Consider the following 57671-nt stretch of genomic DNA (forward strand, 5'->3'; position numbering starts at 1 on the left):
GATGACGTGCGACACGGTAGTGGTGGAAACGCCAGCCCGCTTTGCGACATCTTTTATCGTTGCCATGAAAAGAATGACTCCTGTACCGACGTGCTCTGGCACGTTAGCATTATGTTAATCGTTTGCTTGCGTGGATTTGACTGCTGAACAATAAAAGCGCAGTGAAATCGTTGGTGGGTTTTTCAGAAAAGGACAGCTGTCTGAAAGAACATCGGGATGAATCGACCGGCACGCAGCGTGGTAACCGCGAATTTTCTCTTATATCGCGGAAAAGGGGAAGTAAAAAGTCTTGTTAAGGCAGGGAATGATCACGAGATTTTAGCGGGAAACTGTGAGAAACTGCTTTGGCACACAAACTGTATGGCTTACGGCGTGGCCGCATTTGATCCACAAGGAGTTTTCATGGACAGCAATCTGAAATTCGCATTGATCACGACAGTCGGCGCATTGGCAATGATTTTGGCCTTTAGCTTCACGGCGGTAATGCACTAATCCTCTCATTGCGAGTAGGGCTTAGGCGCGTTAAACCGTGTTCGGTTCTAGTTAGAAAAGTTAAACAAATAGAGAAAAGGGCGACCCCATCACTGGGATCGCCCTTTTTGTTTTCGTCTTGCTGTGTTCGGATTTGACTCAACAATTTCATAAGCGTTTCGTTAAATGCTATTCAGTGACTGATTAGCGGTGGGGCCGACTTAACGAATCGTTTTAGGCGTCATGACGCGACGCGCGCCAACATAGTGATCTTGCCAGTAATCGTCACCCAAGGAGGTGATTTTAATATCTTCACCGGTTCGCGGTGACTGGATAAACTTGCCGTTGCCGAGATACACGCCCACGTGGTCTGCTGCGCCGCGCTTGCTGATCCTGAAGAAGACTAAATCGCCACTCTCCAGTTCACCGCGTTTAACCGGCGCCGCGTCGCGAAGGTGGTACATTTCGTTAGCGGTGCGCGGCATTTTAATGCGAATCAAATCTTTATAGGCGTAATATACTAAACCACTGCAATCAAATCCGGTATTCGGTGAAGTCCCACCCCAGCGATAAGGTTTGCCAACCTGATGCATCAACTTGGTCATCGCTGTTTGCTGCGCGTGTTGGTAACGTTTTTTGTGCGCGGCGCTTAATGTTATGGGTTTACTGTTTTTTGCCAGAACGTCTTTGTCACCTCGGTGACGCCCGTAAGCTTTTTTGCCGTTCTTTTTGGTTTCGTTCTTGGCCAGCGTTCGACTTTCTTTTTTGGTTTCGGTTTTGCGTAACGCGACTTTGGTGGTTTTCTTTTCAGCCCGCTGATGGTGAGCAAGCTTGGCCGGTGCGGCCTTTTTCGTTTCTTTCGATTCTTTCGTTTTACTGGTTTTGGTTTTTTCTTCTTTTACCGGCTCTGCCTTGGACTTTTTACTGGTCTTGGCCACGGCTTTTCGCTTTCGGCGCTCATCGGGTTTAGCCTGACTCACGTGGCTTTTCTTATGATCGGCGGAAACGTTAGCGTTTGGCGCTGCGTGCGCCAAATTAAGAAATAGCTGGGTAAATAGCAGTACGGAAAGCGTAATCAATAAACGCATGGCGTCGTTACCAATATTGGCCCAAAGTTAAACATCATAGATGTCAGAGTATTGCCCAAATGAACCGGACAAAACAGCACGAAATGCCTCGATTCTAGATCATATTGTGAGAAAAAGTTAATAGCTTTTTAAATGCTGAGAAAATAGTCATTAAACGGTTTTAAAAGCACCATATTTCAGTGAGTTGAAATAATGCTCTATGCCGTGCAGATGGCTCATTCGGCAGTTAAATTTGTTCGGCAAAAATGTTATTCTGAATGACTGTTTATTTTTGCGACCTGTAAGTCATTTTAATAAAAATGGCACAGGCAGTTGAATAATGCATGGCGCAGTGGAGAAAAACCCTGCAAAAAATGGCGTTTTTATCCCATGCCAGCCATCGTTACAATAGAAGACAAGCGACAAAGGCTGCGGGTTCCCATAAGCAGCCTGCGCATAATGAGTAATGACCGTGACAGCCAGCTTTGGCTTGAGGAAGCAAGAAATGACCACACCAACTATTGAAAAGATCCAGAAGCAGGTTTCCGAAAACCCAATCCTTCTGTACATGAAAGGTTCACCTAAGCTGCCAAGCTGCGGTTTCTCTGCTCAGGCGGTTCAGGCTCTTTCTGCCTGTGGTGAGCGTTTCGCTTACGTTGATATCCTGCAAAACCCAGATATCCGTGCTGAAATGCCAAAATATGCTAACTGGCCAACCTTCCCGCAGCTGTGGGTAGACGGCGAACTGGTTGGCGGTTGCGACATCGTGATTGAAATGTACCAGCGCGGTGAGCTGCAGCAGCTGATCAAAGAAACTGCTGAGAAATACAAATCTTCTGAAGAGCAGCAACCTGAGTAATTTCAGGCTCCCGCTGTAGTAGCAGAGCAAATAAAAAGAGCGGCCATCTGAGCCGCTCTTTTTTTAACTGTCGAATTCCGCCAAGCCCACTTATTCAGCCTGGCTGTCTGCCTCGCTCGGCGCTGCAGTCTCATCGCCCACCGGCAGTGGCCAGCCACCAAGACGCTTCCAGCGGTTTACCAGTTCACAGAACAGCTTGGCCGTCTGCTCGGTGTCATACAGCGCCGAGTGCGCCTGACTGCTGTCGAACACCATGCCGGCGCTGATACAGGCTTTCGCCAACACTGTCTGCCCGAGCACCAATCCGCTGAGTGCGGCGGTATCGAAAGTGGCAAAAGGGTGGAAAGGGTTACGTTTCAGCCCGGCGCGCTCTGCGGCGGCCATCAGGAAGCTGTGATCGAAGTTGGCATTGTGCGCCACGATGATCGCCCGGTTGCAGTTCTGCTCTTTCATTCCCTTGCGAATGGCTTTGAAAATCGCGTGTAGCGCATCATATTCGCTCACCGCGCCGCGCAGGGGATTGGTCGGGTCTATGCCGTTAAAGGCCAGCGCCTCCGGTACCAGAATGGAACCCTCGAAAGGCTCGACGTGGAAGTGCAACGTTTCGTCGCTCTCCAGCCAACCCTCGTCATCCATCTTTAACGTAATGGCGGCAATTTCTAGCAGCGCATCGGTCTGGGCGTTAAATCCTGCGGTTTCAACATCGATAACTACGGGATAAAAACCACGAAATCGGCCTCTCAGGGCGTTAATGTCACTATTCTCGGCCATTAGTTTCTTATCTTCATCGAATTCAGTCGGCATTATGACAAATTTTTCTGTCAGTTGCAGGAGGGGAGGAAAAAAGGGCAACAAAAAAGGGCGCTTATGCGCCCTTAATAGCGGAAGGCGGGATTAGTGACCCAGACCTTGACCCGCGTGTTTAGATTCGATCAGCTCGATTTTGTAGCCGTCCGGGTCTTCGACGAAAGCGATGATGGTAGAACCGCCTTTCACCGGGCCGGCTTCGCGCGTCACGTTACCACCGGCTTTACGAATGTCTTCGCAAGTCTGGGCAACGTTATCTACGCCAAGAGCGATATGACCATAGGCCGTGCCGAGATCATAGCTTTCGACGCCCCAGTTGTAAGTCAGTTCGATCACTGCACCTTCGCTTTCATCGGTATAACCAACAAAGGCCAGAGAGTATTTGTATTCAGTATTTTCGCTGGTACGCAGCAGGCGCATCCCCAAAACATCGGTATAGAAACTGATTGAGCGTTGCAGGTCGCCAACGCGAAGCATGGTATGAAGTAAGCGCATAAATTCCTCTGAATGCAGGGGTAAGTAATAGATAACAGACTAACTGATATTCGCTATTCAGGCAAAAAAAGCGGCAGCCGGAGGGGCGGCTGCCGCAAGGGTCGATTTTTTGCACTAATGGCTTTTAAACCAACCCGTTAGTTACTCTTCGTTTTATACGGACTCGCCGTTTTTATAAAGTCGGGTAGTCGGTGTAACCCTGAGCGCCGCCGCCGTAGAAAGTCTCTGGCTGTGGTTCGTTCAGTGGTGCATGGCTTCTCAGACGTTCAACCAAGTCTGGGTTTGCAATGTAGCTGCGGCCAAACGCCACGGCGTCAATGAAACCTTTTTCAATCAGGTCTTCGCCTTTCTCTGCGGTGTAAGCACCCGCGCCGACAATCACGCCTTTATAGTGGGCGCGGATCGCTGCACGGAACTCGTCAGAGTAAGGCTTGCCGCCTGCCCAGTCTGGTTCAGAAATGTGCAGGTATGCCAGATTGCGTTTGTTTAGCTCATCGAGCAGGTACAGCGCGGCTTGTTCTTGATCTTCGCCATTGTCCAGACCGTTGAACGGGCCGAGTGGAGAAATACGAATACCCACGCGCTCTGCGCCAATCTCTTCGATAGCGGCATCAACCACTTCCAGCGTCAGGCGGGTGCGGTTTTCGATGCTGCCGCCGTACTGGTCGGTACGGTTGTTAGAAGCCGGAGACATGAACTGGTGCAACAGGTAGCCGTGCGCGGCGTGCAGTTCGATGTAGTCGAAATCTGCCTCACGAGAGCAGGCCGCCGCGTGGCGGAAGTTATTGATGATGCCTGGGATCTCGCTCAGTTCCAGCGCTCGTGGCGTCGGGGTGTCAACGCGAACGGCGTTGCCCTGTGCATCACGCAGGCTGGTACGGGTGTTGGCATTGATAGCCGAGGCCGACACCGGGGTTTGGTTCTCTGGCTGCACATCGTTGTGCGAAATACGGCCGGTGTGCCACAATTGAACGGCGATATGGCCGCCTTTAGCATGCACGCCAGCCACGATTTTTTTCCATGCAGCAGTCTGCTCTGGGGTATGCAGGCCCGGTGCGCCAGCATAGCCTTTCGCCTGGAATGAAACCTGAGTCGCTTCAGTGATGATCAAACCTGAAGTGTGGCGTTGGCCATAATATTCACCCATCAGTGGGGTAGGGATATCACCCGGCTCAATGCTACGCAGACGAGTCAGTGGAGCCATGAATACGCGATTCGGTAAGGTTTTATTTCCGACAACAATCGGGGTAAAAAGCTTGGTCATTTTCTAAAACTCCTCAGTAATAGACTGGTCGGTCTGATTCATATCTTAAAAAAGAGGTCAAAAGTTCGACCTGATTAAGTTTTCTGCGCGGCAACTCACCGCGCCGTTGACGCATTACCCTGACTGTCTTAAGACAATCAGGACTTATTCGGAACCTGCAAAAACGTTTCTATCGTTTCTACCGCAGTAGCCAGCGGGGTGACAGAGCGTTTTATCTTAGCCAGCAATGACGCACCCAGCCACATAGAGTAGAGCGCTGACGCCGTGGCTGCCGGGGAGAACGGCACCTGAAGCGACCCTTCGGCAATGCCTTTTTCCACCGCATCTTTTAAGCGACCTACCACCCGAATGGTGCCTTGTTCAAGGGCATGGCGCATAGGCTCTGACAGGTCACTGACCTCTGCCGAAAGCTTCACCGCCAGACAGGCATTGTGATTCTCGCTGGCGCAGAAGTTGGTAATAGTCTGCGCGTAATAGTTCAGCAGATGTTGACGCTGATTCCCCTGCGGCGCGCTGAACATAGCCAGCAGATGCGCATCATAACTGTCGTAATAACGCTGAATCATTGCCTCACCAAAGGCCTCTTTCGAGCGAAAATGGTGATAGAACGAGCCTTTAGGCACTTCGGCCTTTTTCAGCAGTTCAGTCAGCCCCATGCCGTTAAAGCCCAGTCGTAAACTGAGTTCCTGGCCGGTTGCCAACAAATGTTCGCGTGTATCGCAATGTTGATGTGTCATCTTGTTCATGCTTCTGAGAGTATTAGACCGATCAGTCTAGGTCAATCTTAAATGTGGAGTAGAGCACATTTTGACACGTTAGCGCGACGCCGGGCAATCCGGCGACGGGTAAATGGGGGTTGCGGGAAAGCGTTAAAGCGTCTTCAATAAGAGTTCAATGCTCGATAGGGAGTCGCTGTGGCTCAACAGTTAGAGTTTTTTGACATTCCCAGCCCGTGCCGTGGTATTTGCCAGGCAGATAATCGCGGCTTCTGCCGTGGTTGCCTGCGTAGTCGCGAAGAGCGTTTTGGCTGGATGACCATGACGGACACTGAAAAGCGCCACGTGCTGCGCCTGTGCCATCAGCGCCTGTTGCGTTTGCAGCGCGCCGCCAAGAAACCCGATGACGACGCCCAGCCCGAACAGCCCACTCTTTTTTAATTTTTAGCACCAGCTCACCTTTCAACTTGCTCGCATGGCGGAGATCAATACAGGCCGCTGGCAATTCTGTATGCTTAAACTATTCAGCTTTCAACTAATAACTCAATAACCTATCGATAGAGGTAATAACATGGATCCTCGTACCTTACTCTCCACCCAAGGCCCGGAATTCTCGCGCATGATTAGCGGGTACTGGCGTCTGATGGAATGGAATATGACCCCGCAACAGCTACTGAGCTTCATTGAACAGCACGTTGAGCTGGGCATCACCACGGCGGACCACGCGGATATTTATGGCGGCTATGCCTGTGAAGCGGCTTTTGGCGAGGCAATGCGCCTCAAGCCCGCGCTGCGTGAAAAGATGGAGCTGGTGAGCAAATGCGGTATCGCCACCAAGGCGGACCCGGCGAATAAAATCGGCCACTACATCACCGACAGCCAATACATTATTGAGCGCGCCGAGAAGTCGCTAACCAATCTGCACACCGACCGTCTGGACCTGTTGCTGATCCACCGCCCGGACCCGTTAATGGATGCCGACGAAGTAGCAGAAGCCTTCACCAGCTTGCACAAAAGCGGCAAGGTGAAGCATTTCGGCGTGTCGAACTTCACCCCGGCGCAGTTCACCCTGTTGCAGTCACGCCTGCCGTTCGCGCTAGTGACCAATCAGCTTGAGATCTCCCCAATCCATCAGCCAGCCATTCTCGACGGCTCTTTAGATCTTTGCCAACAGCTGCGCATCAAGCCAATGGCCTGGTCCTGTCTGGGCGGCGGCCGTCTGTTTAGCGACGCTGAGTTCCAACCGCTGCGCGATGAGCTGCAACAGGTCGCCGAAGAGATTGGCGCGGACAGTATTGAGCAGGTGGTCTATGCGTGGGTGCTGCGCCTGCCGTCTCAGCCGCTGCCAATTATTGGCTCTGGCAAAATCGACCGCGTGAAGTCGGCGTGGAAGTCATTGTCCTTGGAGATGACGCGCCAGCAGTGGTTCCGTATTCGCAAGGCGGCTTTGGGCTACGATGTACCTTAATTAATGCTTTTCCTTGGCGCTGTAGCGGCGTTTTGCCACAGCGCCATTGCCTCTGAGTTATGCCTGTGTCGGCTGTGGACTATTATTCTTAGCCGCCACTTCTTCGATAGAAATCGCCTGCTGTAGCTGTGACAGCGAGCAATACAATCGCCAAATAATCCCCGCCAGTTCCCGCGCTGATTCATCAGGATGATGCGCCAAGGATTCGCTAATCCGTGATAACTCCGCCAAACTTGAATCCAGCACCGTATGGCTGACGCCGCGTTCGGTCATAATGCCTTTCAGGCAGTGAATGCAGACATCCCGCACCGCAGAGAGCGGATCCGAGCGAATCTCCCACTCGCGCAGCTGCCAGACGATATGGCTGCAATTGAGCAGCACCACGCCCCAGCGCAGCAGCCAAGTCCGCGAAACCTGATCTTTACTTTGATTGAGCTGGTTGATGCGATGATAAATCAGCGATTCAAACTGCAAATGGCTCAGCTGCGGCTTGCGACTTAGCTGGTCGATGAAGTCCCGGCGCAGGGCGCGGATAATGCGCCGACTTTTGCGTTTATCCGAGCTTGGTCGCAGCACTTGGAAAGCCACGCCTGCCAGCATTACGCCGACGATTCGGCCAATCCCATCATTGATAAACGCGCCGTAGTCATAGCTCGGTGGGTTAGTCACCGCCAAAAAAGAACCGCTGAACACCAGCAGTTGCCCCCACAGCCCGGCGTACTTTTTGTACTGCAATTTCATCATCTGCATGGTGACTAAAATCGGTAGCAAAAAGGCGCAGAACACCCAGAAGTCATTCAGCTGGATCATCAACCCGAACTTAAGAATGAAGCAGCCGACAAACAGCAACAGCAGAGATTTAATCAGCAAAGTAATGCTGCTAATTGGCGATGCGGTGGAGGAGTAGAGCACGCAGCTGACGGCGGTCAGTGCCACCGCCGAGGTGCCGGAGCTCCACTGGGTGCTCATCCAGAACGCACAGGCAATCACGATACACAGGAAGGTGCGCAGGCCGTTATAAGCCGCCTCGTAGGTGTCGGTGTGCTCGGTGAGGCGGCTGGCGCGCGGCGGCTGCAAGAACTCCACCTGCGCCGCGTTGGTGTTTTCCACCCGACGCAGCCAGCGCTCGTTATGCAGATAGAGCCAGCAGAAGTCGCGCAGCCTTTTCCAAAACGCCTGATAACGGTAGTCGGAGGTGTCGTGCGGCTTGATTTGGCTGAGGATGCGGGCAATTTGGTATTTGTTGCTTTCCGGATCGCGCAGCGCCTCAATCAAGGTTTCCAGCGTTTCATAAAGATGTTCGGGAGGCTGCGGCCAGTTGAGCAACATGCGGCGCAGGCTGGAGATGTAACTGGTCATGCGCAGCTGCTGGTGGAGCAGGTAGTTGAGCAGATTATTTTGCCGACGCAGCCGGTAGTGGCTCCAAACCGCCTGAATACGCAGCAAATTCATGGTGAGGATCTGGCCAATTACGCCCTCGTGCGAGGTGCGAATTTGCTCGGTGATATCTGGCCGCCACAGCAGTTTGGCGTGATCCAGCAACTGGGCATGCATCTTGCGCAGCGAAGTGAGCAGGGCGTCGCCGTCGGAGGTGCTCGGCAGGATCATCATCATAAAGCCGCCGCACAGGATGCCGGTGATCACTTCACACACGCGGGCCTGGGCGATGTCGAAAATTTTGCCAGTGTCAGTCACGTTAACGGTGGAAAACGCGATGATGGCGGCGGTGTAGCCAGCTAGAGCGAAGGCGTAGGAGACGTTGTTTTGATAGTGGTTGGAAACGTAGGTGCACAGCCCCAGCCACGCGGCGATGGCAAAGGTGAATAACCAAGGTTCATTCAGGCAGTGTCCGGCAATCAGCACCGAGGCCAACGCGCCGAGCAGGCTGCCAATCACCCGGCCAATGCTCTTACTAATAACGCCGCCCACGGTGGGGAAGCTCACCACGGCGGCGGAGGTCAGCGCCCAGTAAGGGTCATCCAGCTGCAACACGAAGGCGATGTACAGCGACAGACACATGGCGATCGAATTGCGCAGAGCGTAGCGCCACTGGCCGGCGGTGGCTTTGCCCCAAGGTGTGTTTTTCCATTCAAGCCAAGAGAGATTCACGTCACCGGCCTTAGTCGTGCACGGAAATAGTGGCGGTGGTTCCGGCGACTAACACCACGTTGGCGGGCACGTTGAGCAGCTTAATGCGCACCGGCACGCGCTGGGCCAGCCTGACCCAAGGCACGTTGGGTTTCACATTCATCAGCAAGTCGGCAGACGGGTCGACGCTCTGATCATAGATGGCGCGCCCAATGCTTTCGACCTCCCCCTGCAACGGAATATCGCCGTTATAAAGAGTGATATTCGCCCGGCTGCCTTCTTTGATATGGCGCAGCTTAGTCTCTTCGAAATAGCCCAAAATATAGAAGGAGTGGGTATCAACCAGCCCCACCAGCGGCGTGCCGGTAGTGGCGTAGTTGCCACGGCGGGTTTGCAGATTGGTGATATAGCCGTCGGTTGGCGCAAAGATCTTGGTTTTGCTCAGATTCCACTGGGCTTGCTCAAGAGAGGCCTGCGCGGCTTCATACTGGGCTTTCATCGCCTTGGCGGCGATATTGGACTCATCTAGCGTCTCGGCAGAGACAATCCCGGCACCCAGCCCACGGCGGCGCTGCGCCTCGTGATTGGCTTTATCAAGGTCGGCGGCGGCCTTGGCCAGCGCGGCCTGTGCGTTATCCAGAGCGATTTGGAAAGGCTGTGGGTCGAGCGTAAACAGCAGGTCACCGCTCTTAACCAGTTGATTATCATGTACATTGATGCCAATGATGCGTCCTGAGACTTCGGGCGTAATGTCCACTAACTCGGCGCGCACCTTGCCGTCGCGGGTCCACGGCGACTGCATGTAGTAATTCCACATCCACCAACCCGCGCATAAAGCGACCGCAAAGACCAACACCGTGGAGAAATATTTAAGCGTTTTAAATTTCATTTTCTTACTCGTTGATCAGCAGTAGCAGGGCACCACAAATAGAAATGACGAAAAGAGATAAGTCCATCAAGGTCGGATGCCACACTTCGCCGGAATAGATCCAATCGCGTAAAAGGTGGTGGATTAAAATCCAGAAAAGCAATCCCAGTAAAATGGCTTTGAAGATCGGAGGGAAATAAAGCGAAGCCCCTAAGACTAAATCCGTGAGCGGGTAGCCTGTATGAAAGATTTGCGCATCCACAATATTAATCTCTGCGGGTGATTGTGTTATAAACAAGGTCAATCAGGGAGTTGAAGCTAACTCGTTAACTGACGGTAATAAGATCCAGTATATATAGAAATGTAATTACACGATTAAAATTCCGAAAACTAGGCTAAACTCTGGGGAGTTATCTTAGCATGCTAATTATAAGGAGGGGATAATTGGAATCGAACCTTGGATCAGATCTAGCACGATTAGTTCGTGCGTGGCGCTCGTTGATAGATGAACGCTTAAAACCGCTGGAGTTGACGCAGACTCATTGGGTAACTTTGCACAATATCAACATGTTACCGCCTGAACAGTCGCAGATTCAGCTGGCAAAAGCCATTGGTATTGAGCAGCCTTCTCTGGTGAGAACGCTCGACCAGTTGGAAGAAAAGCGACTGATCACCCGTCAAACGTGCGCCAGCGATCGCCGTGCAAAACGCATCAAATTGACCGAGGAAGCCTCTCCGATCATCAATGCGATGGAGTCAGTGATTGATTCAACCCGCAAAGAGATCCTCAGCGGCATGTCTCAGTCGGATATCCAGCAGCTATCGGGAATGTTGGCGCGCCTTGAACAAAACATCGCTTCTTTACAAAGTAAATCACAATAATTCGCGAATACCCGCCGTTGAATAAACGGCTTTCTGTTTTATTTTTGCATACAGCACACTCTTTTTTGGTAATGCGACGATGTTGCCAAACCAAAAAAAAGCCGGGAGCTTTCACTCCCGGCTTTTTTATTGGGTTTACTCCGTGCCGATATTATCAGGCGCTTGGAGATACCGTCACAGTGCTGCCGCTGGTGGCTAAGCTAACACGCTGGCCCACGCTGAATTTGGTTGGGCCGACTTTCTGTACCACCTGAATGGTGCTGCCGTCGTCACGACGGATTTGCAGCTCAACACCGTTAGAACGGTTAAGCGTACTCTGTACACCCTGACCTGCTACGCCACCCAGTACCGCACCGCCGGCTGTTGCCAGGCTTTTACCTGCACCGCCACCGATGGTGTTACCCAGGAAGCCACCCAGAACCGCACCACCCAGAGCACCGATGATGTTGCTGTCATCGCCGCCTTGGATCTGTACCGCACGTGTAGACAGAATCGTGCCGTAAGAGACTTGTTGAACTTGTTTCGCCTGCGAGGATGAGTACACATCGCCAGAGGCGGTGTTGTCGCTGACACAACCAGCAAGAGTCACACCCGCAAGGGCGACAGCCAGAAAACGCTTAATCATAAATTGCTCCTGTTTAAAGTCACGTCATCGCAGCGTCATATCATATAACCAGCAATAGCGTAGATGATGCATTCCACATTTCAACATCCTGTCGAGGGTGTCGAGTCTTCTTTTTAGCGAACCAGGACTAAGGTACTTAAGACCCATAGTACATTAGGCCTCTTCAACTAATAATAAACGGTGGTTTAGGTTTTAGACAGCTTTGTCTGGGATTCGGGCCGTCGGTGAGTCAATTGCACTGTTAGTCACTTTTTATTTCCGGTTGGTTCCCAAAATAGTCTCTGATTAACAAAAAACAAATACACCAATCACATAGCGCAATAAAACCTGTTCAACTCATAGCGTTGCTAGATGAATTCTGGTTAAGTTGACGCAGTAATATTTTTATTTAAGTGAGCCGCCTTTATTGGCCTTTTCACGGGAGATTCGAGGATGTTATCTATGAAATCAGGACGCTACATTGGCGTGATGTCCGGCACCAGTCTGGATGGTGTCGACGTGGTTCTGGCCGCCATTGATGAGCGCATGGTGGCGCAGCAGGCCAGCTACTCTCATCCTATTCCTCTTGAATTGAAAAACGCCATTTTGGGTATGTGTCAGGGCCAGCAAGTGACGCTGGCGCAGGTTGGCGAACTGGATACCCGACTTGGCATGTTATTTGGCGAGGCGGTATTAGGTTTGATGAAAAAGGCCGGGATCACTGCCGAAGAGGTGACGGCGATTGGCTGTCACGGGCAGACGGTCTGGCACCAGCCCAAGGGCGACGCCACCTTCTCCATGCAACTGGGCGATAACAATCGCATTGCCGCCATGACCGGCGTGACTACCATTGGCGACTTCCGCCGCCGCGATATGGCCTTTGGCGGGCAGGGCGCGCCCTTGGTGCCCGCTTTCCATCAGGCTCTGTTAGCACACCCGACCGAGCGCCGGATGATTTTGAATATTGGCGGCATCGCCAACTTGTCCTTACTGCTGCCGGGCCAGCCAATTCGCGGCTACGACACCGGGCCGGGCAACATGCTGCTCGACGCCTGGATTTGGCGTCATCGCGCCCAGCCTTATGATAAAAATGCCGAGTGGGCCAACAGCGGCAGGGTTAACCTGACGCTGTTACAGCAGATGCTGTCGGACCCTTATTTCGCCGAGCCGGCGCCGAAAAGCACCGGGCGCGAGTACTTCAATATCGCCTGGCTGGAGAAGCAGCTCAGCAAGGTTCACGAGCTGGCTCCTGAAGACGTGCAGGCCACGCTGGCCGAGCTGACCGCTGTGAGCATCGCCGAGCAGGTGCAGCTGGCCGGAAGCTGCGACCGCCTGATGGTGTGTGGCGGCGGAGCGCGCAACCCGCTGGTGATGGCGCGCCTGTCAGCCATGCTGCCGGGTACTGAAGTCTCCACCACCGACAGCTTTGGTATCAGCGGCGATGATATGGAAGCGCTGGCCTTCGCGTGGCTGGCGTTTCGCACGCTGTCGGGCAAGGCGGGCAATCTGCCGTCGGTTACCGGCGCGTCGCAGGAAACCGTGCTGGGGGCGATTTACCCGGTGCCCAATAAGGGGCCGCGCTAAAGCCTGGGCGATTTATGACGTTATCGGTTTAATCTCAATGTGCTACGCCGTCAGGCGTGGTACTAAACGGAGTAAATCGAGACTCATGAGGAACATCAGGATGAAAAAGGCGATTTTCGCTTTGGCGACGTTAACCTTGGCTGGCTGTAGCCAGTTTCACCATCAGCAGGAAGCCACCACCGAGCAACTGCACTACCAGTGCGGCACCACGCCGCTGACCGTCACGCTGGACAAACCGGCGCAGCAGGTCGATTTCCTGCTTGATGGCAATCAGCTTAAATTGAAACAGGTTGCCGCCGCCTCCGGCACGCGCTATAGCGACGGCCATTACACTTTCTGGTCGAAAGGGCCGCAGGCCTTTGTACAGCGCGGCGATGACATCATCCTTAACGACTGCGTACAAAAATAATCTCCGCATTCCCTCCTAACTGACGCGTTGGGTGATTGAGATCCCAACGCGTCAGGCGCAGAATAGCCCCACCACACTTTCTCGCGTACAGAACTTCATATGACTGATAATAATGAATTTGATGTGTCAGCCTCGCGGCGTGAATACACCCGTGGCGGGCTGCGTCGTGGCGATTTACCGGCCGAGCCTCTGCCGCTGTTTGAACACTGGCTGAAGCAGGCTTGTGAAGCCAAGCTCGCCGACCCTACGGCGATGGTCGTGGCGACGGTTGACGAGAACGGCCAGCCGTATCAGCGCATCGTGTTGCTCAAGCATTACGATGAAAAAGGGCTGGTGTTCTACACCAACCTCGGCAGTCGCAAGGCCCAGCAATTAGCCAACAATAGCCACATCAGCTTGCTGTTCCCCTGGCATATGCTGGACCGTCAGGTGGCGGTGATTGGCCGCGCCGAGCGTTTATCGACGCTGGAAGTGATGAAGTATTTTGCCAGCCGCCCGAAGGACAGCCAAATTGGCGCCTGGGTGTCGCAGCAGTCGACCCGCATTTCGGCCCGTGGCGTGCTGGAAAGCAAATTCCTCGAATTGAAGCAGAAGTTCAGTCAGGGTGAAGTGCCGTTGCCGAGCTTCTGGGGCGGCTTCCGCGTCAGCGTTGACTCCATGGAGTTCTGGCAGGGGGGCGAGCATCGCCTGCATGACCGCTTTATTTATCAGCGAGAACCCGCTTCAGCCCCCGGCCAGCCGGTAACTGGTTGGAAAGTAGACCGCCTCGCGCCTTAACCACGAAAAAAAAATGCTAAATCCTAGCGCTCGCGTCGCGGGCGCTTTATTCTATGCCATTCCCCTGTAAAGGCGAGAGAACGGGCACATGCGCGGCATGATGTCAGGCGTGATGTTGCATCGACGTGATGCACAAAATTAATGGAGTTTTTGATGGCAAGCAGCAACTTGATTAAACAACTGCAAGAGCGGGGCCTCATTGCCCAGGTGACGGACGAACAAGCGTTAGCAGAGCGACTGGCGCAAGGGCCAATTGCACTCTATTGCGGTTTCGATCCTACCGCAGACAGCTTGCATTTGGGTCATCTGGTGCCTTTGCTTTGCCTGAAGCGCTTCCAGTTAGACGGCCACAAGCCCGTTGCGCTGGTCGGCGGTGCCACCGGTTTGATTGGTGACCCAAGCTTTAAAGCCACTGAGCGCAAGCTCAATACCAACGAAACGGTCAACGAGTGGGTGGAGAAAATCCGCCAGCAAGTGTCGCCTTTCCTGGATTTCAACTGTGGCGAAAATAGCGCGATCACTGCTAACAACTACGACTGGTTTGGCGGCATGAACGTGCTGACCTTCCTGCGTGACATCGGTAAACACTTCTCCGTTAACCAGATGATCAATAAAGAAGCGGTTAAGCAGCGTTTGAACCGTGACGATAGCGGCATCTCCTTCACCGAGTTCTCTTACAACCTGCTTCAGGGTTATGACTTTGCCGAGCTGTATAACCGCCATAAAGTGGTGCTGCAAATCGGCGGTTCCGACCAGTGGGGCAACATCACGTCAGGTATCGACCTGACCCGTCGTCTGCACCAGCAACAAGCATTCGGCCTGACCGTGCCACTGATCACTAAGTCTGACGGCACCAAGTTCGGCAAAACCGAAGGTGGCGCAGTGTGGCTGGATCCGAAGAAAACCAGTCCGTACAAATTCTACCAATTCTGGATCAACACCGCGGACGCCGACGTTTATCGCTTCCTGAAATTCTTCACCTTCCTGAGCCTCGAAGAGATTAATGCGCTGGAAGAGGAAGACAAAGCCAGCGGCAAAGCGCCACGCGCCCAGTACGTGCTGGCGGAGCAAGTCACCGGCATGGTTCATGGTGAAGAAGGTTTGGCGGCGGCTCGCCGTATCACCGAAAGCCTGTTCTCCGGCGCGCTGAACGACATGACCGAGGCTGATCTGGCTCAGTTGGAGCAAGACGGCATGCCGGTAGTGAATCTGGAAGCTGACGCCGATCTGCAACAGGCGCTGGTTGCTGCAGGCTTAGCGCCTTCTCGCGGCCAGGCTCGCACCATGATCTCTTCCAACGCCATCACCCTGAACGGCGAAAAGCAAACCGATCCTGAGTTCCGCTTCAGCGACAGTGACCGCCTGTTCGGCCGCTATGCCCTGATGCGCCGTGGTAAAAAGAACTACAGCCTGCTTATCTGGAAATAAGAGAGCAGCAGTCAGAAAAGGGGCTTTACGGCCCCTTTATCTATTCCAAAGGCCGTGTTTCAACATCTTTATATGCGCCATCCGCCGATGACGTCAGTATCGGGACCTCACATGAAAAATATCCTTTCTATCCAGTCGCATACCGTTTTTGGACACGCCGGAAACAGTGCTGCAGAATTTCCAATGCGCCGCATGGGCGCAAACGTTTGGCCTCTCAATACAGTGCAATTCTCTAACCATACCCAGTATGGCAAATGGACCGGCTGCGTGATGCCAGCCAGCCATCTCACTGAAATTGCTCAGGGCATTGCCGATATCGACCGTCTGAAGGATTGCGACGCGGTGCTCAGCGGCTACATCGGTTCGCCGGAGCAGGGCCAGAGCATTTTACAGATTGTCCGTCAGGTGAAGGAAGCCAATCCCAACGCGTGGTATTTCTGCGATCCGGTGATGGGTCACCCGGAGAAAGGCTGCATCGTGGCGCCGGGCGTGGCGGAGTTCCACTGCAATCAGGCTTTGCTGAACTGCGACATTATTGCCCCAAACCTGCTCGAGCTGGAGCTGCTCAGTGGGCACGCGGTGCACAACGTCGAAGAGGCCGTTTCCTCGGCGCGCGAGCTGATTGCTAAAGGGCCGAAAATCGTGCTGGTGAAGCATCTGAGCCGCGCGGGTTATCACACCGATCGTTTCGAAATGCTGCTGGTGACCGCCGATCAGGCCTGGCACATCGACCGCCCGCTGGTGGATTTCGGCGTGCGCCAGCCGGTTGGCGTCGGTGATTTGACCAGCGGCCTGCTGCTGGTGAACCTGCTGAAAGGCGAAGCTCTGGATAAAGCCTTGGAGCACGTCACTGCCGCAGTTTATGAGGTGATGTTAGCGACCCATGCGATGGGCGAATATGAGCTTCAGGTGGTCGCAGCGCAAGACAAGATGGTCACGCCAGAGCACCATTTTGCGGCGGTAAAGCTGTAATTTCTCGCTGCGTTTAAATTGTAAAAAAAGCCCCGCCAGTGCTTACTGGGCGGGGCTTTTTATTGCGTTTCGCTTAGGGTTTAGTCTATTACTTCAGGCCTTCGGCGGTCAGCGCGGCGTCAACTGCCGGACGTGCTGCAACGCGATCCAGATAGCTGTTCAAGTCAGTGAAGGCGCTCAAATCAAACTTCAGCGCTTTGGCCCAGCCCATCACGGTGAACAGGTAAGCGTCGGCCACGCTAAAGCGCGCGCCCAGCAGGAATTGCTGGCCTTGCAGCTCTTGGTTGACGTAGGCGAATTTCTTCATCAGCGCTTCGCGGGTGACGGTTTTGAATTCGTCTGGCGTTTTCGGATTGAACAGCGGGCTGAAGCCTTTATGCAACTCGGTAGCGATGTAGTTCAGCCACTCCAGCGCGTGGTAGCGCGCAATAGTGCCAAACTCTGGCAGCAGGTTGCGGTCTGGCTTCTGGTCGGCCAGATACTGCACGATAGCCACGCCTTCGGTCAGCAAGGTGCCGTCGTTCAGTTCGAGAGTTGGGATCTGGCCTTTAGGGTTGATGGCAAAAAAGTCATCGCCGTGTTCAGTTTTCTTGGTCGCCAAATCAACTTTGACGATGCTGAAATCCAGGCCGGCTTCGCGCAGAACGATATGCGGAGAAAGGGAACAAGCGCCGGGTTTGTAATAAAGTTTCATAGTGACTCCGTGAGGTTACCTTGAGTAGCATGCAGACCCGCGGCCTGAGGTGAAAAAAGGCTCAGCGCCGCGGGAAAAATAAAGCTGCCGCTATCCTAGATCTACCGCTGACAAATGTCAGTGACAGAATCGTGATGTTAGCGAGAATGCTGATTTAAGTGGTCACGGACTGCGCGTTCTACGCTTTCCGGCGCGGGCAGCAGCGGGGCGCGAAGCTCGTTGTGCATCATGCCGGAGAGGGATAACGCGTATTTTATCGCCGCCGGGTTAGGCGCGCTGAACATTAAACGAATCATCGGCAACAGCGTGAAGAAGGTTTGACGCGCGGCGGCCAGATCGGAGGATTTCACCTCTTCCACCAAACGCACGAATTCATCAGTGTACAAATGGGAAGAGGCGGCAATCGCCCCTGTGCCGCCGTGGCTGAGGGTCGCGAGGATCTGCGCGTCTTCGCCACACAGCACGTCAAGCTGGCCGTCGGCAATCAGCGACAAGGTGAGGTCCCAGCTTCCGCCGCAGTCCTTCACTGCCACAATGCGCGGGTGGGCGGCCAGTTCACGCAGGGTGGCCAGCTCGAGGTGAATTCCGGTGCGATAAGGCACGTTGTACAGCACGATTGGCACGCTGGAGTGGTTAGCCAGCTCGGTAAACCAGGCGCTGAGGGCGGCCTGTGACGGGCGAATGTAGTAAGGGGCTGGCAGTAAGACGCCGGCAACAGGGCGCTGCTGAATGGCATCCTGCATCGCTCTGACGGTCGGCAGGTGAGTGCCCGACAGGCCCATCATCACCTGATGACCCGGCACGATTTCTAACACGGTATCGAGGACTTGCAGCTGCTCGTCTTTGGTCAGCATCGGGGATTCGCCGGTCGTGCCACAAACCACAACGCCATCCACCCCCTGTTTCAGCAAATGAACACAAAGCTTGCGCAGAGCGGGGAAATCAATATCTCCCTGATGGAAAGGTGTGACTAGCGGAACCCAAATACCTGAAAACGATGGCATGATTTACTTCCTTCGACGGCGTGATTATTACCCGCGATCATGTCAGGAGATCGGGGGGCGACGCCAATTGAAAGAATTTATCGCGGGTTTTGAGTTATTTGTCAGGCTAATATCAGGATTCGTTTTGCATATTTAGTGAGCTATCCAGCAAACTGCGCAGTACCTCGATGGGCACCGGGCGAGAGAACAAATAGCCCTGAAGATGTGAGCATCCCGCTGATATTAAAAATGTTTTCTGTAGCTGATTTTCCACGCCTTCGGCAATGACGTTTAATTTCATCTTATTTCCCAATTGGGAAACGGCTGAAACAATCGCCGCAGTATCATTCACTTCTGTGACGTACTGAACAAAAGAACGGTCGATTTTCACGCTATCCACGGAAATGTCTTTCAGCAAACTGAGGCTGGAATAGCCAGTGCCGAAGTCGTCGAGAGAGATTTTCACCCCGGCTTTCCGCAGTTCAACCAGATGGGTCAGGCTGGTGCAGTTAGCATTCATCACCGAGGTTTCAGTCAGCTCCAGTTCAAGGCGGCTGGCCGGGAAATCTTCTTCTTCCAGCAGGGTCAAAATTCGGTCGGCAAAATTGCTTTCGCCCAGCTGTACGGCGGAAACGTTAATCGCCAAATTCAGCTCGCTGAGGCTCAGAATATCCTGACAGGCTTGGCGCAGAATGATTTCCCCCAGCTGGATAACCAGCCCGGTTTCCTCTGCCAGCGCAATAAACTGCACCGGAGAGACGGCCCCCAGCACGCCGTGATTCCAGCGGGCCAAGGCTTCGACGCACACCACTTTCTCATCGGAACTGCGCAAAATTGGCTGATACACGCAGGTTAAATCCCCTTGGCGAGAGAGGGATTCCGCCAGCGCTTTGACCATAATTCGCTTACTCACGCTGCTGGCATCCAGCAGTTCGGAGTAAAACGAGAACATATTTTTGCCGCGCTGCTTGGCTTCCAGCAGGGCAGTATTGCCCCGGCGCATGATTTCACCGGCGGTAATATTTTCCGCACCAAACATGACGATACCCAGCGAGAGCGTCACCATCGGGTTGGCGCGCGTCAGACTAAAGGGTTGGCGCATCATCACCAGAATCTCGAGCGCCAGATTATTGGCTTGTTCATGGGTCGGGCTATTGCGCAAAATAATGGCGAACTCATCGCCGCCGATGCGCGACACCGTGCCACTGCTGCCAAGCTCATTGCGCAGGCGCTGGCCAAACTCACACAAAATGGCGTCCCCGGCCTGATAGCCGTAGGTGTCATTGATGTAATTAAATTCATTCAAATTGAGCAGAAAAAGGGCGTAAGGCTCGGGGCGGTACATCCGCTGGGCGGCGATTTGGCTGAGATCTTCGTTCAGGGCAGTGCGGTTTGGCAGGCCGGTGAGCACGTCGTGGCGCGCTAAATAGCGAATTTGCGCCTCTGAGCTGCGCTGCAATGAAATATCCATAATAGAGGTCAAAATATAGTGGCGGCTTTCCAGCGTGACGCGGGATTTGCGCACCAATACATTGCGAATTTTGCCATTGGCATCAATTAGCATCTCTTCGCTGACGTTTTTAATGCCGCTGGTCAGCACTTCAATATCTCTCTCTCGCTGGCGCGCCGACTGATTTTCTTCGGTGAAAAAGGAGACGTCGCGGCCAATAAGATCTTCACGCCGCCGGCCAAATAACTCACAGGCTTTCTGATTAAGAAAGACCAATTTGCGCTGATCATCTTTCAAGACGGTCGCTTCGGTAAGCGCGTCGAGAACTGCCTGGCATATCGCAATATCAGTAAACATGAGTTAAAAACCCTGAACGGAAAATGAAAAGATCGTGGCGTTTAATAAGACCAACGCAAAATAAGAGTGACCTAAAAATCGTTAAGAATTCTGATTATTGCCTACATTGTTGTAGGAAGATTACGCTTGTTTTGAAATTGACTATTTCAATCAATAATCACGACTTAAGTGCGCTGGTCGGCATAATATATGGCGATATAACAACCACTTAAGTGCTATGGCTTCGGGCCATACTTTTCGTCCCACTCGCGGCGATATTTGCGCGACTGGCGGCGGCCTTTAAGCCACAAATAGGTGCAGACAATACAAACGCCTGCGGAAAAAACGATATTGCGCATATCTTGGTCATAAAAAATAACCAGCACGCAATCTAACGCCGCCACCATGGCAAACCATTTATGCATATGCGATTGGCGGCGAATTTCCGCATTAAGTCGTTTTAATTGTCGCCCTTCATCCAGGACATTCTTTTTTTCCATCACGGCTTCCTGGTATTCGTTGGGAGAAAAGATGCAACGCTGCATCCGACATGACATTGCAACTGACTTTGGCTAATTATTGCTGGGACGAGCGCAGATAGAAACGTCTCATTATCGCATTAATGTAACATGACGTCAGCGGATTCAATTCGTTGATTAACGGCCCTTATTTGCTCTCTTAACCACTCTAGCGCCGGATCGTTCTCGGCATTCACCGGCCAGACAATCGAATTTGGGAAGACTTCAAGCTGAAGCGGCACTTCACAATAGACCAGCCCGAACATGGCGCAGTAGCGGCGCGCGATGCGATTGGGCAGAGTCACCAACACTGGCGAATGCTGAGCAAAAGAGAGCAGCGCCAAAAAGTTCTGTGCCGAAAATACCGCATTCAGCGTGGCTCCCGCGCGGTTAAACGCATTCTCGACGCAGCCCATCAGGTTACCCGAAAAAGACATCAGCGCGTGAGGCTGGCTGAGGTAGTCATGCTGCGACAAAGGCGTTCCGAAGGGCATCAGCTCTGGATTGAAGCAGCAGGCCAGCTGTTCGGCGAACAACTCTTCACTACGATGCCACTGGGCCTGTTCGCCAAAGCAGCCCAGCGCCAAATCGATCTCCCCGCGCTCCAGCAGCCCGTGCAGGGTCTGCCGCCCGACATAGCTGGCGATGACCCGCACGCCGGGTGCCACCTTGCGCAAATGCGCCATCAGCTCCGGCAGCAGGTGCACTTCCAGCTCGCTGGAGAAGCCTAGCCGGAAGGTGCGCTGCTCGGTGAGTGGCGAGAATTGCTCGCTGAATGACAGAGCATCTTCTGCCTTTTGCAGCACCGAACGCACCCGGCTGGCGAGGCTTATCGCCCGCGAGGTCGGCTTCATCACTTGCCCGACGCGCACAAACAGCTCGTCATCAAACAGCATGCGCAGGGTTTTCAGGGCGTGGCTCATGGCCGGCTGTTGGATCTTCAGTCGGGCGGCGGCGCGGGTGACGTTGAGTTCTTCCATCATCGCGTCGAAAGCAATCAGCAGATTCAGGTCAAAATTGCGTAAATTGAAATGGTCGATAGTCTTCATGCTTGGTATCGATTTGAGTAATGGTTCTACTGTTTATACGATGCTTTTACTGACTCCACAAGTGAAGGTATGCAATGAAACGTTCAAACTCTGTGTTCCACGTCGGCGATTTAAAGATAACCCGCCTTGATGAGTTAACCCTGACCGGCTCGGCTCCTGAAGTATTATTTAACGGTGACTGGCAGCCCGAGGCGCTAGAACAGCACCGGGAATGGCTCAGCCCGCAAAACTTCGATTTCTCCACGGGAAAGCTTATCCAGAGCACCCACGCATGGCTGGTGCAGTCGCCAAACTTTACTCTGCTGGTGGATACGGCGTCGGGCAATGATAAAGAGCGCGGGAACAAACCCATTTTTCACCATCTCCAGACCGACTTTCTCGCCCAGCTGGAGCGCGCGGGGGTGACGCCGGAGTCCGTCGATTACGTGCTGTTGACCCACCTGCACGTTGACCACGTGGGCTGGAACACCCGTCTGGTGGACGGCAAGTGGCAGCCGACATTCCCCAACGCCACCTATTTCTTCTCGCAGACCGAAGCTGATTTCTATGGCGATGCCGAAAGTGATAGCCCGGCGGTCGTGGATAATCGGCAGGTGTTTGCCGACAGCGTGCAGCCGATTATCGACGCCGGGCAGTTCCAGTTGGTGCCCCCAGGCGGCGGGGAAGTGCTGGCGGGCATTCGCTATACGCCCACGCCGGGCCACAGCATTGACCATATGTCGGTCAGCATCCTGTCACAGGGGAAAGAGGCCTTCTTCGCCGGTGACCTGCTGCACCATCCGCTACAGGTTTACTATCCGGAGCTGAATTCAATGTACTGCGGTTTCGATGGGCCAGCGCGGGCCTCGCGCCTGTGGGCGCTGCACCACGCGGCTGAAAATCAGGTGACGTGGTTTTCAACCCACTTCGCCGACAGCTCGGCGGGCCGCGTCACCCAGCGGGGGAATGATTTCCAATGGACTTTTCTTCAAGCCTAATCACTGAGAACAACAAGATGAAATCACAACAAGACAGTCAGGCGCGGGTGGATGAGATCCACAGCGAATCCCTGATGATTGATAGCGACACGCCGGGGATTAGCCTGCACCTGCGCCACAAATATCTGCCGTCGCCAAACGCCTTTACCGCCGACAACACCCTAGTGATGGTACACGGCGCGACTTACTCCTCCGGCAGTTTGTATGACGTCAGGCTGGACGGCGTCTCCTTTATGGATGCGCTGGCGCTGCGCGGTCTGAATGTCTACGCCGTCGACGTGCGCGGCTACGGCCATTCTACCCGCCCGGCGGAAATGGACGCGCCGCCGCTCGACAACCCGCCGCTGTTTGGGACTGAAACCGGCGTGCGCGACTTAGCCAGCGCGGTGGACTGGGTGCGCAGAAAGCTGGGCTTGGAGCGAGTACAGGTGTTTGGCATGTCGTGGGGCGGCAGCGTGGCGGCGGCCTACACCAGCCAGAATAATGACAAGGTGAATCGGTTGGTGGTGCTGGCACCACAGTGGGTGAACGAAGGGGGCTCGCGGCTGGACGAAGGCGGGCAGCTGGGAGCCTATCGGCGAGTGGCGGTGGGCGAGAGCAGGCCGCGCTGGGTTAACGCCGCGCCCGAGGCGCATCGCCATGACCTGATCCCAGAAGGCTGGTTTGAGGCCTGGGCAGCGGCCTCGCTGGCTGAAGATCCGCAAAGCCAGCAGACCCAACCGCCGACGCTGCGCGCGGTTAACGGCACGATTCAGGATGTGCGTGACTACTGGGGAGCGAACCGACCCTTTTATCGCCCGCAGGATATCACCCGGCCTGTGCTGCTGGTTCACGGCGAGTGGGATGCCGACGTGCCGCTGCGGCTGATGACGCCTTACTTCACCTCTTTTACCTCGTCGCCGGAAAGGCGCTGGGTGGAAATCGGCGAGGCGACGCACATGATGCTGATGGAGAAAAACCGCTGGCAGGTGTTCCGCGCGGTGGCGGATTTCTATGTGAGCTGAGGCGCAGGCAATAAAAAACGCCTCCCTGGGGAGGCGTTCGTCAACCATCTGCATAAAGAGTACGTCGCTTAGCGTGCAGCCTCTAACTCGTGCTCTTTGTTATCATCTTCGCGATCCAGCGTCATGCGATGCAGTTTAGAAGCCGTCAGCAGCATCAGCAGGGCAATCACGCCGGTCGCAATACCGATTTGCATAAACACGTGGCTGTAAATCGCCAGTGAAGCGTGGCTGTCTGTGATGTCAGTCGCCGGAACGGCAGTCAGACCTGCAACATAACCGGCAATGATCGCCGCCGCTGCCGTGGTCAGGAACCAGGCACCCATGATGAAGCCCATCAGGCGCTGTGGAACCAGCTGTGCCACCATTGCCAGACCCAGACCAGAAATCATCAATTCGCCAATACTTTGCAGCGCGTAGCTCATCACCAGCCAGTTAACAGAGACGATGCCTTGATCGTTGGCCATGGTCGCGCCCCAAGGCAGCACTAAGAATGCACAGGAACAGAGCACCATACCAATCGCAAACTTGTGCGGCATTGGCATTTTGTCGCCAACTTTGGTGTAAATCGCCGCCAGAATCGGGCTTGCCACCATGATCCAGAACGGGTTCAGCGCCTGGAACTGCTCTGGCTGGAAGTTGATGCCCAGCAGGTCATGATTTACGTTGTGAATAGCGAAGAAGTTCAGAGAGGTCGGCATCTGGCTATAGAGCACGAAGAACACAATGGCTTCTAACATCAGAATGAAGGCCACAATCATTTTGCGGCGCGCAATGCCCTGCATACCAAAAGTCTCTTTAGCAAAGACAATAATGATACCCACGGACACCACTGCCAGCACCAGACGGGCAATCATTTGGTTATGTAGCAACCAGCTAGAGATAAACACCAGCGCGGCCACGCCAACCAACACCATCAACAATTTTTTGAATTGCAGCGGTTGGAAGTCAGGTTTAGAACCCTGACGCTTAACCCATTTGCGGCAGAACATGAAGTTCAGCAGGGTGATCAACATACCGACCACGCTCAGGGAGAAGGCGACGCTCCAGCCGTAAGTCGCTGCCAACCAAGGGGTCGCCAGCATAGAGAAGAAGGAGCCGATGTTCACCGACATGTAATACATGGTGAATGCGCCATCAAGACGCGGGTCATCTTTTTCGTAGCAGGTTGAAAGCAATGAGGATGGGTTTGCTTTAAACAGACCGCTACCAACGGCGATAGTCGCCATACCCAGATAGACCCAGAAGATGTCGTGCCCAGAGTAGGCAACGAATGAGTAGCCTAGCGCCAGCACGATAGCACCGAGAACAATCACACGTTTCGAGCCGAGAACTTTATCTCCTAACCAGCCACCGATAGCCACGAAACCGTAGACCAGCGCACTGAAGGAAGAGAAGAGGGTAATGGAGTCCGCTTCGCTTAGGCCAAGCATTTTGACCAGATAGACGGCCATGATCCCTTGCAGGCCGTAGTAACCAAAACGCTCCCACAACTCGATAGAGAAGATCAGGTAGAACGCCTTAGGCTGTTTAAAAGCGTTCAAACTGACGCTTTCTTCTTTGGATGTGTTTTTGTTTGCTGTTGACACTAGAACCTCGGTTTATCACTCCCTGCCCTGAACGACAGGAGACACATAAGTGGCGCGAAATAAGCACCCTTTGCATTGTTATAAGATGGGATGACGGCGGGTAATGTTCCCTATCTTCGTAAACGAGGCAAGGAGTTTGACATGTTCTGTTACATATAACCGACCCGTGCTGATGAAACTGTGTTCGAAATGTTATGCAGAATTAAAAATTATGTTTTTGTCATGAATCAAATGATTATATCGTTCAAATAACAAACTAAGAATTTCACCACCTAATGTATGGGGTTTATTAATTCTTATGGTGAATGTATTTGATTTTTAATGAATAAACCAAGCATAAACGCCGCATAGGGTTTTATAGCCAGTTTATTGTATTTATGGGATTGTGCGGGGTGGGGATTTACAAAGGCGGCGGCGATTGTAGTGTGATCTACTTCACTTTTTAACACTAAATTTTCGCTAGGAAATAAGATTAATACGACTTATAGCGGTTATGAAGGGAAAAGGCTGTAACAAAAAAGCTACCTGCAGGTTAAAACTCTGCCGGTAGCTTTAAAAATAGCGAGGGGATGAAACGGAGTCTTAAAGCTGCTCTGTGGTGTCACCCAGCGTCTGAATCAGTCGGTTTGACCAGGCGAAAAGGGCGCTGGTCAGCAGAATATCCAGAGAGTGCGCCGCACTGTAGCCAGCATCGGACAGGGCCTGTAGAGCTTCGACATTAAAGCGTTCTGGCGTGCGCGTTAACGCCGCCGTGGTATGCAACAAGACTTGCTCCGGCGCGGCATCCGACGGCGCTTTTAGAGCTAAAAGCCCGGTCTTGGCGACATCGCTGTCCGCGCCAAATAGCGACTCAATAAGCCCTTTCTCACCCCCCGCTTCAAGATAGAAACGACCATGGATGCTGGCGCAATATAAACAGCCATTCAGGCGCGAAGTGGTGACCGCCGCCAGTTCGCGCCACGTGGCCTTATGTTGCTCCCGCGCGTGCATAACGTGATTGAACACGGCCGAAAACTCACTAAGACAGGGGGCATCCTGCACTAAAAGCCGGTAGAAGGACGACGAGCGCGCGTCAGGGGCGATCAGGTCCAGCACGTCCAACTGATACTTGTTAGCTTTTTCTAAATCCACCTCCGGCAGGCGAGATTGCCACTGGCGCAAAGTCAAAGAGAAGCCGTTTTGCGCGCCACTCTCCGGTGCCGGGAACCCGGGAAGCACGGCGGCCACGCGCCCGCGCAGGGCGCCCAGCACAGCTAATACCCGCGCCTGATAACTGACAAAGCCAATCAATTGGGTAAAGGTGACGATGTCCTTGGTGCTCAGGCCAACCTCGGTGAGCTGGGCCAGCATCGGCGGGGTGATAAGCGTCGGATGCGTCGCCAAGAGGCGAGCGAACTGGGTAATGTGGGTTTGGCGGATATTACTTTCACGGGAGGCATCAGGGCTGGATAGCGGGGCGAGGCGGGCAGCGTAATGGCTACAAAGTGGCTGTACCCCCGTGACCTGAGCGACGGTGAGCGCACTGCTTAAACGGTCATAAAGTGACAGCGTTTCAGTGCGCGATAAAACGACTTTTTCCGGAAAAAGCGCGTCATAAGCCGCGCGAGAAGCTTCCAGCAGGCCAGAATGTTCGGCAAAAAGGCGACGCAGTGATGGGTCGAGTTGGGCATCTAGCCCAAGAAGAAAACGATCTTGCACAAGAGCAGCGTGCGGGTCATGCGGCAAATGACCATGCTGACTGGATTGTGTTTCGTGATACCAGCCGTTATGAACGGCTCGGCGCTGTTGTTCCATGATCGGGTCCTTTGCATGAGGCAAAATTTCAGACCCTATCCTTGCTGATACGCGTTGCCATATAAAATAATGTTAAGCGATAAATAATAGCTAAAAAGAATAGAAAGCTAAGGAATCGCGACAGAAAGCCATAAGGCGGGGTTCTCTGCTGGCAGAGAATAAAAAAACCGGCCAGTAAAAACCTACCGCCGGTTCTTTTTTAGTCCAAATTTTTACTTAATTTCACTGGCAATGAAATTTAATTTAGCTTTTTCCACCATCACGTCGCCATGCATCAGCGCTTAATGCTTCACCGAAGTGGCTGGAAATCAGCCTTTTGGTCAGGTCGTGCAGCGGGGCGGCCAGCACTTCGGCGGTGTTGCCGCGCTCCACCACTTCACCGCCGTGCATCACAATCACCTGATCGCTGATGTGCTTCATCATGCCCAGATGCTGGGTCACGTAGATGTAGGAGATACCCTGCTTCTCCTGCAACTCAAGCATCATGTTGATGATTTGCGAACGCATGGACATGTCCAGCGAGGCCAGCGCCTCATCGGCGATAATCACCTTTGGCTGCAAGATAAGCGCGCGGGCCAGCGCGACACGCTGTTTCTGCCCGGAGGCCAGCATGTGTGGATAGTAGTAGGCGTGGTCCGGTAGCATGCCGACTAAGCGCAGAGTCTGATTGATGCGCTGCTCGCGCTGCGGGCCGTCCAGCTCGCCGTTGAGGCGCAGCGGGGCTTCCAGCAGTTGTCCGATGCGCTGGCGCGGGTTGAGCGAGGTGCTCGGGTCTTGAAAAATCATGCGGATTTGCTGGCTGCGGAAACGGTAATCGCCGTAGTTCAGCGGCTGATCGTCAATCAGGATCTCGCCGCCCGTCGGTTCAATCATTCCCGAGAGCATTTTCGCCAGCGTTGACTTGCCCGAGCCGTTTTCGCCAATGATCGCCAGCGTCTGCCGCTCGCGCAGGGTGAAACTCACCGGCTTCACGGCATCAAGGTCCATCTTACGGAACAGGCCGGTGCGGTAGCGAAAGGTTTTGCTCAGGTTGCGTACTTCAAGCAGGGTCTCAACCATCATTGCTCCTCCATGTTGAGCGGGAAGTGGCAGGCGAAGGCGTGAGTTTTAACCACTCGCAGACGCGGTGTCTCAATACATTTCTTTTGTGCATAAGGGCAACGCGGCCCCAGACGGCAACCCACTGGCAGATGCTCCAGCGAGGGAATGGCGCCGGGCAGGGTGTTCAGGCGGCTTTTATGCGGCAGCGAGCGGCCAAAGTCCGGCATGGCACGGATTAAGGCTTGGGTGTAAGGGTGATGCGGCGCCACCAGTAGGTCTTCGCAAACGGCACTCTCCACCGTCTGCCCGCAGTAGAGCACGTTAACCCGGTTGGCCCATTTGCTCATCATTTGCAGGTCATGGCTGATAAGCAAAATGGTGGTGTTATTGTTCTGATTGAGCCGCGAAAGCAGGCGGAAAATCTGCGCCTGGGTGGTTGGCTCCATGGCATTGGTCGGTTCATCGGCGATCAGCAGCCGTGGTTGGTTGGCCAGCGCAATGCCAATCATCACTTTCTGACACTCGCCCTCGGTCAGCTCATAAGGGAAGCTGGCCATGATGTCTTTGTGATCTTTAATGCCCACGCGGTGCAGCAGCTCAATGGCGCGGCGCTTGCGCCAACCGAAACGCTGATACCAGCGGCCTTTGTAGGTCCAGCCGGGGATCGCCTGCATCAGCTGTTTGCCGATGCTTTCGGACGGATCGAGACAGGACTGCGGCTCTTGGAAAATCATCGAAATGTTCTGACCAATCAGGCGGCGGCGTTCGCGCGGCGACAGGTGCAACAGGTCAATGTCGTCAAAACGCATACGGTCGGCGGTGACGCGCCAGTTATCTTTGGTGACACCACAGATGGCTTTAGCAATCAAACTTTTGCCTGAACCAGACTCACCCACCAGCCCGCGAATCTCACCCGCGCTGAGCGTCATGCTGACCCGATCAACGGCCTTCACCGGGCCGTCGGAGGTCATAAATTCAATGGTCAGATTGCGGATATCGAGTAACGGCATTATTCCACTCCCGCATTAATTGCCCGACGCATACCGTCACCTAGCAGGTTTATCAGCAACACGCTGATCAAAATCGCCGCGCCGGGCAGCATCACCGACCATGGGGCGACATAGACCAACTCCAGCGAATCCCCGAGCATGGCTCCCCATTCCGGCGACGGCAGCTGCGCGCCTAAATCAAGGAAGCCCAGCGCGGCGATGTCCAGCACGGCCATGGACAGGGCGCGGGTAAACTCGGTGACGAGCACCGCCACGATGTTCGGCAGCACCGCGTAGCGTAGAATTTGCCAGGTCGACGCGCCGTCCAGACGCACCGCGATGACATACTCTTTTTCCAACTCGTCGTGCACCGCGCTATAGATAGTCCGGGCAATGCGTGGCAACAGCGCCAGCCAAACCGCAAGCATGGCGTGTTCAAGTTTCGGGCCGATAAAGGCCACCACGATAATCGCCAGCAGCAGCGACGGGATAGACAGCAAGGTGTCGAGAATATGGTTGAGAATTGCCGATTTCAGCCCGCGGGTGATGCCAGCCAGCACGCCGATAATGACGCCAAAGAATGCCGCCGCCAGGGTCACCAGCACCGCGCCACCAAAGGTCGGCGCTGCGCCGGTCAGAATACGGCTCAGCAAATCGCGGCCCAGATCGTCAGTGCCGAGGAAGAAGGCCACATTGCCGTTTCGCGACCAGGATGGCGGCAACAGCTGTGAGCCTAAGAACTGTTGGTCCAGAGCATAAGGCGCCAGCAGGTGGCCAAAAACACATAGGAACAGCAAACCTAACACGCCATAGAAGCCAATCATCGACAAAGTGTCGCGATAGAAGATCCCCCACATTTGGCGGAACGGGCTTGGCATCTGTTTTTCACGGTATACGTTATCGAAGGGCATACCATTCCTTATGTTTCAATGGGTTGGTTAATGCGCCAAGGATGTCAGACAGGACGTTGACCACAATCACCAGGCTACCGACAATCATCACCCCGGCGGAAATGGCGGCGTAATCCTGCTGGCGAATGGCGTTAATCATCCAGCGGCCAACTCCCGGCCAGTTAAAGACCATTTCGGTGATCATCGCCAGCGTCAGCATGCTGGAGAACTGCAAGCCAAGTTTAGGGATAATCGGCGGCAGGGCGTTGTGCAGCACGTGGCGGCGAATAATAGTGAAGCGCGACAGCCCGCGAGTGGCGGCGGCTTTGACATAGTTTTGGGTCAGCACGTCGTCGGTACTGATACGCATCAGGCGAATCACTTCGGTGGTCGGCGCCACCGCCAGCGCGGCGATAGGCAGGATCATATGGCGAATGGCGCTGACTATCATCTCATGGCGATAAGGCGAGTCGGAGAGCCAGGCGTCAACCAGCGTCAGGCCGGTCACCGTCTTCAATTGATAGAGCAAATCCAGCCGCCCGGATACGGGCAGCCAGCCGAGCTGGAGCGAGAAGAACAGCATTAGCAGCAGGGCCAGCCAGAACACCGGAATGGAGAAGCCAAGCAGGGCCAGTGTACTGATCGCCACGTCCGGCCATTTCCCGCGCATCACGCCCGCCGTGATCCCCAGTGGAATGCCCACGAGTAAAGCCAGCGTGAAGGCCAGAACGCACAGCTCCATGGTCGCCGGGAATACCGCCTTGAGCTGAGTGCTGATGTTCTCACCGTTGATGCTCGACACCCCGAAGTCAAACTGGAACAGGCCAGTGAAATAGAAGTGGTAGGCATCCCATAGCGATGCGCCACGCAGTGGGGCATTCGGCGTAAAATAGCTCAAGCTAAAGGCCACCATGCTCAGCAGGAACAGGGTGATTATCAGCAGCAGTAAACGCCGTAAAATGAAGATAATCATGGCGCTTCCTTGGTTTCGATATCGCGGAATACCCCAGCAAATGAGGAGTTACCAAAGGGACTCAGCACCAGCCCTTTTATGTCGTAGCGGTAGGCCTGAAGGCGCAGAGAAGAGGCCAGCGGCAGCACCGGCAGCTGCTCTTCAAGGATGTGCTGAGCTTGCTGATAATACTCGATGCGCTGGGAAAGCTGTTGAGACAGCAGCCCTTGGCGCAACAGCTGATCGAAGTCGGGATCACACCAATGAGCATAGTTGGTCTGCGAACGAATTGCCGCGCAGCTGAGCATCGGGCGGAAGAAGCTGTCCGGGTCATTACTGTCCGTTGCCCAGCCCGCCAGGGTCAGGTCGTGGTTCATCTCCATCAGGCGCGCTTCCTGAAAACGCCCCTCGACCGGCACGATAATCACTTTGATCCCCACCTGCGCTAAATCCGCCTGAATCAGCTCGGCGGTTTTCAGCGGGCTAGGGTTGTAGGACTGGGAGACGGTCGGCACCCACAGGCGCAGAGTGAGTTTGTCCTGACCAAGATCTTTAAGGATTTTCCGGGCCTTGTCGGGATTGTACTCCGTCACCGTGGCATTGCTGTCATAAGCCCAAGAGGCGCGGGGCAGAATCGACGCCGCCGTCTCTGCCGTGCCGTAGTAAATCGACTGCATCAAACGCTGGTTGTTAATCGATAGCGCGATGGCCTGACGAATGCGCGGATCGTTGAGCGGAGCTTTATTGGTATTGAAAGCCAGATAAGCCACGTTCATGCCGGGACGAAGGGTCAGCCGCAGGCGCGGGTCATCGCGCAAAATAGAGAGCTGGCTGGCCGCCGGATAGGCCAGCACGTCGCACTCGCCGGTGAGCAATTTGGACAGGCGCCCGGTGCCGCCGACGCCCATATCAATCACCACCTGCGCCATGCGCGGCACGCCTTTCCAGTATTGGCCATTGCGCGCCAGACGCACATATTGGCCGGTGCGGTATTCCCCTAGCTGGAAGGGACCGGTGCCGACTGGCTGACGGTCAATCTGCTCTTCATTGCCTTTTTTCTGCAAATCATCGGCGTATTCGGCGGACAAAATCGGCGCGTAGTGGGTGGCTAAATGCCACAGGAAAGAGGCATCCGGCTTGTTCAGGCGAAATTCAACGGTGTAATCATCCAGCTTTTTGACGCTTTTCACCGCATGGGCGAATTGCAGACTGTCGAAGTATGGGTAATCGTCGCCGTTGACACTGTGATAGTGATTCTGCGGATCGATAATGCGCTGAGTGCTGAACACCACGTCATCCGCATTCATTTTACGCGTCGGGGTGAACCACGCCGTGGTCTGGAAAGGCACGTCTTTGCGCAGGTGGAAGCGATAGGTTGCGCCGTCATCCAGCACTTCCCAGCTCTGTGCCAACTCGGGAATCAGCCGGTAGGTATAAGGGTCAACGTCTAACAGCCGGTCATACAGCTGCGCCGCAAGGGTATCAATGATCAGGCCGCTGCTGGCTTTCTGCGGGTTAAAGGTATTCACCATGCCGTTCACGCAATAGACGAAACCGCTCTGGCGGATATCGGCGTTTTGCACCACGGGGCGCGGGCTGGTGACGGGTGGCTGTTCGGGCGGTGTGGCTGAAACAGCCGCATTCGCGAAACCACCCAGTAATAGCATCCACAATGTTAGACGACGCATAAGGGCTTCAATGTTAAGTAGCAATGCCTTAAGTGTACCGTACTCTGCCAGCCTCCCCAATCCATTGCGCAAAACTCCGGTTGATCTGTCGAGACTTCACGCAATTTGATGCAACTGCGTGAAATAAAGACCTTGAAATTATGCGTCAATTGTAATGTTATAATATAACAATTCATCGTGAGGTAGGCTGAGTCGTTTCGGCCTGCTTCATTTCTACTGAGGTCTTTATGGCGTTATTACCCGTTACCGTGCTGTCAGGTTTTCTTGGCGCAGGTAAAACCACCGTGCTTAACCATATTCTGAATAATCGTCAGGGGCTGCGCGTGGCGGTTATCGTGAATGATATGAGTGAAGTCAACATTGATGCCGCGCTGGTCTCCAATGAAATCACCCTCGACCGCCAGCAGGAGAAGCTGGTGGAGATGAGCAATGGCTGCATCTGCTGCACGCTGCGCGAAGATTTGCTGATTTCCGTGCGCGAGATGGCGCAAACCGGGCGCTTTGATTATCTGTTGATTGAGTCGAGCGGCATTTCTGAGCCATTGCCGGTAGCTGAAACCTTCACCTTTGAAGACGAAGAGGGCAACAGCCTGTCGAAATTTGCCCGTCTCGACACGATGGTGACGGTGGTTGATGGCGTCAACTTCATGCAGCAGTATCAAGAGGCGCGTAGCGTGCAGGAGGCCGGGGAGAGTCTCGGCGAAGATGATGAGCGCAGCGTGACCGACCTGCTTATCGATCAAATCGAATTCTGCGACGTGCTGCTGGTGAGCAAAACCGACCTGCTCGACAGCTTCCAGCAGCGCGAAGTGATTGCGCTGCTGCAAAGTCTAAATCCAGAAGCTGACATCATTCCGATTGCGCCGGGCACCTTGCCGCTGGATCGCGTGCTCAACACCCATCGTTTTGATTTTGCCAAGGCGCAACAAGCGCCGGGCTGGCTAAAAGAGCTGCGCGGCGAGCACCAGCCGGAAACCGAAGAGTACGGCATCAGCAGCTTTGTCTACACCGCGCGCCGCCCGTTTGACCCCGATAAGTTCTATCGCGTGGTGCACGGCGACTGGGGCGGCGGCACCTTATTGCGCTCCAAAGGCTTCTTCTGGCTTGCCACTCGCCCGCGCCACGCGGGGAACTGGAGTCAGGCCGGGGGCATCGCGCGCTATGGTCTGGCCGGGACCTTCTGGAAAGCTTTGCCCGAACGCGACTGGCCGCAAGACGAAGAAACCCGCTCCCATATTATGGAAAAGTGGCAAGAGCCTTTCGGCGATATGCGCCAAGAAATTGTGTTTATCGGCCAGAACCTTAATAAAGAAGAGATCGTGCGCAGGCTCGACGACTGCCTGTTGAGCGTCGAGCAAATGGCGGAAGGTATTGATAGATGGCTAGAAATGGCCGATCCCTTCCCTGAGTGGTGATCCACAGGGACATTAGGGCTATTAGTTCAAAAGAAACAAGTAGTTGCATGGTTAGTGTGGTAATGAGAAAAATTCTCAACAAACCACTTTACAGACGATACTGATAACCATTATCATCCTTTCATCGCTTGAGGGAGACCTGCTTGGGCCTCTCTTAATCGGTACGACATTGCTCACATTGCTTCCAGTATTACTTAGCCAGCTCGGGTGCTGGCTTTTTTTTTGCCTCTTTTTAGCCGTTCTCCTCGCCCTTCACCTGAATATCATGTTTCTTCAGCATTCCGCGCAGTTGGTGATAAGTCACATCCAGCAAATCGGCGGCTTTGCGCTGATTAAAACGCGCCTGCTGCAAGGCTTGCTCAATTAACTGCTTCTCCTGCGTGTTGACCCACTGCTTCAAATTCACCGGCAGGGTAGGTAAAGCGCTGGCGGGCGGAGTCTCAGGTGCAGGCTCCTCTGAGGCCGCGTTATGGCGAGCAAAGGGATTAAGAATAATGTTGTCGAGGGGGACGTCGCTGCTGCCGTGGCGATACATGGAACGTTCCACCACGTTTTTCAGCTCACGCACGTTGCCCGGCCAGCGATAGGTTAGCAGGGTGTGTTCCGCGTGAGGGGTGAAGCCGGGGAACAGCGGCAGTGACAGCTCGCGGCACATCTGGATGGCGAAGTGTTCGGCCAATAGCATGATGTCCTGCTGGCGCTCGCGCAGCGGCGGCAGCTGAACCACGTCGAAAGCCAGCCTGTCGAGCAGGTCGGCGCGGAATTTACCTTCGGCGGCTAAGGCGGGCAGATCGTCATTGGTGGCGCACACCAGGCGCACATCCACCTGTAGCGGCTGGCTGCCGCCGACGCGTTCCAAGTGCCCATACTCAATCACTCGCAACAGCTTTTCCTGCACCAGCATCGGGGCGGTGGCTAACTCATCAAGAAACAGGGTGCCGCCGTCGGCGCGCTCGAATCGCCCAAGATGGCGCTTTTGCGCGCCGGTAAAGGCCCCCGCCTCGTGACCAAACAGCTCGGAGTCGAGCAGGTTTTCATTCAGCGCGGCGCAGTTCAAAGAGATAAAAGGTCCCTGCCAGCGCGGAGACAGATAATGCAGGCGGTGGGCGATCAGCTCCTTGCCGCTGCCGCGCTCGCCGGTGACCAGCACAGGTTTATTTAACTTCGCCAATTGAGAAACTTGCTCCAATACTTCGATAAACGCATTGGCTTCGCCCAATAGGTTGTCGGTGGTCTCGGTCATTATTTCTCCATGTACGGTGATTTAGCGGCTAAAATGGGTGGTGAAAAAAACTAATTTTTAGTTAATTTAATCATACGTCAAATAACCACAAATCGATCTAAAAATAAAAATAGATATAAATCATATGGATATTGAAATAAAAAAGTTGGCACGGGATTTGATATAGGTATTACACGCAGTCGTTTTGAATGGCTGGCAGTATTCACCGGTAACATGTAGCCGGACGTTTTAAGACTTGTTGCCCGGAGTTGCCGGAGGCCAACAGAAACAAAGAGGAATTTTGACTATGGGTATTTTTTCTCGTTTCGCTGACATCGTAAATGCCAACATCAATAACCTGTTGGACAAAGCTGAAGATCCACAGAAGCTGGTGCGCCTGATGATTCAGGAAATGGAAGATACGCTGGTGGAAGTGCGTTCTACCTCGGCTCGCGCCTTAGCGGAAAAGAAACAGCTCAACCGCCGTATCGAGCAAGGCGAAGCCCAACAGGCCGAATGGCAGGACAAAGCCGAGCTGGCTCTGCGTAAAGATAAAGACGATTTGGCTCGCGCCGCGCTGATTGAAAAGCAAAAGCTGGCTGATCTGGTCGCCACGCTGAAAAATGAAGTGACGGTGGTTGAAGAAACGCTGGATCGCATGAAGTCGGAAATTGGTGAGTTGGAAAATAAACTGACCGAAACCCGCGCTCGCCAGCAGGCGCTGACCTTGCGCCATCAGGCTGCGTCTTCTTCACGCGACGTTCGCCGCCAGCTAGACAGTGGTAAAATTGACGAAGCCATGGCGCGTTTCGAGCAGTTCGAACGCCGTATCGACCACATGGAAGCTGAAGCTGAAAGCGTTAGCATCGGCAAAAAGAAGTCACTGGACCAGCAGTTTGCTGAGTTGAAAGCTGACGATGAAATCAGTGCGCAAATCGCGGCATTGAAAGCTAAGATGCAAGGCAATCAGGACGCGTAATTCGCTTGAGAAACCTGCCTGTTCGCAGGCAGGTTGTTGCAGGATAAATGTCGTTCCCGGCAGTAATAAGACTCATAAGGAGATGCAATGAGCTTCCTGTTTTTAGCCATTCCACTGACCATCTTTGTGCTGTTTGTCGCACCTATCTGGTTGTGGCTGCACTACAGCAACCGATCGCAAAGTGGCAATCAGTTAACCCAGCATGAGAAGCAAAACCTCGCTCAGTTAACACAAGACGCGCGCCGCATGCGCGAACGTATTCAGGCGCTAGAAGAGATTCTGGATGCCGAGCACCCAAGCTGGAGGCAGTCATAATGGCGAAGAGTCTTTCAGAACGAAAGTTGTACCGCGTGCCGGAAGAGGGCGTGTTTAAAGGCGTGCTGGCCGGGCTTGCCCACTATCTTGGCGTGCCGGTGATGTTACTGCGCGTGATGGCCGTGCTGTCTATTTTCTTCGGCCTGTTTATGTTTACCGTCGTGGCCTACATCGTGCTGTGCTTTGTGCTTGAACCGGCTCCGGCCCATGAGTTTGATGATGAAAATCAGCCATCACCGAGAAATTTGCTGGATGAAGCAGACCGCGAATTGAAAGCCAGCGAGCAGCGTTTGCGCCAGGTTGAGCGTTACGTGACCTCGGAAACCTTCGGCGTTCGAAGCCGTTTCCGCCAGTTATAACATCCCTATTTGCCGAAGCGGCTTTGTGCGGCTTCGGACCCTTTCCTCCACCCGCTAAGGAGTTTATTTATGCGTACTCTGACTTCCTCGCTGCCGGGTAATCGCAGCCTGCTGAAGAAAGTGTTCAGATTCGCCGTTATGGTTGCACTGACTTTTGTGCCTGCTGGTATGGCCGCTCGCGTCCTGGGCGTGGTAGGAAAAGGTCCACTGCGTTATGTTTTAGCACTATTATTAGAGCCCCTGTTCAAAAGAATATTGACCTCGTTATTTGGGCGCTACGCCACGGAGAGCAATGAAAAGACTACAAAACGAGTTTAATTCACTGGTCAATCGCGGTATGGACCGGCACCTGCGCCTCGCGGTGACCGGTCTTAGCCGCAGCGGCAAAACCGCCTTTATTACCGCCTTCGTCAATCAGCTGCTGCACCTACACAGCGGCGCACGTTTACCCCTTTTCTCCGCCGCCCGCGAAGAGCGCCTGCTTGGCGTCAAGCGTGTGCCTCAGCGCGATCTCGGTATCTCTCGCTTTACTTACGATGAAGGCATTGCCCAGCTGCACGGTACGCCGCCGAACTGGCCGACACCGACGCGCGGCGTCAGTGAAATCCGTCTGGCCCTGCGCTATCGCTCCAATGAGTCGCTGCTGCGCCACTTCAAAGATACTTCCACGCTCTATTTAGAAATTGTCGATTACCCCGGCGAATGGCTGCTGGATTTGCCAATGCTGGAGCAGAACTATCTCGACTGGTCGCGGCAGATGGCGGGCCTGCTGCAAGGGGATCGCGCCGAATGGGCCAAGCCTTGGTTGGAACTCTGTCAGCAGTGTGACCCACTGGCCCCGGCCGACGAAAACCAGTTGGCGGCCATCGCTCAGGCCTATACCGACTACCTGCATCGCTGCAAACAGGAAGGTTTGCACTTCATTCAGCCGGGGCGTTTTGTCCTGCCGGGTGACTTGGCCGGCGCACCGGCGCTGCAATTCTTCCCGTGGCCTGAGATGCAAAAGTACAGCGACGCCCAGCTGGCGCAGGCCGACAAGAACAGTAATTTAGGCATGCTGCGTGCGCGGTTTGACTATTACTGCCAGTCGGTGGTGAAGGGCTTCTATAAAGACCATTTTGTCCGTTTCGACCGCCAAATTGTGCTGGTGGACTGCCTCCAGCCCTTAAACAGCGGGCCGCAGGCGTTTAACGACATGCGACTGGCGCTGACGCAGCTGATGCAGAGTTTCCACTATGGCAAGCGCACGCTGTTCCGCCGGCTGTTCAATCCTTGCATCGACAAGCTGATGTTTGCCGCCACCAAGGCTGACCATATTACGGGCGATCAGCATGCCAATCTGGTGTCGCTGCTCCAGCAGCTGGTGCAGGAGGCGTGGCAGAACGCCGCCTTTGAAGGCATCAGCATGGACTGCGCGGGCTTGGCCTCGGTGCAGGCCACCGAAACCGGGATTGTGGAATATCAGGGCCAGTCAGTGCCTGCCTTGAAGGGGCATCGTCTGCAAGACGGCGCGCCGCTCACCGTGTTCCCCGGAGAAGTGCCTGCCAGACTGCCGGGCGCGGCATTTTGGCAGCAGCAGGGATTCCATTTTGATGAATTCCGCCCGCGCGAAACCAGCGTGGACGCGCCTTTGCCGCACATTCGGCTGGACGCCGTGATGGAGTTTTTACTGGGAGATAAAATGCGATGAGCGAACCTATCAAACCGCGTATTGATTTCGAACAGAGCATCAAGGAGCCGGAACAGCCCGTGTTGCGCGCCGGTCAGGCCTTTGACGGCGTTCAGGCCGAGCGCTTTCTGCCGGTTTCCAGCGAAGCCGAGATTGAGCAGCAAGAGGGCGAAGCCGAGGCGGTGATTAACCGCGCGCTGAAGCCGCGTCGCAGCCTGTGGGGCAAAATGGTGCGTCTTGGCGCCGCCGTGTTTGGCGTCAGCGTGATAGCTCAGGGCGTGCAGTGGGTGCATACCGCGTGGATCCAGCAGGATTGGGTCGCGCTGGGGGCTTGCACCGCGGGCGGGCTAATCGTGGTGGCGGGCGTCGGTTCACTGCTCACCGAATGGCGGCGTTTGTATCGCCTGCGCCAGCGTGCCGACGAGCGCGACGTTGCTCGCGATTTGCTGCACAGTCATGGGTTAGGGCAGGGGCGCGCTTTCTGTGAGAAGTTGGCCGGGCAGGCCGGGCTGGATAAAAGCCATCCGGCCTTGCAGCGTTGGCAGGCTTCTCTGCACGAAACCCAGAATGATCGCGAAGTGGTTGAGCTTTATGCCCGGCTGGTCCAGCCGGTATTAGACGCTCAGGCGCGGCGCGAAATCAGCAACTCGGCTGCCGAGTCGGCGCTGATGATCGCCGTCAGCCCGCTGGCGCTGGTGGATATGGCCTTTATCGCCTGGCGCAATTTGCGTTTGGTGAATCGCATCGCCGTGCTGTATGGCATTGAGTTGGGCTATTTCAGCCGCCTGCGCCTGTTCCGACTGGTGCTGTTGAATATCGCTTTTGCCGGGGCGTCTGAACTGGTGCGCGAAGTGGGTATGGACTGGATGTCGCAGGACTTGGCGGCTCGCCTCTCGGCCCGCGCCGCGCAGGGTATTGGTGCCGGGCTGCTGACGGCCCGTTTAGGTATCAAAACCATGGAGCTTTGCCGCCCGCTGCCTTGGCTGGAAGGGGATAAGCCGAAGCTGGGTGATTTCCGCAGTGAGTTAATCGGCAAGCTGAAGGCTAGCATGGTGAAAACCGATAAGCGCAATGTTGGGGTGTAGCTAATTGGTTTTCGGTAAAAAAGATGCGGCAAAAAGAAGGCGCTCACCGAGGTGAGCGCCTGTATGAACCCAATCATAAACTCAGGTTGTGAGCTATTAGGTTAGATACTCTTTACTGCCAAGACTAGGTGGTCAGATAGTCGTTAGCTTTACCCAGCGCGTCTGAAATTTGGCCATAAGCCTTATCCACCGCATTACTGGTATCATCTACCGCTTTTTGACCAAAGTTTGACAGGCGGTCAGCAAATTTATTTACATCTTCCGACCAACCAGCACCATTAACCATTTCAATGTCACGTTCTGTTAACTGTTTCATCTTGGGTCATCCTCTTAGTTTGTGAAAACTGAGATCCCGACGTCCTGAGATCCGATGAATACAGGAGTAAGAAAGATATTTGTTTCGTACTCATGTCTTCATGTGACTTAAGCCTAGGACACTCAGCGGCTGAGGGGATTAGGAATAATCTCCATAAATGTAATATCTATGTAATTTATTGATTTTAAGTGAATTAAAATTTTATTTTTTTTGATATTTATATTTATCCGTCATTCATCATTCTTGGCGATTATTAAATAAGCTAATGAGAGCATTGCGAAAATGTCTATTTCCCGCTGATCAGTACGTTTAGTTTTTGTTTATTTAAAAGCCTGAATTTATATAACTATTTTGCTATTACTTAGTAGGTAATCAGCAAAGGAAATATTCACGCAGCGTAATTGAATAGTAGAGCCGATATTTTTAAATTGGTGATAAATAAAGCAGAGGTAAACTTTATCAATAAATTCATCTATTTCAGAGGAATCACAGTTGCCACTTAACCCACCCCTGACTATCTTTCAATGAACATTATCCAGAGGTTTCAACATCATGTTCATTGAGGGTTAAGCTAGATGCTCTTTCGCAAAGAAGTAAATGAACATCAACAGAACCACTGGGCCGGTAAGGCACTTCTGTTAGCGGGGTGGCCGGTTTGGGTGGTCACCTCGCTGACTGCTCTCTTTCTTATCGCGCTGCTCAGTTTCTTGATTTTCTCCAATTACACTCGCCGAATTAATGTGAGTGGCGAAGTGATCACCCAGCCTCATAGCATTAATTTATTCAGTCCGGAGCAGGGTGTGATCACTAATCTGATGGTGGAAACCGGCAAAACGGTCAAAAAGGGCCAGCCGCTGTATCAGATTGACGTCAGCCGGGTGACCCAGGCAGGTAATGTCAGCACCACCACGCTGTCGGCGATTAATAAACAGCGTGACCAGATAGACACCATCATCAATCAGTTGCAAAACAACAAGCGCACTACGCTGGACAATTTGCAGCAGCAGCTCGAGCAGTATGAGAAGGCGCACAAGGTGTCGCAGGACATGGTAGCGTCGGCGCAGCAAGGGCTGGATGCGATGAAAAAAAGCATGCAGAACTATGGCGCGTATCAGCGCAAGGGATTAATTAATACCGATCAGCTGAATAACCAGCGCTATCTGTTCTATCAACAGCAAACCTCTTTCCAAAGCCTTAATACGCAATCCATCCAAGAGTCATTGCAGATAACCAACTTGCGCAGCGAGCTGGTGACCCGCGCCGCCGATTTCGACAACCAGATTTCGCAGTACGGCGTGCAGCGCAATGACTTAGACCGCCAGCTGGCCGAGGCCGATGCTAAAGGCTCGCTGCTGATCACCGCGCCGACCGACGGCAAGATCTCCTCACTCAGCGTGACGCCGGGGCAGATGGTCAATGCCGGTGACAGTCTGGCGCAGCTGGTTCCGGCCAAGAATTCACCTTTCTTCCTGGTGGCATGGTTGCCGAATGAAAGCGTGCCTTACGTCAAGCCGGGGGAGGAGATCAATATTCGCTACGAAGCCTATCCGTTTGAAAAATATGGCCAGTTCCCCGGAAGAGTGGAGTCCGTTTCCTCCGCGCCGGTGTCCGAGCAGGAGCTGAACTCTTACTCTAGCGCGCCGAAGAACCCTAATGGCACGGTCAGCGGGCCTTATTACAAAGTGATTGTTTCCTTAGATAAAAGCCAGCTCAACTGGCATGGCGAAACGCTCAATTTATCCAGTGGCATGAAAGCGGAGTCTACGATGTTCCTCGAAAAACGCCCGCTCTATCAGTGGATGCTATCTCCGTATTACAGCATGAAGAAAAGTGTGGTGGGGCCGATCAATGAATCTCGATAACGTGCGCGAACTGGCAAACAGTCTGCATTTCGGCTTCCGGCATAAAGTCCCGCAAATCATCCAAACCGAGGCCGCCGAGTGCGGCTTGGCCTGTCTGGCGATGGTCTGCGGTTATCACGGCAAGCATGTTGATTTGCAGAGTCTGCGCCAGCGTTTTGGTATTTCGTCTCGTGGCGCGACCCTGCGCACCCTCATGGATATTGCCACCTCGGTGGAGCTGAAGTCTCGCGCCCTTAAGCTCGACATTGATGAGCTGAACGCGCTGAAAACCCCCTGCATTCTGCACTGGGATCTTAACCATTTCGTGGTGCTGGTGGCGGCGAAGCAGGGCAAAGTGATTATTCACGACCCGGCCTTTGGTCAGCGCTCGCTGGGTATCCGCGAGGTGTCTGAACATTTCACCGGCGTGGCGCTGGAGCTGTGGCCGGACAGCGGCTTTACCTCGGAAAAGCCGCGCGTTCGCCTGAATCTGCGCAAAATGATGGGCAACGTCAGTGGCTTAATCCCCGCGCTGACCAAGATTTTCTGCCTATCGCTGATGATTGAGTCGGTCAACCTGCTACTGCCGGTCGGCATGCAGTTGGTCATGGACCACGTGATCCCCGCCAAAGACCCCGACCTGCTGACCCTGATTTGCCTCGGGCTGCTGTTCTTCATCATCTTCCGCACCGGCGTGAGCATGCTGCGTGCCTGGACCTCTTTGGTGATGAGTACGCTGATTGACGTGCAGTGGAAAGCGCGGCTGTTTGACCACCTGCTCAAGCTGCCGCTGGACTATTTCGAGAAGCGAAAACTGGGCGATATTCAGTCGCGCTTTACCTCTCTCGACACGCTGCGCACCACGCTGACCACCAACGTGGTCAACAGTATTATCGACGGCATCATGTCCATCGGCCTGATTGTGATGATGGTGCTGTACGGCGGCTGGCTGATTTGGGTCATTCTTGGCTTCACCGCGATTTACGTCATCTTCAGGCTCTCCACCTATAACGCCTATCGACAGGTGTCCGAGGAGCAAATTGTCAAAAGCGCCCGTGCCGGTTCCCACTTTATGGAAACCCTGTATGGCATCAGTACGCTGAAGGCGCTGGGGCTGTCGAAGACGCGCGCCAACTTCTGGCTCAATATGAACATTGATAACGCCAATGCCACGGTGCGCAAGACTAAGTTTGAGATGATGTTTGCCGGCGGTAATACGCTGATTGCCACTCTCGATCAGGTGGCGTTGCTGTGGCTGGGGGCGAGTCAGGTGATTGACGGCCATATGACATTAGGGATGTTTGTCGCCTTCAACACCTATCGCGGGCAGTTCTCCGAACGCGCGGCCAACCTGCTCAATATGGTTTTACAGCTGAGGATGCTTTCGCTGCACCGCGATCGTATCGCCGATATCGCGCTGACCGACACCGAGAAGAGCCTGCCCGAGCGCGAACTGCTGCGCGGCGGCGAGGCGGCGTCCCTCGACGTGCGCGACCTGGTGTTCCAGTATGACAGCCTGTCCGCGCCATTAATCAACGGCCTGAACCTGTCCGTGGCGGCGGGAGAGAGCGTGGCGATTGTCGGGCCGTCGGGGCAGGGTAAAACCACGCTGATGAAGATAATGACCGGGCTGCTGTCGCCTACGCAGGGCCGCGTGTTAATTAACGGCATGGATATTACTACCGCCGGTTTGAACAATTACCGCAGCTGTATTGCCTGTGTGTTGCAGGACGACACGCTGTTTGCCGGTTCAATTGGCGAGAACATTGCCAGCTTTGATGAGCAGAAGGATGAGGCGCGCATTGTGGATTGTGCTCGCCGTTGCAACATTCATGATGATATTGAAAAGATGCCGATGGGCTATGAAACGCTGATCAGCGAACTGGGCAACAGCTTGTCTGGCGGCCAGAAACAGCGGTTATTGATTGCCCGCGCGCTCTACCGTCGCCCGGCGATTCTGTTCCTTGATGAAGCGACCAGCCATTTGGATCTGGATAATGAATCCAAGATTAATCAGGCCATCAGCGAACTGGAGATCACCAGGATCTTCATCGCCCATCGGCCATCCACCATAGAAACGGCAGATCGGGTAATTAAGCTCGGGTAGGGATTGAATCAGGTCTTCTCTTCGGGATTGGGGGGAAGGCTTGTTTTGAGAGGTGATTGGTATGTAATCAGAAAATAGAGCTAACAACTGATAGTTATTTGGATTTTATTTTTTGTATTTTGAAAAGGAACACAGAGTTACTGCTTTAAGATGGTGGTGGGGGAAGGATTCGAACCTTCGAAGTCGATGACGGCAGATTTACAGTCTGCTCCCTTTGGCCGCTCGGGAACCCCACCACGAAATTCGTGGATTTCGAATTGTTTACTACATACTGCATTCAACGCTTCGGCTGTTGCGGTGAACGGGGCGCATAATACCAAATGAAACTGCGGTGTAAAGCCCTGAAACCGCTAAAAATGTTCGTTTGTTGTTTTTTTGCCCTTGGCGGTGCTTCTCTGAACAAAAAACACCGCCAATTTAGGCGAATTAGAGAATAACGGTGCGATTTCCGTAAACGAACACGCGCTGGGCGAGTACGCGATACAGCGCGCGACTCAGCACGTTTTTCTCCACGTCACGACCGGCGCGCATCATATCTTCTGCCGTATAGGTGTGATCGACGTTGATGGTGTCCTGCATGATGATTGGACCTTCGTCCAGACTGTCATTCACATAGTGCGCCGTCGCGCCAATAATTTTCACGCCGCGCTCATAGGCCTGATGATAAGGGCGCGCGCCGATAAAGGCGGGCAGGAAGGAGTGGTGAATGTTGATAACCTGATGCGGATAATGCTGTACAAAGCCCGGCGTCAGCACGCGCATGTATTTCGCTAACACCACGTAATCCGGCTGATATTGGTCGATTTGCTCCATCATTGCGCTGTCATGCTGCTCGCGCGTCAGGCCTTCGTGGCTGACTAAGTGGAACGGAATATCAAAACGCTCAACCAGCGTTTGCAGCGTGTCGTGGTTGCCAATAACTGCGGCGATTTCAACATCCAAACCGCCATAGGCCGATTTCATCAGCAAATCGCCCAGACAGTGGGCTTCTTTGGTCACCAAAATCACAATGCGACGGCGATCGGTGCTATGCAACTCGCGCACTGAGCCTTTCGGCAGCGCGCTGTCGAGATCGGCCAATAACGTATTATCGTTGAAAATCCCTTCAAGCTCTGTACGCATGAAGAAACGCCCGGTGCGGTGATCAACGAACTCGTTGTTTTGCACGATGTTCAATTCATGCTTGTAACAAATGTTGGTGATCTTGGCGATCAGGCCCTTAGCATCCGGGCAAATGGTGCGTAATACCTTAGTTTGTATATTTTGTTGCGGCATGGGGGTGTGGATCCTGTCCTAAGCGTCTACTGGATATCGTTAAAATAGTGCGGGCAGAATCAGCGACCGCAACACTTCTTATATTTTTTACCTGAACCACAGGGGCAGCTGTCGTTCCTGCCCGGCTGGGGTTTAATTCCGTCAATATAGTACCAGCGTTCATTCACGCGAAGAAAGCGCGAACGCTCGTGAACTAAATGAATCTCTTCTGTATCTGGCTCTTTAAAACGAGCGGCAAATTCTACATAACCTTCATCTGCCTGCTTACCCGGCTGTGCGTCGATGACGTTCAACCCCAGCCAATGGGTATTTTTAAAACCCTCTTCGAGACTCTCTCTCCAGCGTTCTGGCTGGCAGTCTGCATGCCAGGTGGCAATCAAATAGTCAGCGTCTTGCATGGCATAAGCACTGTAGCGCGAGCGCATCAAGGCTGAAGGCGTCGGGGCAATTTGGGCGTTAAGTAAAAAAGGCTGGCAGCACTTTTCGAATACTTCTCCGCTCCCGCAAGGGCAAGGCTGTGACAAAATAACTCCTGAATGGCGTTGGCAGCGCAAGGCGCGCTATTGAATGCAAGTTGGCGATATGTTACCTAACAACCTCGCTGGCTGACAACGCACTTACTGAGGGTTGTTCCTCGGTCATTAACTCGTCCTTGCACGAATCTGACAATTCTGACAAGCAAAATCGGGTTTTATGGGCCACTATTAAGAGAAGATATGCAGGGGGACCCCGATGGATAAGCCACTTACAAGCAAGCACATTCTGATCGTCGAAGACGAAGCCGTTTTCCGGTCGGTGCTGGCGGGGTTCGTGAGCTCGTTGGGGGCAACCTACACGGAAGCAGTTAACGGCCTTGATGCGCTTGAGCTGGTAGAGGACCATCCCCCGGACCTGATTTTGTGCGATTTGGCGATGCCAGAGATGGGCGGCATTGAGTTTGTTGAAAACCTGAGATTGCAGGGGATCAAAATTCCCGTGCTGGTTATCTCCGCCACTGACAAAATGACCGACGTCGCCACCATGCTCAGACTGGGCGTGGAAGACGTGCTGCTAAAGCCAATCAATGACCTCCAACGGCTGCGCGATGCCTTGCTGACTAGCCTCTATCCAAAACTCTTCTCTTCCGACGTTTTGCAAAAAAGCGATCTGATGAATGACTGGGAAGCCTTGTGTCGCAACCCCAATGAAGCCGCAAGGCTGCTGCAAGAATTACAGCCTCCGGTGCAACAAACCTTGGCTGGCTGCCGGGTTAACTATCGCCAGCTGACGATGGCCGAAAATGCCGGTTTGGTGTTGGACATCGCGGCTCTCTCTTCTAAAGATCTCGGTTTTTACTGTCTCGATGTGACACGGGCGAAAGAAAACGGCGTCTTGGCGGCTTTACTGCTGCGGGCGATTTTCAACGGTTTATTGCGCGAGCACCTGAGTAACCAACACCAACGCCTTCCCCAGATGTCAACGCTGCTTAAACAAGTTAATCAAGTGTTCAAACAGGCACGACTTGAAGGTCAGTTTCCGCTGCTGTTGGGGTATTATCACGCCGAGCAAAAGAACCTTATTTTGGTGAGCGCCGGGCTGCATGCCAACGTAAATACCGGCAGTAATCAGATTCAATTGAGCAATGGCGTGCCTTTGGGCACCACCGGCTCGACCTTTTCGAATCAAATAAGCCAGCGCTGTGACGCCTTCCAGTGTCAGGTGTGGGGCGCCGGTGGCCGCTTAAGGTTAATGCTTTCGACTGAATAACAGGCTGGAGAAAGATGACTGCTTTTGAGAGCCTGTTCAGTAGCCAAATAATGGATTTTGAACGCCTGCTTTTCTGGTTTTTCTCATTCTAGTCCGCTGTTTTGTCATCCAAGGTATGCCTTTGAAGGCGCGCTACACAGCGAACCTGTTATACTGCGCGGCAGTAATAATAGCGGGTGTTCTGAATCCCCTTAAAAATTTTTACGCTAGGAATTTTCCAATGAAAGTTACTGTATTTGGTATCGGTTATGTTGGACTGGTACAGGCTGCGGTTTTGGCTGAAGTTGGCCATGAAGTTCTCTGTATTGACGTTGATGCGAAAAAAGTCGAAAACCTGAAGAATGGCCAAATCCCGATCTTTGAGCCAGGTCTGACCCCACTAGTGCAGCAAAACTATGAAGCTGGGCGTCTGCGTTTCAGCACTGACGCCAAAGAGGGCGTAGCCCATGCCCAGATCCAATTCATCGCCGTGGGTACGCCGCCGGATGAAGATGGCTCGGCAGATCTGAAATACGTCACCGCGGTGGCCCGCACTATTGCTGAACATATGACATCGCCAAAAGTGGTGATTGATAAATCCACCGTTCCTGTCGGCACCGCGGATAAAGTTCGCGAAGTGATGAGTGCTGCTTTAGTCGCGCGTGGCTGTGAGATTGCTTTTGACGTCATCTCCAACCCAGAATTCTTGAAAGAGGGTGCGGCAGTTGCCGACTGTATGCGTCCTGAGCGAATTGTTATTGGGACAGATAACCCCAACGCCATCGATCCTATCCGCGAACTCTACGAACCTTTCAACCGCAATCATGATCGCATGATCCTGATGGATATCCGCAGCGCCGAGCTGACCAAATATGCCGCTAACTGTATGTTGGCGACTAAAATTAGTTTCATGAATGAAATGGCTAATTTGGCTGAGTTACTGGGTGCCGATATTGAAAAAGTGCGTCAGGGCATAGGTTCAGACTCCCGCATTGGTTATCACTTTATCTATCCTGGCTGCGGCTATGGCGGTTCCTGCTTCCCAAAAGATGTTCAGGCGCTTATTCGCACTTCTGAACAGATTGGTTACCAGCCGAAAATATTACAAGCCGTTGAGCAAGTTAATTATCAGCAAAAATATAAGCTTCCTGAGTTTATTTATCGCCACTTTGGTAAAGACCTGCAGGGTAAGACCTTCGCATTGTGGGGCCTTTCATTTAAACCTAATACCGATGACATGCGCGAAGCGTCAAGCCGGGTGCTGATGGAGCAATTGTGGGCGGCAGGTGCAAAAATTAAGGCTTATGATCCCGAAGCGATGAATGAAACTCAGCGCATCTATGGTCATCGTGACGATTTAGAATTAATGGGAACCAAAGAAGCAGCGCTTCATGGGGCCGATGCCTTAGTCATTTGTACCGAATGGCAAAACTTCCGCGCGCCAGATTTTGACGTGTTAAAAGACGCGTTAAAAAATCCGGTTATTTTCGATGGTCGTAATTTGTTTGACCCTGAGCGTTTGCTTAAGCGTGGCTTTACTTACTACGCGATTGGCCGTGGCGCCTCAATTAATCCAGTTTTATAGGGGAGTATATGAAGTTTTTAGTGACAGGAGCTGCTGGATTTATTGGATGCTTTGTGGCCAAAAGGTTGCTGGAAGAGGGGCATCAGGTCGTCGGCATTGATAATCTCAATGACTATTATGACGTTAATCTGAAATTATCCCGTCTTGAGCTTCTGACGAATAATTCAAATTTTGAATTTATTAAATTAGATCTGGCTGATCGCAGCGGCATGGCGGATCTTTTTGTCACCCACCAGTTCGAGCGCGTGATTCATTTGGGTGCTCAGGCCGGTGTGCGTTATTCGCTGCAAAACCCTTTAGCCTATGCTGATTCTAATTTGATCGGCTTTGTTAATGTGCTGGAAGGCTGCCGCCATAATAAAGTGGGGCACTTGCTGTACGCCTCATCCAGCTCGGTTTATGGCTTAAATAGAAAGCAGCCGTTCTCTACTGAGGATTCGGTTGACCATCCTATTTCATTGTATGCCGCCACCAAAAAAGCCAATGAGCTTATGGCTCACAGTTATTCGCACCTTTACGGCGTGCCAACCACTGGGCTGCGCTTCTTCACCGTCTACGGCCCTTGGGGGCGTCCAGATATGGCCTTATTTAAGTTCACTAAGGCTATTCTGGCGGGTGAGAGCATTGATGTTTATAACCACGGCAAAATGAACCGCGACTTCACCTATATTGACGATATCGCAGAAGCCGTGGTGCGCCTGCAGGACGTCGTACCGGTGGCGAATAAGAACTGGACGGTTGAAGAGGGTTCCACCGCCGGCAGCTCAGCGCCTTATGTGGTGTATAACATCGGTAACAGTGATCCCATCAGCCTGATGACCTATATCAAAGCGCTGGAAACGGCTCTGGGTATTGAAGCGAACAAGAATATGCTGCCAATGCAGGCTGGGGACGTGTTGAACACCAGCGCGGATACAGAGGCTTTGTATAAGGCGATTGGTTTCCGTCCTGAGACGTCAGTTGAGCAAGGCGTAAAACGTTTCGTGGAGTGGTATCGCGAATTCTATCAGCGGTAACCGCAATCCGGATAACAGAGGCTGCTTAGGCGGCCTTTTTTATGCCCGCATTTTTCATAGATGGGGAAGTGATGGATATTTCATCGATGCGTTAACGGCATTCAAGTATTGATAGAAGGAAATATATGCAGATTTAAAAATGAAAAACCCGCCTCGAAAGGCAGGTTTTTTTCAAAACGTATTAAGCTGAAGCGGTAATACTTTATTACATCAAGAAGATTACAGCAGGAAATCGTCGAGTGATTTACCTTGCTCTTCGATAGCTTTCTTGATCACAGCTGGAGTACGACCTTGGCCAGTCCAAGTTTTGTTTTCGCCGTTCTCGTCGATGTATTTGTATTTAGCAGGACGCGCAGCACGTTTCGCTTTACCAGTAGCTTTAGTAGCAGCCATAGTTTGCAGCAATTCGTTAGGGTCAATGCCATCGGCAATCAGCATTTCACGGTATTGTTGCAGTTTGCGAGTACGTTCTTCGATTTCAGCAGCTGCCTGAGTATCTTCTTCGCGGCGCTCGTTAACTACAACTTCTAATTTCTCAAGCATCTCTTCCAATGTTTCCAGAGTACATTCTCTTGCTTGGGCACGGAGAGTACGGATGTTGTTCAGAATCTTTAATGCTTCGCTCATTATACTAGTCTCGAATTATATTGGTGGGGGGCGTTGAGCTAATAATAGATTGCTCTTTAGCGTTCTGCAATAGACAATTTGTTTAGTTCACTCGAATTTACCAATTAAAAGCATAATTACATTAGCTGATAAAAATATAACCGTCTTAAAGAGCACTATTTAACGGGTGGCTGTAAGCTAAATTTCAATATGTTGGCAGGCGTTTTTTTGTGACTTGATGCAGCAGTTTTTATAACTCAGTGGCCACAGCTCACAAATAAGTTGAGTTCTAACCCACGCCTGGTGTGGCTTGTAATGTAAGGGGAGCGTTAACAAGTTCTTGTCTATTAGTGCCACGGCTGAACAGTTTGAGAACACTAAATGCTTAGGCAACTGAGGTTAAGGGGTGGTGCTTAATAAGGCTAAATGTTGTTTTAGTTCTGTTATATGGGGCTTGGCGCGGGTTCTATGACCGGCTAAAAAAGCAAAACACTTATAAACTTTAAACTTATTCCTAATATTCGATTGTAAATAACTGTGACTTTGAAATTTGAAATAAAGCACTGTTTTACGGCCACTTGCTGCTCGCTAACAAGCGAATGTCAGTCAGCGTAAGGCTTATGATACAATTGGCAACTTAGTGGTTAACCTTTCAATATACTTACGGAGTCACCATTTTATGGCTCAGCTTTATTTCTACTATTCGGCCATGAATGCAGGGAAATCGACCTCTCTACTGCAGTCATCTTATAACTACCAAGAACGTGGTATGCGCACCTTGGTATTAACTGCAGAGTTTGACCATCGCTTTGGCGTGGGGAAGGTGAGCTCGCGTATCGGATTGTCTTCGCAAGCCCAGTTATATAATAAAGATAGCGATCTGTTTGGCTTGGTTGCACACGAGCATCGTGAGCAGACCGTGCACTGCGTATTAATAGATGAAAGCCAGTTCCTCACTAAAGCACAAATTGCACAATTAACCGATGTTGTGGACAGTCTGGATATTCCCGTTCTCTGCTACGGACTGCGGACAGACTTCCGGGGTGAGCTTTTTGAAGGCAGTGAATATCTCTTAGCCTGGGCTGATAAGCTGGTCGAGTTGAAAACCATCTGTCACTGCGGTCGTAAGGCGAATAGGGTGCTGCGTCTGGATGAGCAAGGCGAACCTATGCACGATGGCGCACAGGTGGTTATAGGCGGCAATGAGAGCTATGTATCGGTATGCCGTAAGCACTTTAAAGAGGCCATGGCGGCATGCGCTGAGAAGGCCCCAAAGGCGTAATAAGCCGCGTTATATTTAGCTAAAGCACTCAAACTTGAGCACAAATAAAAAACCCGCCATAAGGCGGGTTTTTTCATAATCACTTTTTAATCTTCACTTAATGATTATTTTTTAGCGGACTTCTTTTCAGCTTTAAATACTGGAGCAGCAGTAACCACTTCTGCCTCTTCTTCTTCGGTGAATTTACGACCGTAGTAAGTGTCCATCAGAATCTGTTTCAGCTCGGAGATCAGTGGGTAACGTGGGTTAGCACCGGTACACTGGTCATCAAAGGCATCTTCAGACAGTTTGTCCACTTTCGCCAGGAAGTCAGCTTCTTGAACACCCGCTTCGCGAATAGAGGTTGGGATACCCAGCTCAGCTTTGATTTCATCCAGCCAGTTCAGCAGTTTCTCAATTTTCTGTGCAGTACGGTCGCCCGGTGCACTCAGACCTAAATGGTCGGCTACTTCTGCATAGCGACGACGCGCTTGTGGACGGTCGTATTGGCTGAAAGCGGTCTGTTTAGTTGGATTGTCATTGGCGTTATAGCGAATAACGTTGGCGATCAACATCGCGTTAGCAAGGCCGTGTGGGATGTGGAACTCTGAACCCAATTTGTGGGCCATGGAGTGACAGACACCCAAGAAGGCGTTGGCGAACGCGATACCCGCGATGGTCGCAGCATTGTGAACACGTTCACGAGCCACTGGGTTTTTCGCGCCGTCTTTGTAGCTGGCTGGCAGGAACTCTTTCAGCAGTTTCAGCGCTTGCAGAGCTTGACCGTCTGAGTATTCGTTAGCCAGAACAGAAACGTAAGCTTCCAGTGCGTGAGTGACTGCGTCCAGACCACCGAAGGCACAGAGTGACTTAGGCATGTTCATCACCAGGTTAGCATCAACGATAGCCATGTCTGGTGTTAACGCGTAGTCAGCCAGTGGATATTTCTGACCTGTCGCATCGTCGGTTACAACGGCGAATGGCGTGACTTCTGAACCCGTACCTGAAGTGGTGGTGACGGCGATCATTTTCGCTTTCACACCCATTTTCGGGAATTTGTAGATACGTTTACGGATGTCCATGAAGCGCAGTGCCAAATCTTCGAACTGAGTCTGCGGATGTTCGTACAGTACCCACATGATTTTGGCTGCGTCCATTGGTGAACCACCACCCAGTGCGATGATCACGTCTGGTTTGAAGGAGTTCATCTGCTCAGCACCTTTGCGAACGATGCTCAACGTTGGATCAGCTTCCACTTCGAAGAAGACTTCAGTTTCGATGCCGTGACCTTTCAACACGCTGGTGATCTGGTCGGCATAGCCGGCATTAAACAGGAAACGGTCGGTTACGATAAAGGCGCGTTTTGCACCATCGGTCGCCACTTCTTCCAGAGCGATAGGTAATGAACCGCGACGGAAGTAGATAGATTTCGGAAGTTTATGCCACAACATGTTTTCTGCTCGCTTCGCTACAGTTTTCTTGTTGATCAAATGTTTAGGACCGACGTTTTCAGAGATGGAGTTACCACCCCATGAGCCGCAACCTAAAGTCAGTGATGGAGCAAGTTTGAAGTTGTAGAGGTCACCGATACCACCCTGAGACGCCGGAGTGTTAATCAGGATGCGCGCGGTTTTCATTTTGTCGCCAAAATAGTTTACGCGTTCTGGCTGATTGTCCTGGTCGGTGTACAGGCAAGAGGTATGGCCGATACCGCCCATCTCTACCAATTTCTCGGCTTTCTCTACCGCGTCTTCGAAGTTCTTAGCGCGGTACATCGCGAGGGTAGGGGACAGTTTTTCATGAGCAAAAGGTTCTGACTCATCAACGTTTTTCACTTCACCAATTAATACTTTGGTGTGTGAAGGCACTTTGATGCCGGCCATTTCAGCGATTTTAGTCGCTGGCTGACCCACGATAGCGGCATTCAGGCCACCATTTTTCAAGATGATATCTTGAACTGCTTTCAGCTCTTTGCCTTGCAGCAAGTAACCGCCATGAGTGGAGAAACGCTCACGAACGGCATCGTATACGGAATCAACCACGATAATGGACTGTTCAGAAGCACAGATAACGCCGTTATCGAAGGTTTTGGACATCAGGATAGAAGCAACAACGCGTTTGATGTCAGCGGTTTCATCCACCACTACTGGGGTGTTACCTGCGCCTACGCCGATGGCTGGTTTACCAGAGCTGTATGCCGCTTTCACCATGCCTGGACCACCGGTAGCGAGGATCAGGTTGATGTCTGGGTGATGCATAAGTTGGTTGGAAAGCTCAACGCTTGGCTCGTCAATCCAGCCAATCAGGTCTTTTGGTGCGCCCGCCGCGATAGCAGCCTGCAGTACAATATCTGCAGCTTTGTTGGTCGCATTTTTAGCGCGTGGGTGTGGGGAGAAGATAATACCGTTACGGGTTTTTAAGCTGATCAGCGCTTTAAAAATCGCAGTAGAAGTTGGGTTGGTCGTCGGTACGATACCGCAGATGATGCCGATAGGTTCAGCGATAGTGATGGTGCCGAAGGTGTCATCTTGTGACAGGATACCGCAGGTTTTTTCGTCTTTGTAAGCGTTGTAGATATATTCAGAGGCGAAGTGGTTTTTGATGACTTTGTCTTCAACAATCCCCATTCCAGATTCTTCAACAGCCAGTTTCGCAAGTAAGATACGGGCATCAGCAGCGGCCAACGCGGCGGCACTAAAGATCTTATCAACTTGCTCTTGGGTGAAGTTAGCATATTCGCGCTGGGCTTTTTTGACTCGTGCTACGAGTGCGTTCAATTCAGCGACATTTGTTACAGCCATAATGCTCTCCTGATAAAGTTAAACTCTTTTAGTAAATAATCCGCCAGAATTCAGTATAGCTGTGCTATGACATACCGTCCGATACAAATTTACACATTTATTATCAGTCGGTTGCATCTGTCTCATTATTTGCTCAAACAGCTTTTAATAAGGTTGAACATCCTGTAGGAGAAAACGAGTTAACTTCGCCAGCTTGCAAGGTGTTTATCCTGTCGCCTACTCACTGACTACGTGAAAAGCATACTCACTTGGGGGCAGGCGATTTTTGATCTGGATCACTAAAGTGACTTGCTGACACCTTTCAGCAGGCCGTTAATGAGATTGGTTATCCTTAACCCGTTTTTATTTAACAAAATGTGCGAATTTTGGTCGGATTGACCCCTATTATTTTTAACATCAGCATGAATCACTGCTTATATTAAAAAATCTGGTGGTACGCGCTAAAAAGTCTCGTGGAATCCCAGCGGCAATTACAGTACATTAGCGCCCATTGAAACCTTCCTCTTCTGGCGTGTTGTGCGGAGTTCTGCGTGAGCCAATCTCTGTTAGATCTTTCAGGCTATATCAAATTTTTCGTCGGGCTATTCGCATTGGTTAACCCAGTGGGGATCTTGCCGGTCTTTATTAGCATGACCAGCTACCAAGCCGCCGCCGGTAGAAACAAAACCAATATGACCGCCAACCTGTCGGTGGCCATTATATTGTGGACAGCTTTATTCCTCGGCGACGCCATTTTGCATATCTTCGGCATCTCTATTGATTCTTTCCGTATCGCGGGCGGCATTCTGGTGGTGTCCATTGCGATGTCGATGATCAGCGGGAAGTTAGGCGAGGATAAACAGAACAAGCAGGAGAAGTCGGAAACGGCGATCCGCGAAAACGTCGGGGTTGTGCCATTGGCGTTACCTTTAATGGCGGGGCCGGGTGCCATCAGTTCGACCATTGTCTGGAGTTCACGTTTCCACGGTTGGCAGAACCTGTTGGGTTTGACCGTAGCCATTGCGCTCTTTGCTTTCAGCTGTTGGTTGCTGTTCCGTGCAGCACCTTTACTGGTGAGACTGCTTGGACAGACCGGCATTAACGTCATCACCCGTATTATGGGCTTGCTGCTGATGTCACTGGGTATTGAGTTTATCGTGACCGGGATTAAAGCTATTTTCCCTGGTCTGCTGCAATAATATTCTTCGGGCTACTCTTTATCTTTCTAAACATTCGGTTATTGGTGCCTACAGTATTAACTTTGCTAATAACCGAATGCCTCAATATAGTGCAACTAATGACTTATTTATGACCAGTTGCACCTAAATGTGGCTTAAACTCCTTTCCTGAGCCTATTTATAACTCAAACAGCTATTTCTATACGTTTCCTTCCCCAAAAAATCCCTTTTTTATGACTTTCTCTGCCCGAATCGATGTTAATTTAACCACATCATTCTGTAGGGCTTGTGCATGCTGTATCGAGATGTTATTAGTGTTTACTCTGTCAGAAACAGCCATTTATTCTTCAAACCTACAAAATGTTAACTTTTTGTATCAGTCGAATTTTTAAACAGAAGCGTAAGATGGCTGTAGGTTATAAATCGATTAAAACAGAATAAAAGCAATAAGTTAGATAAGCATCCCTTACTGGCATGCCAGACGGCTAAATGACTTCGAAGCCCAGTAAAGGAGAAACGCGTAACATTTTCGCAAAATTTATTGGCGCAGTTAACAGGCTTCTGATAATTTTCGGGACGTCTTCACAAATGGAAAGTTGTTTCGGGCTTATGCCGAAGTGAGAATGGATCTTGCAAAGAGATTTAAATTTAGCAATTTCATTTGTTGTTGGAGAATGTCGTGGTCGAAACTTTGCATCCTTACAGAGCCAACGCGCTTTTAGTGTCACTGCTTTTCCCAAAAGCACTCCTTGGCACTGTTGATGCATGTCTTCGTTTAAGTCAGAAACGCTGCACATTAGTTCCCATTAAAATTCTTTTTTCAGGCTGCTAAAAACTGCAGTCCGAGAGTGTTCGTCTGAAATTGCATTGTTAAGTCAAATTAAGCATTAGCCTGCCGTGTTTGAAAAAGGTATTACCACACTGCGTGAAATACTAATCAACAGGGCGAGCAAAAGGAGAGGGGTCTTCCTTAAAGGATCTCTGAAGATGAAAGACGATTAACAGTCTCAAACTTCAAAAGTTAGAAATGTAGTAGGGGATAGTCGTCTTATTCACAGCGACTAAATACATGCGGTTTTTCTATCGGGTAATTCGTTCCTGCCCGCGATTAACCAAAAGCCCAGCAAGGGTTTATCTTGCTCCATCGTGCGCAAGTTCATAATAAAAACTGGAGTTGAATATAAAATGACCAACATCACAAAGAAAACTATCCTCGCTGCCTGCGTATTAGCAGCATTGGGCGTGGCGACCGCGGGAAGCGCTTTTGCTGCTACCGTTCCAGCCGGTGTGCAACTGGCTGACAAACAAGAACTGGTTCGTAACAACGGTTCTGAAGTGCAATCCCTTGACCCACATAAAGTGGAAGGTGTGCCAGAGTCCAACGTTATCCGTGACCTGCTGGAAGGCCTGGTTAACACCTCTAACGCTGACGGCCACGTGATCCCAGGCGTAGCTGAAACTTGGGACAACAAAGACTTTAAAGTGTGGACTTTCCACCTGCGTAAAGACGCTAAATGGTCCAACGGCGACCCAGTGACTGCTGCGGACTTCGTTTATAGCTGGCAGCGCCTGGCTGACCCGAAAACTGCATCCCCATACGAAAGCTACCTGCAATATGGTCACATCGCTAATATCGATGACATCATTGCCGGTAAGAAAAGCCCTGACACTCTGGGCGTGAAGGCTATCGACGACCACACTCTGGAAGTGACTCTGACTGAGCCAGTTCCTTACTTCGTTAAAATGCTGTCTCACACCGCGATGAAGCCGGTAAACAAAAATGCTGTTGAGAAATTTGGCGACAAATGGACTCAGCCAGCAAACTACGTGAGCAACGGCGCTTATAAACTGAAAACCTGGACCGTCAACGAACGTATCGTTCTGGAACGTAACCCACAATATTGGGATAACAAAGACACTGTTATCAATCAGGTAACTTACCTGCCAATCTCTTCAGAAGTGACTGACGTTAACCGCTACCGCAGCGGCGAAATCGACATGACTTACAACAACATGCCGATCGAATTGTTCCAGAAACTGAAGAAAGAGATCCCAACTGAAGTCCATGTTGACCCATATCTGTGTACTTATTATTACGAAATCAACAACCAGAAAGCGCCATTCACCGACGAACGCGTTCGTGAAGCTCTGAAACTGGGTCTGGATCGCGACATCATTGTTGAGAAAGTTAAAGCACAGGGCGACCTGCCAGCTTACGGCTTCACCC

Annotated in this window: 55 protein-coding genes and 1 tRNA gene (2 of these 56 running past the window's edge); 27 read left to right on the forward strand and 29 right to left on the reverse strand. The window is 52.5% G+C overall.

Translation table 11 applies throughout. The features are described from left to right. Positions 1–66 carry the 5' portion of an HTH-type transcriptional repressor PurR gene (gene purR / locus ACT3RR_RS07135; RefSeq protein WP_034791139.1) on the reverse strand. Its footprint begins 960 nt before the window's first position, so the window shows 66 of its 1026 coding nt (coding positions 1–66); the start codon lies at positions 64–66; its stop codon lies beyond the left edge, outside the window. A gap of 150 nt (positions 67–216) precedes the next feature. Between purR and cydH the strand changes: the two genes are divergently transcribed. After that, positions 217–492, forward strand: a complete 276-nt coding sequence (cydH, locus tag ACT3RR_RS07140) for a cytochrome bd-I oxidase subunit CydH (protein ID WP_353502414.1) — start codon at positions 217–219, stop codon at positions 490–492. A gap of 200 nt (positions 493–692) precedes the next feature. Here cydH and ACT3RR_RS07145 read toward each other — a convergent pair whose 3' ends face one another. After that, positions 693–1559, reverse strand: coding sequence for a C40 family peptidase (locus ACT3RR_RS07145; protein WP_485901047.1), 867 nt, complete (start codon positions 1557–1559; stop codon positions 693–695). Positions 1560–2043: 484 nt separating this feature from the next. On the opposite strand from ACT3RR_RS07145, the gene ACT3RR_RS07150 reads away from it, so the two are divergent. Further along, positions 2044–2397, forward strand: a complete 354-nt coding sequence (locus ACT3RR_RS07150; RefSeq protein ID WP_353502412.1) for a Grx4 family monothiol glutaredoxin — start codon at positions 2044–2046, stop codon at positions 2395–2397. Positions 2398–2487: 90 nt separating this feature from the next. Here the strand turns inward: ACT3RR_RS07150 and rnt are convergent, their stop codons facing one another. The 4 genes from rnt to ACT3RR_RS07170 form a co-directional block, all read right to left on the reverse strand. Then, positions 2488–3201: a ribonuclease T gene (rnt, locus tag ACT3RR_RS07155; protein ID WP_496200010.1), complete on the reverse strand. Its 714-nt coding sequence runs from the start codon at positions 3199–3201 to the stop codon at positions 2488–2490. A 90-nt stretch (positions 3202–3291) separates the two neighbouring features. Next, positions 3292–3699: a lactoylglutathione lyase gene (gloA, locus tag ACT3RR_RS07160; protein ID WP_353502410.1), complete on the reverse strand. Its 408-nt coding sequence runs from the start codon at positions 3697–3699 to the stop codon at positions 3292–3294. 172 nt (positions 3700–3871) lie between these two features. Beyond that, a complete protein-coding gene (locus tag ACT3RR_RS07165; protein WP_496200011.1) occupies positions 3872–4963 on the reverse strand; it encodes an alkene reductase in 1092 nt (363 codons plus the stop codon). Positions 4964–5100: 137 nt separating this feature from the next. Further along, complete coding sequence (locus ACT3RR_RS07170) at positions 5101–5709, reverse strand: TetR/AcrR family transcriptional regulator (protein WP_496200012.1); 609 nt, start codon at positions 5707–5709, stop codon at positions 5101–5103. Positions 5710–5877: 168 nt separating this feature from the next. Here ACT3RR_RS07170 and ACT3RR_RS07175 point away from each other — a divergent pair, with 168 nt between their 5' ends. Next, entirely contained in the window at positions 5878–6120 is a 243-nt protein-coding gene (locus ACT3RR_RS07175; protein WP_034791122.1) for a DUF1289 domain-containing protein, read from the forward strand. 130 nt (positions 6121–6250) lie between these two features. Continuing rightward, the gene (locus tag ACT3RR_RS07180; protein ID WP_353502407.1) at positions 6251–7147 is read left to right on the forward strand and encodes an aldo/keto reductase; all 897 of its coding nucleotides are present in this window, start codon (positions 6251–6253) and stop codon (positions 7145–7147) included. Between the two features lie 57 nt (positions 7148–7204). Here the strand turns inward: ACT3RR_RS07180 and ACT3RR_RS07185 are convergent, their stop codons facing one another. Genes ACT3RR_RS07185 through ACT3RR_RS07195 form a run of 3 tightly spaced genes read right to left on the reverse strand, consistent with a single transcriptional unit; the run spans position 7205 to position 10365 of the window. Beyond that, on the reverse strand, positions 7205–9256 hold the full coding sequence (locus tag ACT3RR_RS07185) for an FUSC family protein (RefSeq protein WP_496200013.1): 2052 nt from the start codon (positions 9254–9256) through the stop codon (positions 7205–7207). 10 nt (positions 9257–9266) lie between these two features. After that, positions 9267–10124, reverse strand: coding sequence for an efflux RND transporter periplasmic adaptor subunit (locus ACT3RR_RS07190; RefSeq protein WP_396130446.1), 858 nt, complete (start codon positions 10122–10124; stop codon positions 9267–9269). Positions 10125–10128: 4 nt separating this feature from the next. Further along, positions 10129–10365: a DUF1656 domain-containing protein gene (locus ACT3RR_RS07195; RefSeq protein WP_034791113.1), complete on the reverse strand. Its 237-nt coding sequence runs from the start codon at positions 10363–10365 to the stop codon at positions 10129–10131. A gap of 182 nt (positions 10366–10547) precedes the next feature. Here ACT3RR_RS07195 and slyA point away from each other — a divergent pair, with 182 nt between their 5' ends. After that, a complete protein-coding gene (gene slyA / locus ACT3RR_RS07200; RefSeq protein ID WP_034791111.1) occupies positions 10548–10985 on the forward strand; it encodes a transcriptional regulator SlyA in 438 nt (145 codons plus the stop codon). 154 nt (positions 10986–11139) lie between these two features. Here slyA and ACT3RR_RS07205 read toward each other — a convergent pair whose 3' ends face one another. After that, positions 11140–11610, reverse strand: a complete 471-nt coding sequence (locus tag ACT3RR_RS07205) for an outer membrane lipoprotein (RefSeq protein WP_034791109.1) — start codon at positions 11608–11610, stop codon at positions 11140–11142. 441 nt (positions 11611–12051) lie between these two features. Between ACT3RR_RS07205 and anmK the strand changes: the two genes are divergently transcribed. From anmK to pdxY, 5 genes are all read left to right on the forward strand, one after another. Continuing rightward, positions 12052–13173 (forward strand): anhydro-N-acetylmuramic acid kinase, encoded by a 1122-nt coding sequence (gene anmK, locus ACT3RR_RS07210; protein ID WP_396130448.1) that lies wholly within the window; start codon positions 12052–12054, stop codon positions 13171–13173. 100 nt (positions 13174–13273) lie between these two features. Beyond that, positions 13274–13582, forward strand: coding sequence for an MliC family protein (locus ACT3RR_RS07215; protein ID WP_353502402.1), 309 nt, complete (start codon positions 13274–13276; stop codon positions 13580–13582). A gap of 99 nt (positions 13583–13681) precedes the next feature. Continuing rightward, positions 13682–14359 (forward strand): pyridoxamine 5'-phosphate oxidase, encoded by a 678-nt coding sequence (pdxH, locus tag ACT3RR_RS07220; protein WP_353502401.1) that lies wholly within the window; start codon positions 13682–13684, stop codon positions 14357–14359. Between the two features lie 153 nt (positions 14360–14512). Beyond that, a complete protein-coding gene (gene tyrS, locus ACT3RR_RS07225; protein WP_353502400.1) occupies positions 14513–15787 on the forward strand; it encodes a tyrosine--tRNA ligase in 1275 nt (424 codons plus the stop codon). A gap of 111 nt (positions 15788–15898) precedes the next feature. Then, positions 15899–16759: a pyridoxal kinase PdxY gene (pdxY, locus tag ACT3RR_RS07230; protein WP_353502399.1), complete on the forward strand. Its 861-nt coding sequence runs from the start codon at positions 15899–15901 to the stop codon at positions 16757–16759. 88 nt (positions 16760–16847) lie between these two features. Here the strand turns inward: pdxY and gstA are convergent, their stop codons facing one another. From gstA to ACT3RR_RS07255, 5 genes are all read right to left on the reverse strand, one after another. Next, positions 16848–17453 carry a glutathione transferase GstA gene (gene gstA, locus ACT3RR_RS07235; protein ID WP_353502398.1) on the reverse strand — a complete coding sequence of 202 codons (606 nt, stop codon included), beginning with the start codon at positions 17451–17453 and terminating at the stop codon, positions 16848–16850. A gap of 137 nt (positions 17454–17590) precedes the next feature. Further along, positions 17591–18457 (reverse strand): 4-hydroxy-tetrahydrodipicolinate synthase, encoded by an 867-nt coding sequence (gene dapA / locus ACT3RR_RS07240; RefSeq protein WP_353502397.1) that lies wholly within the window; start codon positions 18455–18457, stop codon positions 17591–17593. Between the two features lie 112 nt (positions 18458–18569). Then, entirely contained in the window at positions 18570–20243 is a 1674-nt protein-coding gene (locus ACT3RR_RS07245) for a sensor domain-containing protein (protein WP_353502396.1), read from the reverse strand. 215 nt (positions 20244–20458) lie between these two features. Beyond that, complete coding sequence (locus ACT3RR_RS07250; RefSeq protein WP_353502395.1) at positions 20459–20722, reverse strand: hypothetical protein; 264 nt, start codon at positions 20720–20722, stop codon at positions 20459–20461. A 119-nt stretch (positions 20723–20841) separates the two neighbouring features. Beyond that, positions 20842–21789, reverse strand: a complete 948-nt coding sequence (locus ACT3RR_RS07255) for a LysR substrate-binding domain-containing protein (protein ID WP_353502394.1) — start codon at positions 21787–21789, stop codon at positions 20842–20844. Positions 21790–21863: 74 nt separating this feature from the next. Between ACT3RR_RS07255 and ACT3RR_RS07260 the strand changes: the two genes are divergently transcribed. Together ACT3RR_RS07260 and ACT3RR_RS07265 are read left to right on the forward strand one after the other, a co-directional pair. Further along, positions 21864–22766, forward strand: a complete 903-nt coding sequence (locus tag ACT3RR_RS07260) for an MBL fold metallo-hydrolase (RefSeq protein ID WP_496200014.1) — start codon at positions 21864–21866, stop codon at positions 22764–22766. A gap of 17 nt (positions 22767–22783) precedes the next feature. Then, positions 22784–23770, forward strand: a complete 987-nt coding sequence (locus ACT3RR_RS07265) for an alpha/beta hydrolase (RefSeq protein ID WP_496200015.1) — start codon at positions 22784–22786, stop codon at positions 23768–23770. A gap of 68 nt (positions 23771–23838) precedes the next feature. Here the strand turns inward: ACT3RR_RS07265 and dtpA are convergent, their stop codons facing one another. The 7 genes from dtpA to sapA form a co-directional block, all read right to left on the reverse strand. Continuing rightward, positions 23839–25356, reverse strand: a complete 1518-nt coding sequence (gene dtpA / locus ACT3RR_RS07270; protein ID WP_353502391.1) for a dipeptide/tripeptide permease DtpA — start codon at positions 25354–25356, stop codon at positions 23839–23841. A gap of 582 nt (positions 25357–25938) precedes the next feature. Next, positions 25939–27150, reverse strand: coding sequence for a CMD domain-containing protein (locus ACT3RR_RS07275; RefSeq protein WP_396130458.1), 1212 nt, complete (start codon positions 27148–27150; stop codon positions 25939–25941). 243 nt (positions 27151–27393) lie between these two features. Next, positions 27394–28209: a putrescine export ABC transporter ATP-binding protein SapF gene (gene sapF, locus ACT3RR_RS07280; protein WP_034791080.1), complete on the reverse strand. Its 816-nt coding sequence runs from the start codon at positions 28207–28209 to the stop codon at positions 27394–27396. Beyond that, entirely contained in the window at positions 28209–29201 is a 993-nt protein-coding gene (sapD, locus tag ACT3RR_RS07285; RefSeq protein WP_396130459.1) for a putrescine export ABC transporter ATP-binding protein SapD, read from the reverse strand. Before sapD ends, sapF begins: the two co-directional genes overlap by 1 nt. Beyond that, positions 29201–30091: a putrescine export ABC transporter permease SapC gene (gene sapC / locus ACT3RR_RS07290; RefSeq protein WP_353502388.1), complete on the reverse strand. Its 891-nt coding sequence runs from the start codon at positions 30089–30091 to the stop codon at positions 29201–29203. Before sapC ends, sapD begins: the two co-directional genes overlap by 1 nt. Then, on the reverse strand, positions 30078–31043 hold the full coding sequence (gene sapB, locus ACT3RR_RS07295; protein WP_353502387.1) for a putrescine export ABC transporter permease SapB: 966 nt from the start codon (positions 31041–31043) through the stop codon (positions 30078–30080). The genes sapC and sapB overlap by 14 nt, the downstream gene beginning before the upstream one ends. Next, positions 31040–32710 (reverse strand): ABC transporter substrate-binding protein SapA, encoded by a 1671-nt coding sequence (gene sapA, locus ACT3RR_RS07300; RefSeq protein WP_353502386.1) that lies wholly within the window; start codon positions 32708–32710, stop codon positions 31040–31042. Before sapA ends, sapB begins: the two co-directional genes overlap by 4 nt. Before the next feature lie 227 nt (positions 32711–32937). Between sapA and zigA the strand changes: the two genes are divergently transcribed. After that, on the forward strand, positions 32938–34125 hold the full coding sequence (zigA, locus tag ACT3RR_RS07305; RefSeq protein WP_496200016.1) for a zinc metallochaperone GTPase ZigA: 1188 nt from the start codon (positions 32938–32940) through the stop codon (positions 34123–34125). Positions 34126–34357: 232 nt separating this feature from the next. On the opposite strand, the gene pspF is transcribed toward zigA, so the two are convergent. Next, positions 34358–35368: a phage shock protein operon transcriptional activator gene (gene pspF, locus ACT3RR_RS07310; protein ID WP_486030478.1), complete on the reverse strand. Its 1011-nt coding sequence runs from the start codon at positions 35366–35368 to the stop codon at positions 34358–34360. 286 nt (positions 35369–35654) lie between these two features. Here pspF and pspA point away from each other — a divergent pair, with 286 nt between their 5' ends. The 6 genes from pspA (at position 35655) to ACT3RR_RS07340 (ending at position 39754) form a co-directional block, all read left to right on the forward strand. Then, positions 35655–36326 (forward strand): phage shock protein PspA, encoded by a 672-nt coding sequence (pspA, locus tag ACT3RR_RS07315; protein ID WP_034791066.1) that lies wholly within the window; start codon positions 35655–35657, stop codon positions 36324–36326. An 87-nt stretch (positions 36327–36413) separates the two neighbouring features. Beyond that, positions 36414–36641: an envelope stress response membrane protein PspB gene (gene pspB, locus ACT3RR_RS07320; RefSeq protein ID WP_034791064.1), complete on the forward strand. Its 228-nt coding sequence runs from the start codon at positions 36414–36416 to the stop codon at positions 36639–36641. Beyond that, a complete protein-coding gene (gene pspC, locus ACT3RR_RS07325) occupies positions 36641–37000 on the forward strand; it encodes an envelope stress response membrane protein PspC (protein WP_396130463.1) in 360 nt (119 codons plus the stop codon). Before pspB ends, pspC begins: the two co-directional genes overlap by 1 nt. A gap of 69 nt (positions 37001–37069) precedes the next feature. Then, positions 37070–37318, forward strand: a complete 249-nt coding sequence (locus ACT3RR_RS07330; RefSeq protein ID WP_496200017.1) for a phage shock protein PspD — start codon at positions 37070–37072, stop codon at positions 37316–37318. Beyond that, complete coding sequence (locus ACT3RR_RS07335; protein WP_486030481.1) at positions 37293–38690, forward strand: YcjX family GTP-binding protein; 1398 nt, start codon at positions 37293–37295, stop codon at positions 38688–38690. The genes ACT3RR_RS07330 and ACT3RR_RS07335 overlap by 26 nt, the downstream gene beginning before the upstream one ends. Beyond that, on the forward strand, positions 38687–39754 hold the full coding sequence (locus tag ACT3RR_RS07340; RefSeq protein ID WP_353502380.1) for a TIGR01620 family protein: 1068 nt from the start codon (positions 38687–38689) through the stop codon (positions 39752–39754). The genes ACT3RR_RS07335 and ACT3RR_RS07340 overlap by 4 nt, the downstream gene beginning before the upstream one ends. Before the next feature lie 124 nt (positions 39755–39878). On the opposite strand, the gene ACT3RR_RS07345 is transcribed toward ACT3RR_RS07340, so the two are convergent. Then, positions 39879–40070, reverse strand: coding sequence for a chemotaxis protein (locus tag ACT3RR_RS07345; RefSeq protein WP_496200018.1), 192 nt, complete (start codon positions 40068–40070; stop codon positions 39879–39881). Between the two features lie 575 nt (positions 40071–40645). On the opposite strand from ACT3RR_RS07345, the gene ACT3RR_RS07350 reads away from it, so the two are divergent. Next, positions 40646–41932 (forward strand): HlyD family secretion protein, encoded by a 1287-nt coding sequence (locus ACT3RR_RS07350; protein ID WP_396130467.1) that lies wholly within the window; start codon positions 40646–40648, stop codon positions 41930–41932. Then, positions 41919–44018 (forward strand): peptidase domain-containing ABC transporter, encoded by a 2100-nt coding sequence (locus ACT3RR_RS07355; RefSeq protein WP_496200019.1) that lies wholly within the window; start codon positions 41919–41921, stop codon positions 44016–44018. The genes ACT3RR_RS07350 and ACT3RR_RS07355 overlap by 14 nt, the downstream gene beginning before the upstream one ends. A 151-nt stretch (positions 44019–44169) precedes the next feature. On the opposite strand, the gene ACT3RR_RS07360 is transcribed toward ACT3RR_RS07355, so the two are convergent. The 3 genes from ACT3RR_RS07360 to ACT3RR_RS07370 all read right to left on the reverse strand — a co-directional run bounded on the left by ACT3RR_RS07360 (position 44170) and on the right by ACT3RR_RS07370 (position 45817). After that, a tRNA-Tyr gene (locus ACT3RR_RS07360) sits at positions 44170–44254 on the reverse strand. A gap of 190 nt (positions 44255–44444) precedes the next feature. Then, positions 44445–45293 (reverse strand): formyltetrahydrofolate deformylase, encoded by an 849-nt coding sequence (purU, locus tag ACT3RR_RS07365; RefSeq protein WP_034791047.1) that lies wholly within the window; start codon positions 45291–45293, stop codon positions 44445–44447. A gap of 59 nt (positions 45294–45352) precedes the next feature. Next, positions 45353–45817, reverse strand: a complete 465-nt coding sequence (locus ACT3RR_RS07370; protein ID WP_353502376.1) for a YchJ family protein — start codon at positions 45815–45817, stop codon at positions 45353–45355. A gap of 208 nt (positions 45818–46025) precedes the next feature. On the opposite strand from ACT3RR_RS07370, the gene rssB reads away from it, so the two are divergent. The 3 genes from rssB (at position 46026) to ACT3RR_RS07385 (ending at position 49619) form a co-directional block, all read left to right on the forward strand. Then, positions 46026–47039 (forward strand): two-component system response regulator RssB, encoded by a 1014-nt coding sequence (gene rssB / locus ACT3RR_RS07375; protein ID WP_353502375.1) that lies wholly within the window; start codon positions 46026–46028, stop codon positions 47037–47039. 220 nt (positions 47040–47259) lie between these two features. Next, complete coding sequence (locus tag ACT3RR_RS07380; RefSeq protein ID WP_353503984.1) at positions 47260–48603, forward strand: UDP-glucose dehydrogenase family protein; 1344 nt, start codon at positions 47260–47262, stop codon at positions 48601–48603. A gap of 8 nt (positions 48604–48611) precedes the next feature. Continuing rightward, positions 48612–49619, forward strand: a complete 1008-nt coding sequence (locus tag ACT3RR_RS07385; RefSeq protein WP_496200020.1) for an NAD-dependent epimerase — start codon at positions 48612–48614, stop codon at positions 49617–49619. A 219-nt stretch (positions 49620–49838) separates the two neighbouring features. Here ACT3RR_RS07385 and hns read toward each other — a convergent pair whose 3' ends face one another. Continuing rightward, a complete protein-coding gene (gene hns, locus ACT3RR_RS07390) occupies positions 49839–50246 on the reverse strand; it encodes a histone-like nucleoid-structuring protein H-NS (RefSeq protein WP_034791036.1) in 408 nt (135 codons plus the stop codon). A 658-nt stretch (positions 50247–50904) separates the two neighbouring features. On the opposite strand from hns, the gene ACT3RR_RS07395 reads away from it, so the two are divergent. Then, the gene (locus ACT3RR_RS07395; protein ID WP_353502373.1) at positions 50905–51507 is read left to right on the forward strand and encodes a thymidine kinase; all 603 of its coding nucleotides are present in this window, start codon (positions 50905–50907) and stop codon (positions 51505–51507) included. A gap of 104 nt (positions 51508–51611) precedes the next feature. Here the strand turns inward: ACT3RR_RS07395 and adhE are convergent, their stop codons facing one another. Beyond that, complete coding sequence (adhE, locus tag ACT3RR_RS07400) at positions 51612–54287, reverse strand: bifunctional acetaldehyde-CoA/alcohol dehydrogenase (protein WP_353502372.1); 2676 nt, start codon at positions 54285–54287, stop codon at positions 51612–51614. A 530-nt stretch (positions 54288–54817) separates the two neighbouring features. Here adhE and ACT3RR_RS07405 point away from each other — a divergent pair. Both ACT3RR_RS07405 and oppA read left to right on the forward strand, forming a co-directional pair. Beyond that, positions 54818–55465, forward strand: coding sequence for a YchE family NAAT transporter (locus tag ACT3RR_RS07405; RefSeq protein WP_353502371.1), 648 nt, complete (start codon positions 54818–54820; stop codon positions 55463–55465). Between the two features lie 1164 nt (positions 55466–56629). Continuing rightward, positions 56630–57671: the 5' portion of an oligopeptide ABC transporter substrate-binding protein OppA gene (gene oppA, locus ACT3RR_RS07410; RefSeq protein WP_496200021.1), read on the forward strand. It continues 605 nt past the right edge of the window; only the first 1042 of its 1647 coding nucleotides appear in the window; the start codon lies at positions 56630–56632; its stop codon lies off the right edge, out of view.

The organism is Ewingella sp. AOP8-B2-18 (assembly GCF_052376015.1).
Classification (GTDB): domain Bacteria; phylum Pseudomonadota; class Gammaproteobacteria; order Enterobacterales; family Enterobacteriaceae; genus Ewingella; species Ewingella allii.

Excerpts from the sequence above, each read along its gene's own strand:
- ACT3RR_RS07265 (WP_496200015.1), top strand. The coding sequence starts at position 22,784 with ATGAAATCACAACAAGACAGTCAGGCGCGGGTGGATGAGATCCACAGC.
- pspA (WP_034791066.1), top strand. The coding sequence starts at position 35,655 with ATGGGTATTTTTTCTCGTTTCGCTGACATCGTAAATGCCAACATCAAT.
- sapF (WP_034791080.1), bottom strand. The coding sequence starts at position 28,209 with ATGGTTGAGACCCTGCTTGAAGTACGCAACCTGAGCAAAACCTTTCGC.
- ACT3RR_RS07275 (WP_396130458.1), bottom strand. The coding sequence starts at position 27,150 with ATGGAACAACAGCGCCGAGCCGTTCATAACGGCTGGTATCACGAAACA.
- sapB (WP_353502387.1), bottom strand. The coding sequence starts at position 31,043 with ATGATTATCTTCATTTTACGGCGTTTACTGCTGCTGATAATCACCCTG.
- ACT3RR_RS07170 (WP_496200012.1), bottom strand. The coding sequence starts at position 5,709 with ATGAACAAGATGACACATCAACATTGCGATACACGCGAACATTTGTTG.
- ACT3RR_RS07245 (WP_353502396.1), bottom strand. The coding sequence starts at position 20,243 with ATGTTTACTGATATTGCGATATGCCAGGCAGTTCTCGACGCGCTTACC.
- ACT3RR_RS07150 (WP_353502412.1), top strand. The coding sequence starts at position 2,044 with ATGACCACACCAACTATTGAAAAGATCCAGAAGCAGGTTTCCGAAAAC.
- adhE (WP_353502372.1), bottom strand. The coding sequence starts at position 54,287 with ATGGCTGTAACAAATGTCGCTGAATTGAACGCACTCGTAGCACGAGTC.
- cydH (WP_353502414.1), top strand. The coding sequence starts at position 217 with ATGAATCGACCGGCACGCAGCGTGGTAACCGCGAATTTTCTCTTATAT.
- pdxY (WP_353502399.1), top strand. The coding sequence starts at position 15,899 with ATGAAAAATATCCTTTCTATCCAGTCGCATACCGTTTTTGGACACGCC.
- ACT3RR_RS07350 (WP_396130467.1), top strand. The coding sequence starts at position 40,646 with ATGCTCTTTCGCAAAGAAGTAAATGAACATCAACAGAACCACTGGGCC.
- pspF (WP_486030478.1), bottom strand. The coding sequence starts at position 35,368 with ATGACCGAGACCACCGACAACCTATTGGGCGAAGCCAATGCGTTTATC.
- purU (WP_034791047.1), bottom strand. The coding sequence starts at position 45,293 with ATGCCGCAACAAAATATACAAACTAAGGTATTACGCACCATTTGCCCG.
- ACT3RR_RS07355 (WP_496200019.1), top strand. The coding sequence starts at position 41,919 with ATGAATCTCGATAACGTGCGCGAACTGGCAAACAGTCTGCATTTCGGC.
- gstA (WP_353502398.1), bottom strand. The coding sequence starts at position 17,453 with ATGAAACTTTATTACAAACCCGGCGCTTGTTCCCTTTCTCCGCATATC.
- ACT3RR_RS07330 (WP_496200017.1), top strand. The coding sequence starts at position 37,070 with ATGCGTACTCTGACTTCCTCGCTGCCGGGTAATCGCAGCCTGCTGAAG.
- sapD (WP_396130459.1), bottom strand. The coding sequence starts at position 29,201 with ATGCCGTTACTCGATATCCGCAATCTGACCATTGAATTTATGACCTCC.
- pdxH (WP_353502401.1), top strand. The coding sequence starts at position 13,682 with ATGACTGATAATAATGAATTTGATGTGTCAGCCTCGCGGCGTGAATAC.
- gloA (WP_353502410.1), bottom strand. The coding sequence starts at position 3,699 with ATGCGCTTACTTCATACCATGCTTCGCGTTGGCGACCTGCAACGCTCA.
- ACT3RR_RS07250 (WP_353502395.1), bottom strand. The coding sequence starts at position 20,722 with ATGGAAAAAAAGAATGTCCTGGATGAAGGGCGACAATTAAAACGACTT.
- sapC (WP_353502388.1), bottom strand. The coding sequence starts at position 30,091 with ATGCCCTTCGATAACGTATACCGTGAAAAACAGATGCCAAGCCCGTTC.
- pspB (WP_034791064.1), top strand. The coding sequence starts at position 36,414 with ATGAGCTTCCTGTTTTTAGCCATTCCACTGACCATCTTTGTGCTGTTT.
- ACT3RR_RS07190 (WP_396130446.1), bottom strand. The coding sequence starts at position 10,124 with ATGAAATTTAAAACGCTTAAATATTTCTCCACGGTGTTGGTCTTTGCG.
- dapA (WP_353502397.1), bottom strand. The coding sequence starts at position 18,457 with ATGCCATCGTTTTCAGGTATTTGGGTTCCGCTAGTCACACCTTTCCAT.
- ACT3RR_RS07380 (WP_353503984.1), top strand. The coding sequence starts at position 47,260 with ATGAAAGTTACTGTATTTGGTATCGGTTATGTTGGACTGGTACAGGCT.
- ACT3RR_RS07215 (WP_353502402.1), top strand. The coding sequence starts at position 13,274 with ATGAAAAAGGCGATTTTCGCTTTGGCGACGTTAACCTTGGCTGGCTGT.
- ACT3RR_RS07260 (WP_496200014.1), top strand. The coding sequence starts at position 21,864 with ATGAAACGTTCAAACTCTGTGTTCCACGTCGGCGATTTAAAGATAACC.
- anmK (WP_396130448.1), top strand. The coding sequence starts at position 12,052 with ATGAAATCAGGACGCTACATTGGCGTGATGTCCGGCACCAGTCTGGAT.
- ACT3RR_RS07145 (WP_485901047.1), bottom strand. The coding sequence starts at position 1,559 with ATGCGTTTATTGATTACGCTTTCCGTACTGCTATTTACCCAGCTATTT.
- ACT3RR_RS07335 (WP_486030481.1), top strand. The coding sequence starts at position 37,293 with ATGAAAAGACTACAAAACGAGTTTAATTCACTGGTCAATCGCGGTATG.
- ACT3RR_RS07255 (WP_353502394.1), bottom strand. The coding sequence starts at position 21,789 with ATGAAGACTATCGACCATTTCAATTTACGCAATTTTGACCTGAATCTG.
- ACT3RR_RS07165 (WP_496200011.1), bottom strand. The coding sequence starts at position 4,963 with ATGACCAAGCTTTTTACCCCGATTGTTGTCGGAAATAAAACCTTACCG.
- ACT3RR_RS07205 (WP_034791109.1), bottom strand. The coding sequence starts at position 11,610 with ATGATTAAGCGTTTTCTGGCTGTCGCCCTTGCGGGTGTGACTCTTGCT.
- sapA (WP_353502386.1), bottom strand. The coding sequence starts at position 32,710 with ATGCGTCGTCTAACATTGTGGATGCTATTACTGGGTGGTTTCGCGAAT.
- pspC (WP_396130463.1), top strand. The coding sequence starts at position 36,641 with ATGGCGAAGAGTCTTTCAGAACGAAAGTTGTACCGCGTGCCGGAAGAG.
- ACT3RR_RS07395 (WP_353502373.1), top strand. The coding sequence starts at position 50,905 with ATGGCTCAGCTTTATTTCTACTATTCGGCCATGAATGCAGGGAAATCG.
- zigA (WP_496200016.1), top strand. The coding sequence starts at position 32,938 with ATGGCGTTATTACCCGTTACCGTGCTGTCAGGTTTTCTTGGCGCAGGT.
- rnt (WP_496200010.1), bottom strand. The coding sequence starts at position 3,201 with ATGCCGACTGAATTCGATGAAGATAAGAAACTAATGGCCGAGAATAGT.
- ACT3RR_RS07385 (WP_496200020.1), top strand. The coding sequence starts at position 48,612 with ATGAAGTTTTTAGTGACAGGAGCTGCTGGATTTATTGGATGCTTTGTG.
- hns (WP_034791036.1), bottom strand. The coding sequence starts at position 50,246 with ATGAGCGAAGCATTAAAGATTCTGAACAACATCCGTACTCTCCGTGCC.
- ACT3RR_RS07180 (WP_353502407.1), top strand. The coding sequence starts at position 6,251 with ATGGATCCTCGTACCTTACTCTCCACCCAAGGCCCGGAATTCTCGCGC.
- ACT3RR_RS07345 (WP_496200018.1), bottom strand. The coding sequence starts at position 40,070 with ATGAAACAGTTAACAGAACGTGACATTGAAATGGTTAATGGTGCTGGT.
- rssB (WP_353502375.1), top strand. The coding sequence starts at position 46,026 with ATGGATAAGCCACTTACAAGCAAGCACATTCTGATCGTCGAAGACGAA.
- tyrS (WP_353502400.1), top strand. The coding sequence starts at position 14,513 with ATGGCAAGCAGCAACTTGATTAAACAACTGCAAGAGCGGGGCCTCATT.
- ACT3RR_RS07340 (WP_353502380.1), top strand. The coding sequence starts at position 38,687 with ATGAGCGAACCTATCAAACCGCGTATTGATTTCGAACAGAGCATCAAG.